Source organism: Roseovarius sp. MBR-6, assembly GCF_040547525.1.
GTDB lineage: Bacteria > Pseudomonadota > Alphaproteobacteria > Rhodobacterales > Rhodobacteraceae > Roseovarius.
The window spans coordinates 1-54,041 of sequence record NZ_JBEPPW010000006.1 but is presented as its reverse complement, the minus strand read 5'-3'; the positions used below and the strand labels follow the sequence as shown (position 1 = coordinate 54,041).

The window sequence follows — 54,041 nt, the reverse complement described above, 5'->3', positions numbered from 1 at the left end:
GGCCCCGCCGCCCGAGGCCAGGACCAAGGCACCTCCTGTTGCGCCCGAACAGGTTGCCCGCCCCGCCCCCACGTCCCGGCCCGCAGAGATCGGGTTTGAGGCGATGGTGCTCGACGCGCTCGCGCAGGGGCAGTCCGAGCAATATATCGACGCGCTGGTGAACGACGCCGCAGTCAAGGGCCGGGTCGAGGTGCCCACCTCGTTTCTGACCGCCGATGGCCGCGTCGATACGGCAACCATCCTCAGTGTGTTGTCGGCCCCCGCACGCCCGCGCATCCCGGAGACCTACACGGTCGCCATGGGCGACAGCATCGCGGCGCTTTCCTACCGGTTTTACGGCACGCTGGACCGGCAGGCCGATATTCTCGCGATCAACCCCGGGCTGGAGCGTCCTGGCGCACTGGCACTGGGCACCGTCATTACCCTGCCGCGCCCCTGAGGCGTGGCAGCATACAGGCACGAGGGCAGACGGAAACGAGGGGCCGAACCAACGGCCCCCGTTTTCGTTTCAGGGAGGGCAGGCCGTGAAGGTAATGGCATCTGAAAACAGCGCGGATGGCCGATTCTGCGTGGACATCTTCCAGCGTGCCGACGGCACCTGGGGGTTCGAGCAGTATCGCCGCGATGTCGAGGATGGCCGCTGGTTCCCCGTATCCTGTTACGGCGCCTGGGTTTTCCCCGATGCGATCACGGCCCGCGCGCGTGCCGTGGCCGAGATTGACTGGTTTTCCTGACGCCTGCCCGATCAGGACCGCGCATCCTTGGGCGAGCCCATCACCACGTAAGACGTGATCGCGTTGACCTGCGGCAGCGTGCCCAGAACATCGGTGTGAAACCGCTTGTAGGCGGGCAGGTCGGCCACCTCGACACGCAACAGATACTCCACCGCGCCGGTGATGTTGTGACATTCCACCACCTCGGGCGCGCGGGTCATGGCGCGCTCGAACGCCTCCTGCGCGGCCTTGGTGTGGGCGTTCAGGCCGACCGTGACATAGGCCACAAACCCCACGCCAAGCGCGCCCCGGTCCAGAATCGCGCGATAGCCCGCGATCACGCCGCGCCGCTCAAGCTCCTGCACCCGGCGCAGACAGGCCGAGGGCGAAAGGCCCACCCGCTCGGCCAGATCAAGGTTGCTGATCCGGCCATTTCGGCTCAGTTCCTGCAATATACGGTCGCTTATGGCATCCATGATCATTATTTATTGCAAAATACCTTCATTTAAACAATAAAAAGCAATCCAAATGCGCCCGGTTCCGCATAGTGTTGCGCCATGACACTCGATATCCTCTCCGCGCTTGTCGCCTTCGCCTTTGTCACGGTCATCACGCCGGGGCCGAACAACCTGATGCTGATGGCCTCGGGCACCAATTTCGGCTTTGTGCGCACCATTCCGCATATGCTCGGGGTGGGCCTCGGCTTTCCCATGATGCTCGTCTGCGTGGGGCTTGGCGTGATGCAGCTTTTCGACCTCTGGCCGCCTGCCTATCTTCTGCTCAAGCTCCTGTCGGTCGCCTATCTGCTCTGGCTTGCATGGAAAATCGCCAATGCCGCCCCGCCCGCGGATGCCAGGACCGAGGGCCGCCCGCTGACCTTCCTTCAGGCCACCGCCTTTCAATGGGTCAATCCCAAGGCATGGAGCATGGCGCTCTCGGCGGTGACGCTCTATGCGGCGGGGCGGGATCTTGCGGCGGTGCTGCTGGTGGCCGGGGTCTATGTGGCCTGCGGCACGATCAGCACCACCACCTGGACCATGCTGGGCCAGCAGATCCGCCGCGTGCTGCGCAGCCCCGGACGCCTGCGTGCCTTCAACCGGGTGATGGCGCTGCTTCTGGTGGCGACGCTGGTGCCCGTGCTCTGGCCGGTTTGAGCGATTGCAAATCCCGTCGCCTGCGGCCATATAGCGGGGCGTCCAGACCGGAGGGCCGCGCCATGACCCATTACCTCGATTTCGAGAAACCGCTTGCCGAGATCGAAGGCAAGGCCGAGGAATTGCGCGCGATTGCCCGCACCAACAGCGAGACCGATGTCGAGGACGAGGCGCGCGCGCTCGATGCCAAGGCGGCCACGCTCCTGCGCGATCTCTACAAATCCCTGACGCCCTGGCGCAAATGCCAGGTGGCGCGCCACCCGGACCGCCCCCATTGCCGCGATTACATCAAGGCGCTCTTTACCGACTACACGCCGCTGGCCGGCGACCGCGCCTTTGGCGAGGATGAGGCGGTGATGGGCGGGCTTGCGCGGTTGCGCGACCGGCCCGTGATGGTGATCGGCCATGAAAAGGGCCACGATACCAAATCGCGCCTGACACATAATTTCGGCATGGCCCGTCCCGAAGGCTATCGCAAGGCGGTGCGCCTGATGCAGATGGCCGACCGCTTCGGCCTGCCGGTGGTGACGCTGGTCGACACGCCCGGTGCCTATCCCGGCAAGGGCGCCGAGGAGCGCGGGCAATCAGAGGCCATCGCGCGCGCCACCGAGACCTGCCTTTCCATCGGTGTGCCGCTGGTATCGGTGATCATCGGCGAGGGTGGATCGGGGGGGGCTGTGGCCTTTGCCAGCGCCAATCGCGTGGCGATGCTCGAACATTCGGTCTATTCGGTGATCTCGCCCGAGGGCTGCGCCTCGATCCTCTGGAAAGACGCCGAGAAGATGCGCGAGGCCGCCGAGGCGCTGCGCCTCACGGCGCAGGATCTCATCAAGCTGGGCGTCGCCGACCGCGTCATCGACGAGCCTCTGGGCGGCGCGCACCGCGACCGCGCCGCCACCATTGCCGCCGTGGGCAAGGCCATATCGGCCATGCTGAGCGAGTTGTCGGCCAAGGATCGCGCCGCCCTCATCCGGGACCGGCGCGAGAAATTCCTCGGGCTCGGGGCCAAGGGGCTGGCGGCCTGACAGAGACCGCCGCGCCCGCGTTACGCCACCACAGCGCGCAGCGCTGCCATCCGCTCGGTCAGGAGCTTTTGAGACATCTCGTCCTTGAGCCGCCCGTCATCGCCAAACGCGTTCATCGCGCCCGCGATCAAGACCGCCGTGCCCGGCACCAGCCGCGCCTGCAATTGCGTGAGACAAGACAGCGTCATGAATTGCGCCGTCTCGCCGCCCGTGCGCCCCGCCGAGGCCGAGACAACCACCGTCGGCTTGTCCTTGAACGCGGCACCCGGCACGCGGCTCACCCAGTCGAGCGCATTCTTGAGAACCCCGGTGATGCCCTTGTTGTATTCGGGCGCGCCGATCACCACCGCGTCCGCGGCCTTGATCTGCGCGGCAAGGGTCTGCACCGCCTCGGGCACGCCCTCGGCCTCTTCGAGATCGCCATCGTAGAGCGGCAACGCCAGATCGGCCTCGATGACCTCCGCGTCGCCAAAGCCGCGTGCGGCCTCTGCCAGAAGCATCCGGTTGTAAGAGCCCTTGCGCAGCGAGCCCGATATCAGCAACAGCACCGGTTTGGTCATAATATCTTCCCCTTGGTTTCGACGCGCTCTCGCGCCTGATCAGTCGGATAACTGGCGCAGCACCGCGGGTTTGACAAGCGCGCGCCCTGCACATGCCCTGTGCGTCCCATGAAAAAAGACCCGCCGGAATGGCAGGCCTTGGAGGTGCGCCGAAATCCGGCGAGGAGGACACTGGTTGGGGCCTACCAGTCGGTCGGCCCCTTGTCGGCGAATTGATGGACAAGAAAGTCGATGAAGGCACGCACCTTGGGCTGGGTAAAGCGCCCAGGCGGATAGACCGCGTAGATGCCGAGCGTCTCAAGCGGCAGATCGGGCATGGCGTCCTCGACCAGACCGGCGGCCATCGGCTTGGCATAGAGGAAAGAGGGCAGATAGGCGATGCCAAGGCCGGAAATCGCGGCATTGAGCAGCGACTGGCCATCATTGACGCTGAGGCCTCCCGCCGTGCGCACCTGCCGCTTTTCCCCCGAGGGCGCGGTCAGTTTCCAAACCGCACTGCCGCCCTGATTGGAGTAGTGCAAGAGCTTGTGCTCGTTGAGATCGTCGATCCTCTCGGGCCGTCCGTGTTTTGCGAAATAGGCGGGGCTGGCGATCATGCGCTTGGTCGTCTCCGACAGCCTGCGCGCGCGCAGGGTGCTGTCCTCCAGATCGCCGATCCGCACAGCCATGTCGAACCCCTCGGAAATCAGTTCGACATAGCGGTTGTTGAGCACCATGTTGACGGTGATATCGGGAAATTCCTCAAGGAAATTGCCAAGGATCGGGCTGAGATGGTTCACGCCGAAATCGGTCGCCACGGAAATGCGCAAGAGGCCCGAAGGGTCCGACTGCATCGAACTCACCAGCGCGTCGGCCTCGCCCGCGTCGTTGAGCACCCGCAGCGCCCGGTCGTAATAGGCAAGGCCGATCTCGGTGGGGCTGACGCGCCGCGTGGTGCGGTTCAGAAGCCGCGCACCGAGACGTGCCTCGAGCGAGGAGACATGCTTGGAAACGGCGGATTTGGAAATCCCCATCTTGCGGGCCGCATCGGTAAAGCCGCCCTGATCCACCACCGTGGCGAAGGCCTCCATTTCCGTCAGGCGATCCATGCTGAAACCTCTTCTTGCTACTGAGGATCGTTTCTGACGGAAAAATCGGGCGCAACTGCGGCAGGTGCCTGACAATATCGCGGTCATCTCGGGATCGTTGATGGCCTGGAAACGCGGCGCACACGCGAAGGTGACTGTGGATCGCCGCGTCGGTCGGTCTATCTTACCGATACCGGATCAATCCTGGAGGGTAAGCTGATGACTCGTTTTCTCGCATTTGGCCTTGTCGCTGCGTTGGCCATGGCCGCACCCGCGCTGGCGCAGGAAACCCCCGCGCCTGAGGGCGCCGAGGTCTATTTCGTCAATCTCGAAGACGGGGCCACGGTCACAAGCCCTGTCACCGTCATCTTCGGCCTGAACGGCATGGGCGTGGCCCCCGCAGGGACCGAGAAAGAGGCGACCGGGCACCATCACCTGCTGATCAACCGCCCGCCCTTTGGTGAGGGTGAGGGCGGCGCGGAGGAGTTGAGCTATGGTCTGCCCGCCGATGATAACCACAAGCATTTCGGCGGCGGTCAGACACAGGCGACCGTAGACCTGCCAGCCGGCCAGCACACGCTGCAACTGGTGCTCGGCGATGCCAACCATGTCCCGCACGTGCCCCCGATCATGTCCGGGGTGATCACCATCACCGTGGAATAACGCTCAGAGCGCGGCCGCGAGCCGCGTGCCCTGATCAATGGCGCGTTTCGCGTCCAGCTCAGTAGCGACATCCGCGCCGCCGATGACATGGGCGCGGATGCCTTTGGCCTCCAGCGCATCGGCCAGACTGCGCTCGCTCACCTGACCGGCGCAAAGAACGATCGTGTCGGCCTCGATGAGTTTCGGGTTTTCGCGCCCCTCGCCAAAGCTGACATGCAGTCCGCCCGCGTCGATCCGCTCGTAATTGACGCCGCCCACCATCTCGACCCCCTTCATCCGAAGGGAAGCGCGGTGGATCCAGCCCGTTGTCTTGCCAAGCCGCTTGCCAAGCGCCTCGGCCTTGCGTTGCAGAAGCGTGACGTGGCGCGCGGGCGGCGTGGGCTTCGGCCCTGCGAGTGCCACTCCGCCGCGCGCCGCCTCGGGATCGTCAACGCCCCATTCGGTGCGCCAGAGCGCGATATCCTCGGTGGGGCTCTCACCCTCGTGGACAAGGTATTCGGCCACATCAAACCCGATGCCACCCGCGCCCACCACCGCGACGCGCTTGCCCACTTTTGCCGTTCCGCGCAGCACATCGATATAGGTCACGACGTTGGGGCCGTCCTGTCCGGGAATCCCCGGATCGCGCGGGCTGACGCCGGTGGCGACGATGACCTCTTCAAAGTCTGCAAGATCATCGGCCCCCACGACGCGCCCCAGCCGGAGTGTTACACCGCTTTCGGCCAGCATCACGCCGAACCAGTCCACCAGCCCGTGAAACTCTTCCTTGCCCGGCACCTCTTTGGCCATGTTGAGCTGACCGCCGATCTGCTGTGCCTTGTCGAACAGCGTCACGTCATGCCCCCGCCCCGCCGCCGCGATCGCCGCCGAGAGACCGGCAGGACCGGCCCCGACAACGGCGATGCGCTTCGGCGTATCCGTGGGGGTGATGACAAGCTCTGTCTCATGGCACGCGCGCGGATTGACGAGGCACGAGGTCAATTTACCCGAGAAGGTGTGGTCAAGACAGGCCTGATTGCAGGCAATACAGGGCGCGATGGTTCTGGCGCGCCCCTCGGCCGCCTTCTTCACGAATTCCGCATCGGCAAGGAAGGGCCGCGCCATCGACACCATGTCGGCCGCGCCCCCGGCCAGCACCTCTTCGGCCACCTCGGGCGTGTTGATCCGGTTCGAGGTGATGACGGGGATGCCCACCTTGCCCATCAGCTTTTTCGTGACCCAGGCAAAACCCGCGCGCGGCACGCTTGTGGCAATCGTGGGAATGCGCGCCTCGTGCCAGCCGATGCCGGTGTTGAGGATCGAGGCCCCCGCCCCCTCGACCGCGTGGGCAAGCTGCACCACCTCGGCATGGGTGCTGCCCTCGGGGATGAGGTCGATCATCGAGAGGCGGTAGATCAGGATGAAGTCGGGGCCGACGGCCTCGCGGGTGCGGCGCACCACCTCCACCGGCAGACGCATCCGGTTCTCGTAAGAGCCGCCCCAGCGGTCGGTGCGCTTGTTGGTATGGGTCACGAGGAACTGGTTGAGGAAATAGCCCTCCGACCCCATGATCTCGACCCCGTCATAGCCTGCCTCGCGGGCGCGGGTCGCGGCGGTGACGATGTCCGTTATCTGCTTCTCGATGCCGTCCTCGTCCAACTCGCGCGGCGTGAACGGCGAGATCGGCGATTTGATGGGCGACGGGGCAACACATTCCTTGCCATAGGCATAGCGGCCCGCATGAAGGATCTGCATGGCAATGAGGCCGCCCGCGTCATGCACCCGGTCGGTGACCACGCGGTGATTGGCGATATCCTCGGGGCTGAACAGCCCCGCCGCCCCGGGAAACACGCCCCCCTCGCGGTTGGGGGCCATGCCGCCGGTGACCATCAGCCCCACGCCGCCGCGCGCGCGGGCGGCGTAGAATTCGGCCACCCGGTTCCAGTCGCGCGTCTCTTCCAGTCCGGTATGCATCGAACCCATCAGAACGCGGTTCTTCAGCGTGACATGGCCCAGATCGAGGGGGGCAAGAAGATGCGGATAGTCGGTCATGGCTCTCTCCCTTGGCTTATCCCCTGATGCCGCAGGTGGGCGTGCTTGTCACCCATGAACGCTGCGTTACGGGAGATGGCCCGGAGACGGGGCTTTGTTGCGATGCAGTGAGTGGGCTCTGTTGATGGCATGGATGCCCCTTCGATTTCTTCAAAAGAAATCGGATCGAAATCTTTTCAAGATTTCGAAATCCCGGCAGCGTCCGGACGTCAGGCGGCGGGCATGTCTTGTCACTGTCGGCCGTGTCAATGACGCGCCTCGGCATTCCGGCCCGAGGTGTCATGCCAGGATCGGCCATGGTCGGCCGACGTGTGCAGCCCGTTTGATGACCTCGGCCATGGCCCCCGTTGCCGATCCTTGAGAGCATCAAGCGCCGCGCCGCCGCGCCGCACAGTCACCCTCGCGAAGCGAACCGGCGATTTTGCGACACGGGCGCGCATGCGCCCTGGTGCCAAGACTTGCCAAGCGCCTGCGGCGCGTTCCAAATGGGCGCGCATCGAACAGGGGGGCGGCCCGTGCATTTCGGACTGAACGCAGAGCAGGACATGATCGTGACCACGGTGCGGGCTTTCGTGGAGAAGGAGATATACCCGCACGAGGCGGAGGTGGAGCGCACAGGCAAGGTGCCGCCCGATCTGGCACAGCAGATCAAGCGCAAGGTCATCGACCTTGGCTTTTACGCCTGCAACTTCCCCGAAGAGGTGGGCGGCGCGGGCCTGTCGCATCTCGATTTCACGCTGGTGGAGCGCGAACTTGGGCGCGGGTCCATGGCGCTCACGCATTTCTTCGGCCGCCCGCAGAATATCCTGATGGCCTGCGAGGGCGCGCAGCGCGAGCGCTATCTCCTGCCCGCCGTGCGCGGCGAGCGGATGGACGCGCTTGCCATGACCGAACCCGATGCGGGATCGGATGTGCGCGGCATGACATGCCATGCGCGGCGCGACGGCGGCGACTGGGTGCTGAACGGCTCCAAGCACTTCATCTCCGGGGCGGATCACGCGGATTTCTTCATCGTCTTCGTGGCCACCGGCGTCGATGACACGCCCAAGGGCCCCAAGAAGCGGATCACCTGCTTTCTGGTCGATCGCGGCACGCCCGGCTTCGAGGTGCGCGCGGGCTATCACTCGGTCTCGCACCGCGGCTATCACAACTGCATCCTCAGCTTCGACGATTGCCGCCTGCCCGACACGCAGGTTCTGGGCGCGGTGGATGGCGGGTTCGAGGTGATGAACACCTGGCTTTATGCCACGCGGCTGACGGTGGCGGCGTTCTGTGTCGGGCGCGCGCGGCGCTGCTTCGATCACGCGCTTGGCTATGCGGCGGAGCGGCGGCAATTCGGCCAGCCCATCGGCCGGTTTCAGGGGGTGGGCTTCCAGATCGCCGACATGATCACCGAAATCGACGCGGCGGACTGGCTGACGCTCGCCGCCGCGTGGCGGCTGGATCAGGAGCAGCCCGCCAACCGGGAAATCGCCAGCGCCAAGCTCTATGCCTCCGAGATGCTGGCACGCGTGACCGATGCCACCTTGCAGATCCATGGCGGCATGGGGCTGATGGACGATTTTCCCATCGAGCGGTTCTGGCGCGATGCGCGGGTGGAACGGATCTGGGACGGCACCAGCGAAATCCAGCGCCATATCATCAGCCGCGACCTCTTGCGCCCGCTGGGGGCCTGAGATGGCCGCGCTCGACCGGCTGTTGCGGCCCCGCAGCATTGCGGTGATCGGCGGCGGCGCATGGTGCGAGAGCGTCATCCGCGAATGCCGCCGGATCGGCTTTGCCGGGGCGATATGGCCGGTGCATCCGACGCGCGAAACGGTGGGCGGCCTGTCCGCGCACCGCTCGGTTGACGCCTTGCCAGAGGGGCCGGACGCGGCCTTTGTCGGCGTGAACCGCGCGGCCAGCATCGAGGTGGTCGCAGCACTCTCGGCGCGCGGCGCGGGCGGCGCGGTCTGTTTCGCCTCGGGCTTTCGCGAGGCCAGAGCAGAGATGCCGGACGGTCCCGCGCTTGAGGAACGGCTGGTGGCGGCCGCGGGCACCATGCCCATTCTGGGACCGAATTGCTACGGCTTCGTCAATGCGCTCGACCGCGCAGCCCTCTGGCCGGATATGCACGGCATGACGCCTTGCGAGACCGGCGTCGCCATCGTCGGGCAAAGCTCGAACGTGGCGATCAACCTGACGATGCAGCGGCGCGGGCTGCCGCTGGCCTATGTCGCCACCGTCGGCAATCAGGCGCAGACCGGCATGGCCGATATCGGCGCGGCGCTGCTCTCGGACCCGCGCGTGACAGCGCTTGGCCTGCATATCGAGGGTGTGAGCAGCCTGCGCGCCTTTGAGGCGCTGGCGCGGACGGCGGCGCGTCTCGGCAAGCCGGTTGTCGTGCTCAAGACCGGCGCATCGCCCGAGGCGCAGTTGGGGACGGTGTCGCACACCGCCTCGCTCGCGGGCAGCGATGCGGGCGCGCGCGCGCTCATGGCACGGCTGGGCTTTGCGACGGTCGAGAGCCCCGCCGCCCTCATCGAGACACTCAAGATCCTGCACGTCACCGGCGGGCTTGCCTCGGCCACGGTCGCCTCCCTGTCCTGTTCGGGGGGCGAGGCGTCGCTGATGGCCGATCTCGGGCAGGCCGCAGGCGTGCGCTATCCGCCGCTTGACGCGCCTCAGACAGGCGCGCTGCGCGCGGCGCTCGGGCCTCGGGTCGCGCTGGCCAATCCGCTCGATTACCACACCTATATCTGGGGCAACGAGGCCGCGCTGACGCGGTGTTTTTGTGCGATGATGACAGGGACGGCGGCGCTTGGTGTCGTGGTGCTCGATTTCCCGCGCCCGGACCGCTTCGACGCCCCCGACTGGCATCTTGTGGTCACCGCGACAGCTGAGGCGCGGCGCGTTTCGGGGCGGCCCATGGCGATTTTGTCAAGCCTGCCCGAGGGGATGCCCGAATCCGTGGCCTGCGAAATTCTCGGGCGCGGCCTGATCCCGCTTTGCGGCATGAGCGAGGGGCTGGCCGCCATCGCGGCAGCAGCCCATGTCACACGCACAGAGGCCGCGCCGCTTCTCCTGCCCAATCGCGCAACAACGCCTGGCACAGTCTGGACCGAGGCCGAGGCCAAGGCGCGGCTGGCCGTCCATGGCCTGCGGGTGCCGCGCGCGCACGGCGTGTCCGACGCGGGCGCGGCGGTTGTGGCGGCGCAGGAGATCGGCTTTCCCGTGGTGCTCAAGGGCGCGGGGCTTGCCCACAAGACCGAGGCGGGCGCGGTGGCGCTCGATCTTGGCGATGCGGAGGCGCTCGAACGTGCCGCCCGCGCCATGCCCGCCGACGCGTTTCTCGTGGAAGAGATGATCCGGGGCGCGGTGGCCGAACTGCTCATCGGCGTGCTCAACGATCCGGCGCATGGCTTCGTGCTCACGCTTGGCGCGGGCGGCGTGCTGACCGAGATTGTCGCGGACACCACAACGCTCCTCCTGCCGGTGACGCGCGAAGATATCCTCGCGGCCCTTGCCCGGTTACGCATCGCGCCACTGCTCGCGGGCTATCGCGGGCGCGCGGGCGCGGATATCGAGGCGGTTGTGGCGGCAGTGCTGGCCGTGCAAGACTTCGTGACGGCGCACCGCGACCGCGTGAGGGAGGTGGAGATCAACCCGCTCCTCTGCGGCGCGGATTTCGCCATCGCCGCCGATGCCCTCATCCGCATGGGAGACCCGGAATGACCCAACCCCCTCTGACCATCACCCGGCGCGGTGCCGTGCTCGAGGTCATCCTCGACCGGCCCAAGGCCAATGCGATCGACCTTGCCACAAGCCGAATGATGGGTGAGGTCTTTACCGAGTTCCGCGACGATGACGCGCTCCGCGTCGCCATTCTCACCGGCGCGGGCGAGAAATTCTTCTGCCCCGGCTGGGATCTCAAGGCCGCCGCCGAGGGCGACGCGGTGGACGGCGACTATGGCAAGGGCGGGTTCGGCGGATTGCAGGAGTTGCGCGGGCTCAACAAGCCGGTGATCGCGGCCATCAACGGCATCGCCTGCGGCGGCGGGCTGGAGCTGGCGCTCAGCGCCGACATCATCCTTGCCGCCGATCACGCCACCTTCGCGCTGCCGGAAATCCGCTCGGGCACCGTGGCCGATGCCGCCTCGATCAAGCTGCCAAAGCGCATCCCCTATCATATCGCGATGGAAATGCTGCTCACCGGGCGCTGGTTCGACGCCGAAGAGGCCGCCCGCTGGGGTCTGGTCAACCGCATCCTGCCGGCCGCCAACCTGATGGCAGAAGCGCGCGCGCTGGCCGATGAGCTGGCGGCAGGCCCGCCGCTGGTCTTCGCCGCGATCAGGGAAATCGTGCGCGAGGCCGAGGACATGAAGTTTCAGGACGCGCTCAACCGCATCACCAAGAGCCAGTTCGCAACCGTCGAACGCCTCTACCGCTCCGAGGATCAGCTTGAGGGCGCGCGCGCCTTCGCCGAAAAACGCGACCCGGTGTGGAAAGGACGATAGTCTGACGGGCGTCAGGGCCGCTTGGCGTCAAAGCCGCGTGACCGTCACCACATCGCGCAGCCCGTATCCGTTGAACGCGGTCGAGAGGGACCGGGTATAGGCCCCCATCCCGGCGATCAGCACATGATCACCCTCCGCCATGTCGCCGGGCAGCGGCAGCGGATCGGGCAGCCGGTCGATGCTGTCGCAGGTCGGGCCGAACACCACACGCGCAACCGGTGCGCCGCGCCGTTCGGTGCCGTCGGGGGCGATGACGCGCACCCGGTCCGGGGCACCGATATCGCGGATCTCGGTCAGACTGCCATAAACACCATCGTTGAGGAACACCGCGCCGCACGCGCGGATTGCCTTGACCCGCAGGCCAAGGGTAAAGGCCTCGGCCACCATCGCGCGCCCCGGCTCACAGACAAGCGCGGGCGCCTCGGCCCCGAAATGCCGCGTCACCTGCGTGCCGATATGGGTGAAGATCGGCGTGAGGTCCGGTGCCTGCCCCGTGCGATGCGAGGCAAACCCGCCGCCGACGTTGAGCCGGTGAAGCCGCACGCCCGCGGCGCGCGCCACCTGAGCCGCGACACCGATATAGGCCCCCCACGCCGCCGGATCGGCGCATTGCGTGCCGGGATGAAAGGTGAGCGAGGGCACATGGCCTCGCGCCGCAACCTCGCGTAACAGCGCCGCCGCCTCGTCTGGCCCCAGCCCGAATTTCGCCCCGAAATCATAGGCCGCGCCGCGCACCGGCAGCGCCAGCCGCACACTCATTTCCGCATCCTGCGCCACCCGGCCACTCAACTTGTCCAGTTCGCGCAGGCAATCGACCGAATAGGCCCGCACGCCCATGGTGGCCGCAAACGCCACCTCGGCGGGCGAGCGGACCGGGTTGTGGTAATGCAGCACGGCATGGGGGCAAAGCGCACGGACCGCGCGCATCTCCTCGGGGCTGGCCACGTCAAAGGCCGCGATCCCCGCCGCCACCAGATTGGCCAGCACCTCCTCGCCCGGATTGGCCTTGACCGCATAGGTCACAAGGCCGGGAAACCCTGCCTGAAAGGCGCGCGCCGTGGCCTGAAGCCGGTCGGGCGCGAAATAGAGCACCGGCGCATCCGGCGCGGTGCGGGCAAGATGGGCAATCGGGTCGGACCAGGTCTCGGCGCGCTGCATCGGGGGCCTCTTTGCTGCGTTTTCATCAGTTTGCGGCAAATCATTGTCGAATCAACGCGTCACATCGTATAATTCGGCGAATAAATCAGCCATATCGGCAGCATCATGATGCAGATTGACGAATCCGACCGCGCCCTGATCGCGCTGTTGCAGGAAAACGCCCGCCTGCCCGTGGCCACGCTCGCCCGCCGCCTCGGCCTTGCCCGCACCACCGTTCAGGCGCGGCTCGACCGGTTGGAGGCCTCGGGCGTGATCGCGGGCTACGCGCTCAGGCTCGGGGCGCAGGCGCGCGCAGCCCTGCGCGCCACGGTGCTGCTGAGCATCGAGCCGCGCGCCGGCCCCACCGTGCTTGCCCGCCTCAAGTCGCTGGCGCAGGTGCGCCGTGTCCACACAACCTCTGGGCGGTTCGATCTCATCGTGACGCTCGAGGCCGAGACCACCGAGGCGCTCGACGAAACGCTCGACCGGATCGGCGAGGCCAAGGGCGTGCGCGGCTCCGAAAGCCTCATCCACCTTGCAACCAAGCTCGATCGAGGCCCCTGACCCCATTTTCGGCCGCCCGCGCCTTTTCCTTCCCGTCCACATTCGCTAGAGCAGGCCGGAACCCCGTGATCTGACAGGAACAAGACGTCATGGCGATGGACAAGACCTTCAACGCAGCCGAGGCCGAGGCGCGGCTTTATGCGGCATGGGAAAAATCCGGGGCCTTTGCCGCCGGGGCCAATGCGCGCCCCGGTGCCGAAAGCTTCTCGATCATGATCCCGCCGCCCAACGTGACGGGCAGCCTGCACATGGGCCACGCCTTCAACAACACGTTGCAGGATATCCTGATCCGCTGGCACCGGATGCGCGGGCATGACACGCTCTGGCAACCCGGCACCGATCACGCGGGCATCGCCACGCAGATGGTCACCGAAAAGGACATGGCCGCAAATGGCGAGCCCACCCGCCGCGAGATGGGGCGCGACGCCTTCACCGCCCGCGTCTGGCAACAGAAAATCAAGTCGCGCGGCACGATCATCGGCCAGTTGAAGCGCCTCGGCGCCTCCTGCGACTGGTCGCGCGAAGCCTTTACCATGTCGGGTGCCCCGGGTGCCCCCGCAGGCGAAGAGGGCAATTTCCACGACGCGGTGATCAAGGTCTTTGTCGATATGTACAACAAGGGGCTGATCTATCGCGGCAAACGCCTTGTGAACTGGGACCCGCATTTCGAGACCGCGATTTCCGATCTGGAGGTCGAGAATATCGAAGTGCCGGGCCATATGTGGCATTTCAAGTATCCGCTGGCGGGCGGGCAGACCTATGAATATGTCGAGAAGGACGCGGACGGCAACGTGACCCTGCGCGAGACGCGCGATTACATCTCCATCGCCACCACCCGGCCCGAGACGATGCTGGGCGACGGCGCGGTGGCGGTGCATCCCTCGGATGCGCGCTATGCGCCCATCGTGGGGATGCTCTGCGAAATCCCGGTCGGCCCCAAGGAACACCGCCGCCTCATCCCGATCATCACCGACGACTACCCCGATCCCACCTTCGGCTCTGGCGCGGTCAAGATCACCGGCGCGCATGATTTCAACGATTACGTCGTGGCGCAGCGTGGGGGCATCCCGCTCTACCGCCTGATGGACACCCGCGCCCATATGCGCAGCGACGGGGCACCCTACGCCGAGGCCGCCGCCCGCGCGCAAGCCATCGCCGAAGGCGCGGACTGGACGCCTGCGGAAATCGACACGCTCAACCTCGTCCCCGACCACCTGCGCGGCCTCGACCGGCTGGAGGCGCGCGCGCGCGTCATCGAGGAAGTGACCAATGAGGGTCTGGCGATGATGGTGCCGTCATCCCCCCCCACCCCGTCATCCCCCCACACCCCGTCATCCTCGGGCTTGACCCGAGGATCTCGGGCCACACTCACCCCGTCATCCTCCGGCTCGATCGGAGGATCTCAGGCGGCAGAAGATCCTCGGGTCAAGCCCGAGGATGACGGCTCCATTGGGGATGACGGCACGAATGGGGCTGACGTGGTCTTAATCCCCCTCGTCGAGCAGAAACCCATCATGCAGCCCTTCGGCGACCGCTCCAAGGTCGTCATCGAGCCGATGCTGACCGATCAATGGTTCGTGGACACGGCAAAAATCGTGCAACCCGCCATCGACGCCGTGCGCTCGGGCGAGGTCACGATCCTGCCCGAGCAGGATGCCAAGGTCTACTTTCACTGGCTGGAGAATATCGAGCCATGGTGCATTTCCCGCCAGCTCTGGTGGGGGCATCAGATTCCTGTCTGGTACGGCTTTGACCTTTCCGCCCCCGGTTTCGAGGATGACGAGGGCGACGGCACACTCGATCTGGCGGAAATGCTGCGCCTGCTGAACGAGGGGCACCTCTCGCCGCTGATGGACTGCGCCGCCGGGTTCGATGCGGTGGCGGATGCCTTCCGCGACCGGCTGGCAAGCCTTCCCGTGCCGCTCGCGGCGATGCAGGTGGTCGAGGTCGAGAGCCGCGACGCCGCCCTGCACCGGCTGGCGCAATCGCTCGCCGATTACACCGCCACGCAAGACCCCACCCACCTCGTCTATCCTGTCTGGCGCGACCCTGACGTGCTCGACACCTGGTTCTCCTCCGGCCTCTGGCCCATCGGCACGCTGGGCTGGCCCGAGGACACCGAGGAGCTGAAAAAATACTTCCCCACCTCCGTCCTCGTCACCGGGTTCGACATCATCTTCTTCTGGGTCGCGCGGATGATGATGATGCAATATGCCGTGGTCGGGCAAAAGCCGTTCTCCCACGTCTATGTCCACGCCCTTGTCCGCGACGAGAAGGGCAAGAAAATGTCCAAAAGCTTGGGCAACGTGCTCGACCCGCTTGACCTCATCGACGAATTCGGCACCGACGCGGTGCGCTTCACCCTGACAGCGATGGCCGCCATGGGCCGCGATCTGAAACTCTCGAAAGAGCGCATCGCGGGCTATCGCAACTTCACCACCAAGCTCTGGAACGCCGCGCGCTTTGCCGAGATGAACGGGGCCGTGGCCAGCGCGGCGGCGGTGCCCACGCCGACCGCCACCGTCAACAAATGGATCATCGGCGAGACCGCCAAGACCCGCACCGCCGTCGATGAGGCATTGGAGAACTTCCGCTTCAACGACGCGGCGAACACGCTTTATGCCTTTGTCTGGGGCACGGTCTGCGACTGGTATGTGGAATTTTCCAAGCCGCTGCTGCTGGATGGCGACGCGGCCACGCGGGCGGAGACGCAGGCCACCATGGCCTGGGTCATCGACCAGTGCCTGATCCTCCTGCACCCGATCATGCCCTTTGTCACCGAAGAGCTCTGGGGCGTCCTCGGCCAGCGCGCGAAACCGCTGATCCACGCCGACTGGCCCGACTATGACCTTGATCTCATTGACAAAGACGCCGACCGCGAGATGGGCTGGGTCATCGCGCTGATCGACCAGGTGCGTTCCGTGCGCGCCCAGATGCACGTCCCCGCCGGCCTCTACGTGCCGCTCCTCGTCACCGAACTGAGCGACGCCGGACGCGCGGCCTGGGACAACAACGCCGCCATGATAGAGCGCCTCGCCCGCATCGAAAGCCTGAGCGATGCCGCCACCCTGCCCAAGGGCTGCGCCACCATCGCGGTCGAGGGTGCAACCTTCGGCCTGCCACTGGCAGACATCATCGACGTGACCGAGGAAAAGGCGCGGCTGGAAAAGACCCTGGGCAAACTCGCCAAGGAAATCGGCGGCTTGCGCGGGCGGCTCAAGAACCCGAAATTCGTCGAAAGCGCGCCCGGGGACGTGGTGGCGGAGACCCGCGAGAACCTTGCCTTGCGCGAAGAGGAAGAGGCCAGGCTGCGCGCCGCCCTTGACCGGCTCGCCGAGATCGGCTGACGGAACACCTCCGGCGGGAGTATTTCAGGAACGATGAACCTGCCCCCCGGTTTCATCGTTCTTCAAATACTCACCTTTCCTGCTCCCGCCGCCGGGCGATGCTCAGGCCGTTTTGAGAACGATCTTGCCGATATGCGCGCTTGTTTCCATCCGCGCATGGGCCGCCGCCGCCTCAGCCAGCGGATATTCGGAATCCATCACCGGGGCCACGCGCCCCGCCTCGATCAGCGGCCAGACCTGTGCGCGCAAGCCGTCGGCGATGCGCGCCTTGGCCAGATCGCTTTGCGGGCGCAGCGTGCTGCCGGTGATCGTGAGGCGCCGCATCATCACCTGCGCGAAATTCAGCTCCACCTTGGGGCCTTGCAAAAACGCAATCTGCACCAGCCGCCCGTCATCTGCCAGCGCGCGCACATTGCGCGGCAGGTAGTCGCCGCCCACCATGTCGAGGATGAGATCGGCCCCGCCCTCGGCGCGCAGCACCTCGACGAAATCCGCCTCGCGGTAGTTGATCGCCCTCTCCGCCCCCAGATCCTCGCAGACCCGGCATTTTTCGACCGATCCGGCAGTCGTGAACACCCGCGCGCCAAAGGCCTGCGCCAGTTGGATCGCGGTCGTCCCGATGCCCGATGATCCGCCATGCACCAGGAACCGCTCACCGCCCCGCAGCCCCCCGCGCTGAAACACGTTGGACCACACGGTAAAAAACGTCTCGGGCAGACAGGCCGCCTCGCGCAGGCCCATCCCCGCAGGCACGGGCAGGCAATGCGCGGCGGGCGTGGCCACATATTCGGCATAGCCGCCACCGGGCAAGAGCGCGCAGACCCGGTCGCCCACCTGCCAGCCGCTCACGCCCGCGCCGAGCGCCACGATCTCGCCCGCGCCCTCGAGCCCAGGCAGGTCCGAGGCCCCCGGCGGCGGCGCGTAAAGCCCTGCCCTTTGCAGCGCGTCGGGCCGGTTCACCCCGGCATAGGCCAGCCGGATCACCACCTCGCCCGCCCGCGCCACGGGGCGGGGCCGGGTGGTGGGGGTCAATACCTCCGGCCCGCCGGGTTGCGTGATCTCGACCGCCTGCATCGTCTCGCTCATGTCGTGCCTTTCCTCAGTTCTGGCGGCCCCAACGGCCCGGCATTCCGGCCTGCTGCGCGCCCTGCGGCGCGCGCACCCGCCCCAGGATCGAGAGCGGCCCGGCCATCAGCCCCGCCACGAGCCGGTTCTCTCTCGCGCGCGCTTTCAGCGTCTCGATCCGCATCACATCCTCGATCCGCCGATCGAGAAACGCCCAGGTCGCGGTCTTCCCCTCGCTCTCGTCGCCGAGCCAGTAGAGCACCGTCGCGCCGTAAACCCCCGAGAGCGTGGCGCGCTTCGTATACCAGTTGATATCCTCGGACCTATCGCCAAGCGCCGTCCAGATCCGGTCAGCGGTGGACCAGAGCGCGCGGGCACCGTCGCGCCCATGCTGCGGCAGCGCGAATAGCGTCATGCCGCGCCGCACCAGTTCGCGATCCTCGACCGCCTCGAGCCGCGCGCGCACCGCGAAAACCACCCGGTCGCGGAACCGCATCGCCGAGAGATCGGCAGCGTCGAGTGCGGCCGCCATCGCCGCGTCGCCTTCCTCGTGATAGGCCAGCGCCAGATCGACCGCGCCGCGCGGACACACCGCCGCGACCAGCGCGGGCGTTATCCCCAATTCTTCCGCGGCCAGCCGCAGCGTCGCCTCGCTCCACCCGTCAAAGGGCACATGCGGCTTGGCGGCCTCGAGCAGGCGTGATTTCAGATCGGTCTCGGACATGGGAATTTCCTCCGCTCTCGCACCCTAGACAAGTTCGGGGCGCTTTGCTATACGGCCACTTCCTGCAGATCTTGCAACTTTAACTTAGGAAGGTGGTGACACCATATGCAGGTTAGTGTTCGCGACAACAATGTCGATCAGGCGCTCCGCGCCCTGAAGAAGAAATTGCAGCGCGAAGGCGTTTTCCGTGAAATGAAGCTCAAGCAACATTTCGAGAAACCGTCCGAGAAAAAAGCGCGCGAGAAGGCCGAAGCGATTCGCCGTGCCCGGAAACTGGCGCGCAAGAAAGCGCAGCGCGAAGGTCAGATCTGAGGCTTCGCCGCAAGATTTTCCGACACGCAAGTGACGACCCCCGGGCACCCGCTTCGGGGGTTTGTCGTTTTCGGGGCTGTGGCCAGGGGGCGCAGGCCGCCTCGGCTCGGCCTCAGTTCAACCGGCACAAGGCTCCGCCGCGCAGGATCGAGGTGACGAAAAGCCCCTCGGCATCGTTGCGGATCGCATAGCCATAGCCCCGCACCCGGTGGCGCCACTCCCGATCAGAGATGGCCTTTTTGCGCTCGCTCATCACGAGGGCGCGGATGTCGTCGGTTGTGTCCAGAATCATCGTTTCCATCCTTGTTACAGTCAGTCGATGGATCACGGATAGTTGACACCTGTGGCGGCAATCGCGCCGGATTGTGGCAGGCGCGCGGAAATGTCAGGGCGCGGCGGCATCGACGCCGGGCAGTTGCGCAGCCTGTGCCCGGCAGGCGCGGGCGGCGGCCACCAACGCGCGGAAAATCCCCATCTGGCGGCGCGCGTAAAAGAGATGCTCGGGGTGCCACTGCACGCCAAGGGCAAAGGGCTCTGCCACCCGCTCGATCGCCTGGATCATCCCGCCCTGATCGCGCGCGGCCACGCGCAGCCCCGCGCCCAGCCGGTCCACCGCCTGGCTGTGCAGCGCGTTGACCTTCATCGGTGCAGACCCGGCGAGCCGCGCCAACCGCGTGTCGGGTTCCACATGCACAAGCTTGCGCGGCAGGATCGTGCGCCGGTGATCGCTGGCGGCATAGGTGGCATAGGCGTCCTGATGCAGCGTGCCGCCCAGCGCCACGTTGAGCATCTGGCTCCCTCGGCAAATTCCCAGAACCGGCCGGTTTCGCGCGAAGGCATCGAGCACCACACCCCGCTCCAACGCGTCGCGGTCGGGGTCGAGCCGCGCCGAGGTGACGATCCGCCCGCCATAAAGGTCGGGTGAGATGTCGTCGCCGCCGCCGATGATGACTCCGTCCACCGCGCCCATGTCGGTCTCACGCCCCGCCTGCCAGCGCCGTGCGCGCCCGCCTGCCAGCCAGACATTCAGTGCAATGAGCGGATAGATGCGCCAGCCCGACCGCGCCGAGACGGTGACACCGATCACCGGGCGGATGTTCATTCCCGGTCGATCCCCGCAGTTTGCAGGATGCGCCCCGCGCGCGCGGCCCAGCTTTGGCGCGAGAGCGTCAGAAGGCCGTGATCGTCCTCCCAGGCATCCGAGAGGCGGCGCAAGAGGGCGCTGTCGCCCGCCACCCGCTCGACCATCACCCACCTGCGCCATTCTTCCGCCAGCGACCACTCGGCCTCATCAATCCGGCAATCGGGCAGGCGGAAATGAAAGGTCGGGCGCGCCGAGGTCTTGTCCTCGATCGCCGCCGCGATGCGCCCCGGGTCGAAATGTGCGAACAAGGGCAGCATGTCGAGACCGCGATTGCGGCTTGGCGTATGGGTCAGATACAGCCCGGTGATCGCGTCGCGCGTGGCCCCCGGCCCCGCCGTGATCAGCGCGCGCACGAAGTCGGTCGGGTATGGGTCGGTAAAGGGCAGCAGGCGGCGCGCCTCGTCGATGGGATAGGCGGCGCGCAGCCAGTCCTCGATCAGCGCATAGGCCAGTAGCGGGCGCACCGTGTCGGCATCCCGCCCGCTGGCCACCTCGATGTTGAAATGCACGCCAAAACCAAAGAGCAGCCCCGCGCCGCTCCCCAATGCGCCCGCGTTGCGCAACGCCTCGCGCAGGGCATCGAGCCGCGCCAGACCCTCCATGTCGAGGGGTTCGGTCACGATCTCCACCGGCACGACCTCGCGCCCCAGATCGAGCGCCAGATCGCGCAGTCTCGTTTTCGTCGCGTTGCGCAGGAAAATATCGAGATAAACCTCGATCGCGCCAATATCCGAGCCGTCCACGGCCCAGATATGGCTGTCCTTCTGCTCTGCCCTCCCGCCCAGAACCTCGGCGCAAAGCCGTGCCACCTCGGCCTCGGGCAAGCCGCCAAGCTCGATCTCCACGCCCACGCGGCGCGGCTTGCCGTCAGAGTTCATGGGGTGCGGCAGGACGTTGAGACCAGCCACGCTCAAAGCCCCGCCTCGGCCTCGATCTGCGCGCGGCTCTTGCGCACGCGCTCGGTGGCGGATTTGAGCTGGCCACAGGCGGCCATGATATCCTCGCCGCGCGGCGTGCGGATCGGGCTGGCATAACCGGCCTTGTAGATTATGTCGGCAAACCGCTCGATCCGCGCCCGGTCCGAACGCGTGTAGGGACTGCCGGGCCATTCGTTGAAGGGGATGAGGTTGATCTTGGCCGGGATCCCCGCAATGAGCCGCACAAGGCGGCGGGCATCCTCGTCACTGTCGTTCACACCCTTGAGCATGACATATTCGAACGTGATCCGCTCGGAATTGCTGAGGCGCGGATAGTCGCGCAGCGTGGCCAGAAGCGTCTCGATGTTCCAGCGCTTGTTGATCGGCACCAGCTTGTCGCGCACCTCGTCGGTGGTGGCGTGAAAGCTGACCGCCAGCAGACAGCCGATCTCTTCTGCCGCCCGCGCGATCTCGGGCACCACGCCGCTTGTCGAAAGCGTGATGCGGCGGCGCGACAGCGAAATCCCCTCGCCATCCATGGCAATCTTCATCGCGTCGCGCACGTTCTCGAAATTGTAGAGCGGCTCGCCCATGCCCATCAGCACGATGTTGGAGATGAGGCGCGGCCGCTCTCCGGCCCCCTCGCCGGGGCGCGGCCATTCGTCCAGGTCGTCGCGCGCCAGCATCACCTGACCGATGATTTCCCCGGCCGTGAGGTTGCGCACCAGCTTTTGCGTGCCGGTATGGCAGAAACTGCATGTGAGCGTGCACCCCACCTGAGAGGAAATGCACAGCGTGCCGCGATCCGTCTCGGGGATATAGACCACCTCGACCTCGTGCCCGCCCGCGATCCGCACCAGGTATTTGCGCGTGCCGTCCGCGCTCACCTGCTTGTTCACCACCTCGGGGATCTCGATGACGAAGCGCTCGGCCAGATCGGCGCGATAGCCCTTGGCGAGATTGCTCATGGCCGCAAAATCGCGCACGCCCCATTGATAGATCCATTGCCAGATCTGGTTCACGCGCATCTTCGCCTGACGTTCGGGCGTGCCATGCGCGATCAGCGCCGCCCGCAGCCCGTCGCGCGTGAGGCCCACAAGGTTGATCTTCCCCTCCGGCAGCTTGCGGGGGATGGTGAGCACGTCCTGGGTGATCGGGGCGGTGGGGGTCATGGCATGGTCCTGCGGGTCATATCCCGCTCCATATAGTCCATGCGGCGCGAATGCGAAACAGGGGATGGGAATGGGGATCGACGCCGGTCCCGTGCCATGACGCGTGCGAAAGAGGGGGGTGGTGGGTCCGCGGCGCAACGCGGCACCGCGGACGCACCGTGGCAAGAGGCCAAGGGAAAGGTCAGTCTTGGAGCCTGTCGGTCAGCCTCGCCTGCAGATCGGGATCGGCCTGCGCGACCTGGAGGATCTCGACATAGCGATCGACCTCGATATCGGGGGCCTCCTCGACGGCTTGGGTCATCTCGGCCTGCGCCTCGCTGATGATCGCCTGCCGTTCGGCCTCGGCCGTGACATCCTGCAGCCTCGAGCCGTATTCCTGTTCTATCTCCACGACCGCCCTGTAGGCGACGACGAAGGCGTCAAGCTCAGACTCCGACACCTGCACCTGCGCGGTACCCTGCTGCGCCATGGCGGGAAGCGTGCCAACCGGCGCGATCACGAGCGCCAGCGCGGTTGCGAGCATCTTGGCTTTGAACATTCCGAACATCTCCTGTCTGATTGCGTTCGAGGCCCAACCTGGGGCCCCTTGGGCCGAGACGCAAACCGGACCGGCTAAACCTTGCCGACACGGGGCCTTCGGGCCCTGACGCGGGGACACGGATCGCGTCCGGGGTCGGCGGGCCAAAGGCGGCACCCGAAAGCGTGTTGAACATCCCGGAACGCGCGATATCTTCCGCTCATGATGATCGCTCTCAGCCAGACCGCCGCCTTCGGCGTCGGGGCCCCGCAGCTTCCGGTGACGGTCGGCCTGATCCGTCACCGCCTCGCCGGACAGTTCAGAAGCATCCTGTTCAGTCTTGCACTGTCACTCCTGCTGACCGCGATGGCCCATGCCGAAGAGCCGCCGCAGGACTGGGTCCCGGACGTTCTGGCCCTCCCGGCGGATGCGCGGGTGCAGATGGACCGCTCTATCGGCTCCAGCATCCGGATGTTCTCTTTCACGACCGCGGCCGATGTCGAGGAATTGTTCCGGGCCTGGTCCGAGGAACTTGCGAGGGACGGATACAACATCCGTCCGAAACAGGCCGGGCTGGAAGAAACCGCGATCGAGTTTTCCGGGCGGGACATCCTCAACGCGAAGATCGCGACCGAACCTGCCGCGGACGGCGACCGCACGGTGATTACCTTCGACGCGACGCTCCAATAGTTGCGCGGGCCCTTGGCACGCCACCGCGTCGTTGCCTATGCGGCAGAACCTTGCCGACGCCTCTTCCGATTCCGGCATGTTCACGCCCGGATCGTCGCGGACCGGCCCGGGGGCATTTCGCGGTACGGCATGGGCCCCTACCTTTCCGAATGTGAAAGGAGGACGACATGTATCCACCGGACCAAGACCCGCATCGCCAACCCGGAAGCAGCATGGACCCCTACAATGCGCCGATCGCGGGCGGCACGGCCCGTGGGGGGCTGATCGCGCTGCTTGTCATCATGGTGCTTCTGGGCGGGCTCCTCGCATATGGCACCCTCGTCTCCCCACCGGCGGAGACCCCGCCGGTCGGCGAGACCAACCCCCCCGCAAAGCATCATCGGCGGCGACGCGCCGGAAGAGGCGCGCTGAAGCTGAACATGCCGACGAAAAGCCGCGTCTCAAGGTGTCCCCGGCCCCGCCGGGGCCACCGCTGCGACCGGGCGGGGATGGTCTTTCCGTCGGCACCACGTGCTCTTTCAGGTCGAGGCCGCACACCCCTCCACGCCACCGCCGCAATACCGACGCGCCTCAGCCCAGCCGCGCCACCCGCTCGTGGCACGGGCAGGTCACGAGGTGGTCGTTGACCATGCCGACCGCCTGCATGAAGGCGTAAACGATGGTGGGGCCGCAGAATTTGAATCCCCTTTTCTTCAAATCCTTCGAAAGTTTGCGGGAAATTTCCGTCTCGGCCGGCACCTCGGCCAGCGTCCCGAAACGGCTCTGGATCGGTCTTCCATCGACGAAATCCCACAGATAGGCGGCAAAGCCCTGCTCTGCCTCGATGGCGGCCCAGGTGCGGGCGTTGGTGATCGTCGCCTCGATCTTGCCGCGATGGCGCACGATGCCGGGATCCCCCAGCAGCCGGACCACCTCCGCCTCGCCCCATCCCGCGATCACATGCGGATCAAACCCCTGAAAAGAAGCGCGAAAATTTTCCCGCTTCTTGAGGATCGTCAGCCAGCTCAGCCCCGCCTGAAACCCGTCCAGCACGAGCTTTTCAAAGAGCGCCCGGCCGTCGCGCTCGGGTACGCCCCATTCCTCGTCGTGATAGGCCAGATAGAGCGGGTCGGGCCCCGCCCAGCCGCAGCGTTCCATCACCTGCTCCCGTCAATCGTTCAAATGCGCGCTTTAAGCGATCCTTAAGGGAAAGCGCGCATCGTGCAAGCGCATCAAACGGGATCGGAGGGCGCCATGACGCGCAACGGCAAATGGGTGGATGTTCCGGCGGGCCATGACAATCCGCTCAACTACGCCGTTTCGGCACGCGACCGCTCGGTGATCGAGATGGTTGACATTGCGGTGCGGCACAAACAGGTGATGCTCGCCTTCCAGCCTGTTGTGACCGCGACGCAAACGGACAAGCCCGCCTTTTACGAGGGGCTGATTCGCGTCACCGATGCGACCGGCCGGGTGATCCCGGCACGCGAATTCATCGGCCAGATCGAAACCCGCGAACTCGGCCGCATCATCGACTGCCTCGCGCTGGAAAAGGGATTGGCCACGCTGGCGGAATTCCCCGATCTGCGGCTCTCGATCAACATGTCTGCGCGCTCCATCGGCTATGGCCGCTGGCTGCGCACCCTGAAAAAGGGGCTCGGCGCGGATCCAACGATTGCCGAGCGGCTGATCCTCGAGATCACCGAAAGCTCGGCGATGCTGGTGCCAGAGCTTGTGGTGGGCTTCATGAAAGACCTGCAAATGCAGGGGATCGGCTTTGCCCTCGACGATTTCGGCGCGGGCTACACCTCGTTTCGTTTTCTCAAGGATTTCTTCTTCGACATCCTCAAGATCGACGGGCAGTTCATCCAGGGCATCGCAAACAATGCCGACAATCAGGTGCTGACCGCCGCATTGCTGAGCGTCGGGCGGCAATTCGACATGGTCACAGTCGCCGAAAGCGTCGAGCGCGCCGCCGATGCGGCCTATCTCACCGCGCTCGGAATCGACTGTCTGCAAGGATATTATTTCGGCGCACCGACCGTGCGCCCACCCTGGCTCGATACCGGGCTGGCGCGCGCGACCGCCTGACGCGCGCCTCTGGCGTTGCCGCGGCGCAGCGCTTAAGATATGACCATCGCACAGGATGCTTGCGCCCCGGCGACGGGAGGCGGGGGGCGGCCATCCAACCCATGGTGGAGGACCTCAATGACCAACGTAGTAATCGCATCCGCGGCCCGCACGGCTGTCGGGTCTTTTGGCGGCGCGTTCGCCAACACCCCTGCGCATGATCTGGGCGCTGCCGTGCTCGCGGCCGTGGTCGAACGCGCGGGCATCGACAAGGCCGAGGTTTCCGAAACCATCCTTGGCCAGGTTCTCACCGCGGGGCAGGGCCAGAACCCGGCCCGTCAGGCCCATATCAACGCCGGTCTGCCGATCGAATCCGCCGCTTGGGGCATCAATCAGGTTTGCGGGTCGGGCCTGCGCGCCGTGGCGCTCGGCGCACAGCACATCCAGCTTGGCGATGCCGCCATCGTCTGCGCGGGCGGGCAGGAGAACATGACCCTCAGCCCCCATGCCGCACATCTGCGCGCGGGTCACAAGATGGGTGACATGAAATATATCGACACCATGATCCGCGACGGGCTCTGGGACGCGTTCAACGGCTATCACATGGGCCAGACCGCCGAGAATGTCGCCAATCAGTGGCAGATCACCCGCGACCAGCAGGACGAATTCGCCGTGGCCAGCCAGAACAAGGCGGAGGCGGCGCAAAAGGCCGGTCGCTTTGACGAGGAGGTGATCGGCTTTACCGTCAAGACCCGCAAGGGCGACATCATCGTGGACAAGGACGAGTATATCCGCTTCGGGGCAACCATGGAGGCGATGCAGAAGCTGCGCCCCGCCTTCACCGCCGACGGCTCGGTGACCGCAGCGAACGCGAGCGGCCTCAACGATGGCGCGGCGGCGACCCTTCTGATGTCCGCCGACGAGGCAGAGCGGCGCGGCATCGAACCGCTGGCGCGAATCGCCTCGTATGCCACCGCCGGTCTCGATCCCTCGATCATGGGCGTGGGGCCGATCCACGCCAGCCGCAAGGCACTGCAAAAAGCGGGCTGGAGCGTCGAGGACCTCGATCTGGTCGAGGCGAACGAGGCCTTCGCCGCGCAGGCCTGCGCCGTCAACAAGGAGATGGGCTGGGATCCGGCCATCGTCAACGTGAACGGCGGTGCCATCGCCATCGGCCACCCGATCGGCGCCTCGGGCTGCCGCGTTCTCAACACGCTTCTGTTCGAGATGAAGCGCCGCGACGCGAAAAAGGGCATCGCCACGCTCTGCATCGGCGGCGGCATGGGCGTCGCGCTCTGCGTCGAGCGCCCGTAACGGGCAGACAGCGCGTCGGACCGGCAAAGGGCGCTCCTCATCGGGCGCCCTTTTTTTTCGAACACCGGTCAACTCCCGGAAAGTTTATAGAGCAACAATATTGCGCATGACGCACCAAGCCGATAACCAAGTTACATGCCACAGCCAAATCGGAGGAGACCATGGCCAGAACTGCACTCGTCACCGGAGGATCGCGCGGGATCGGAGCCGCCATTTCCAAGGCCCTCAAGGCCGCAGGCCACAACGTCGCCGCCACCTATGCCGGCAATGACGAGGCCGCCGCCAAATTCACCGAGGAAACCGGCATCAAGACCTATAAGTGGAACGTCGCCGATTACGACGAATCGAAAGCCGGTATCGCGCAGGTCGAGGCCGATCTCGGCCCGATCGACATCGTGGTGGCCAATGCCGGCATCACCCGTGATGCGCCCTTCCACAAGATGAGCCCGCAGCAGTGGAAAGAGGTCATCGACACCAACCTCACCGGCGTGTTCAACACCGTTCACCCGGCCTGGCCGGGGATGCGCGACCGTGGCTTCGGCCGGATCGTCGTTATCTCGTCCGTCAACGGGCAAAAGGGCCAGTTCGGCCAGGTCAACTACGCCGCCACCAAGGCCGGTGATCTTGGCATCGTGCGCAGCCTGGCGCAGGAGGGTGCGGCCAAGGGCATCACCGCGAATGCGGTCTGTCCGGGCTATATCGCCACCGAAATGGTCATGGCCGTGCCCGAGGCCGTGCGCGAAAAGATCATCTCGATGATCCCCGCCGGCCGCCTTGGCGAGCCCGAGGAAATCGCCCGCTGCGTCGCCTTCCTTGTTTCCGACGATGCGAGCTTCATCAACGGATCGACCATCTCCGCCAACGGCGCGCAGTTCTTTTCCTGATCGCACAATCGCGGCAAAGGGCCGGGGAACATTCCCCGGCCCGATATGTATGACCCGTCAGGCGTTGACTGACAGGCGCTCGATCTCTTCCTTGATCTTCAATTTCTGTTTCTTGAGTTCTGCGACTTCAAGCGAGCTTGCCCCCGGTGCGCGTTGCGCCGCTTCCACCTGTTCCGAGAGCACGTGATGTTTCCTCTTCAGTTCCTCGATATGCGAACTCAAGCTCATGGGCATCCTCCTTTGGTGGAATGTGTCTTGTCCAATCGACATGGGAATTGCAGCACAGTTTTACAATTCTGTCACGCCGCAGTCGCATAAATTTCGAAAATTTCTCGCGCGGATTTTCGCCAAATCAACGGCAGAAGGGCAGCGGTGCCGCATCCCGCAGCACCGAAGCGGTTTCTGCGGTGTAGGTTTCCGCGTCCCTTTCGTGCCGAGCGCCACCGTGCATGAGCCAGCCATCGCAAAGCCGGAGCGCCGCGCGCCCGCCCTTGCGGCCACGCACCAGCACCAGCCGCGCCGCCCGCGCGCGCCGGGGAATCAGCGGCAGCACCTCGATTGAGCCGAGCCGCGCGGCCATCGCACCCAGCAGATCGGCCAGACGCTCGGCCCGGTGGATCGCGCAGACATGGCCGCCGGGGGCCGCGCGGCGGGCCGCAGCCGCGACCCAGCGATCGAGCGGCAGCGCCTCGCCCATGGCCCCCTCGCGGCCCGCGTCGTGCGCGGGCGTGCTGCGGGCACGGTCGAAAAACGGCGGGTTGAGGATCACATGGTCGAATTGCCGCGCGCGCAAGCCCTCGGGCATCTGTGCCAGATCGCCTGTCACCACCTCCATCGCCAGCCCGTTGCGCGCGGCATTCTCGCGCGCAAGCCGGGAATAACCCGGCTGCACCTCCAGCCCCACGAGCCGCACGGCCGCCACCCGTGCGCCGACACAGAGCGCCGCCACACCCGAGCCGCAGCCCAGATCGAGCACGGTCTCACCCGCCCTTGCGGGCACGCTCGCGGCCAGAAGCACCGGATCGACCCCGGCGCGATAGCCCGACACGGGTTGCGCGATGGTCACGCGCCCGCCAAGAAACGCGTCAAGGCTCAGATCCTCGGGCGCGAACGGCTCAGTCCTCAAGCGAGAAACCGTTATCTTCCAGCACCACGCGCGCGTCCTCGTAATCGGCATCCACCACCATCAGACGACGCGGGAAAATACCGATCGAGCCTTCGAGCGCGCTCATGTTTACGTCCATTTCAAAGCAGTCTATATCCTCGCCTTGAAGCAGCGCCTTGGCAAAGGCCATGCTGGCCATGTCGGTGGTTCGGTAAAGCTGTTTCATGCCACAGAGATAAAAGCAGAGCGCCCGATTTGTCGAGCGGTCAAATGGGGGAAGCATGGGCTTGGACGAGGCCGCCACGAAACCACATGAGGCGCTTGCCGCGCATCTGGCTGACAAGCTCGACGCCGTCAATACGCTCATCCGGGCGCGCATGGCCTCGCGCCACGCGCCGCGCATTCCCGAGGTGACGGCGCATCTCGTGGAGGCGGGCGGCAAGCGGCTGCGCCCGATGCTGACCCTCGCCACCGCCGATCTCTGCGGCTATCGCGGCGAACATGACGTGCGGCTGGCGGCGACCGTGGAATTCATCCACACGGCCACGCTTTTGCATGACGATGTGGTGGACGAGAGCGCAAGCAGGCGCGGGCGGCCCACGGCGAACCTGCTCTGGGACAACAAATCCAGCGTGTTGGTCGGTGATTACCTCTTTGCCCGCGCCTTTCAGTTGATGGTCGAGACCGAATCGCTGCGCGTGCTCGACATCCTTGCCGATGCTGCCGCGACCATCGCCGAGGGCGAGGTGCTGCAACTGAGCGCGGCGCGTGACCTCTCGACGACCGAGGCGACCTATCTCCAGATCGTGCGAGGCAAGACCGCGGCGCTGTTTTCCGCAGCCACCCAGGTGGGCGGGGTGATTTCGGGCGCGCCCGAGGATCAGGTGACGGCGCTCTTCACCTATGGCGACGCGCTCGGGATTGCCTTTCAGATCGTGGATGATCTGCTGGATTATCAGGGCGACCCCAAGGCCACCGGCAAGAATGTCGGCGACGATTTCCGCGAGCGCAAGCTGACGCTGCCGGTGATCCGTGCATTGGCGGACGCGGATGCGGACGAGCGCGCCTTCTGGCGGCGCACCATAGAGAAGGGCGATCAGCGCGACGGCGATCTTGACCGCGCGCTGACGATCCTGACCGCGCGCGGGGCGCTCGACGCGACCCGCACCGAGGCGCTGGACTGGATTGCCAAGGCGCGCGGGGCGCTCGCCGTGCTGCCCGCGCATCCGGTGCGCGACATGCTCGACCAACTCGCCGGTTACGTGGTGGCCCGGATCAATTGAGCCGAGCGGCCTGCACCCACCAGCCGGGATGCTCTGCCGCGATCCGTGCCGCCGCTGCCGTGGCCGCCGTCCTGTCGGGATAAAGCCCGAAGCAGGTCGCGCCCGAGCCGGACATGCGCGCAAGCTGACAACCGCCGCTCTTCTGCAAGCGTCCGAGAACCGTGCCTGTTTCGGGACAGAGCGCCGCGGCCGGTGCCTCCAGATCGTTGCGCTGCGTGGCCAACCAGCGGATGCAGGCCGCCGCGTCGGGCCAGGACGGCAGGGGGTCCGGCATGGCCGGGTTGTCCCGGCATGTGAGGCGCGCGAAGACCGCAGGCGTCGCCACCGGCACACCGGGATTGACAAGCACCGCGTCGAGCGCAGGCAAATCGGCGACCGGCGTCACCTCCCCGCCAATGCCGCGCATACGGGCGGCCCGCGCCCAGAGGCAGACCGGGACATCCGCCCCGAGCGCCAGCGCCTCGGGCACAGCCCGACCGCTCAGGCGGGAGAGCGCGCGCAGCGTGGCCGCCGCGTCGCTCGATCCGCCACCGATGCCGGCGGCGGCGGGGAGATGTTTTTCCAGCGTGATCGCGGCCGAAACGCCGATCAGCGCCGCGGCGCGCAGCACGAGGTTTTCCGGGCCCTCCGGCACCCCCGCCGCGCGCGGCCCGGTCACGCGAAGCGACGGGGCCGGATCAGGCGTCACCGTCACCAGATCGCCCATATCGGCGAACGCCACCAGCGAATCGAGCAGATGATAGCCATCCTCCCGCCGCCCCGTGACATGGAGTGTCAGGTTGACCTTGGCGGGGGCAAGCTCAGTTACCGGACGCTGCGGCATTCACGGGCTTCAGCGGATCGGCACCTTCCTCTTCCAGCACCCGGTCAAGACCGACCTCGATCTTGCGGCGCACGCGCTCCGGCTCCAGATCCGGCGAGGGGCTGGTCTGATGCAGCGAGAGGGCCCGTTTCCACTGGAACCGCGCCTCGGTCCGGCGCGCCACCGCCCAGAGGACATCACCGAGATGATCGTTGACGACCGGATCGGTCGGCATCAACTCGGCGGCGCGTTCCATATGCGCAATCGCCTCATCATAGCGGCCAAGTTTGTAAAGCACCCAACCGAGGCTGTCCACGATATAGCCGCTGTCGGGTTGTGCCGCGACGGCGCGCTCGATCATGTCAAGCGCCTCGTCGAGGTTCACGTGTTTTTCCACCATGGAATAGCCGAGATAATTGAGCACCTGCGGATGATCCGGGTTCAACTCCAGCGCGCGGCGGAAATCGGCCTCGGCCTCGGGCCACTGGTCCTGCCGTTCATGGGCGATGGCGCGGACGTAATAGACGAACCATTGCGGGTTGTCGCGCGCCTCCAGCAGCGCAAGCGCCCGGTCATAGGCGGCCACGGCGCGTGCCCAGTCCTCCTGTTCGCGCGCAAGATCGCCCGCCGCGACATGGACATTGGCCATGTCGGGATGGGTTTGCGACAACTGGTTGAGAACCTCGGCGGCGGCCTCCTGCTTGCCGGAGCGGCGCAGCGCATCGGCGCGGCCCAGTTCGGCGGTGAGGAATGCGGGGTGTTCGCGCGGCACCCGGCCATAGGCATCAATGGCAAGGCTATGCTGGTCGAGGCTGTCGAGCACCTGCGCCACGGTGACCGTGGCCTCGACATTGCCGGGGTTGATCGCCTCGGCGGCGCGGGCGTGGATCAGCACGAACTCATCACCCGCCTCCTGCATCAGCGCGCGGGCAAGCGAAAAGAACACCTCGGACACGCCTTCGCGCGCATCGGTGACCAGATCGAAGGGCACCGCGTCGCCCGCTGCGAGCGCCGCGCGCAGGGTTGCGATCTCCGGGTCAGGATCGGTGCCGAAAGTGTCGTCGATGATCTCGATCGCGCGCGGCTGTTGGCCAAGCTGGCTGAGCACCTGTGCCCAGGCGATGACGCCCGATCGGGTGCGTTGCAGCGGCCCGTCGGTATCGCCTTCAAACACCCGGTCAGCGGCCTCGAAATCCCCCACGGTCGCCAGTGCCAGCCCCTTGTGATAAAGCGCGAAATTGCGCAGTCCCTGTTCGGCGGCCATGCGGTCCATGCGCGACAGGGCAGACGTCATGTCGCCGCGCCCCAGATCGGCCCAGGCGGCGATCATCCCGTCGGCAAGCGGACCGGCACCGCGCTCTTGCTCGATCCGGCTCAGCACCGCGTCCCAATCCTCGCGCCGCGCCTCATCGGCGATGAGCGCGATCTGCGCCACCTGGCTGCGCAGCCCGTCGCCCTCGAGCTTGCGCGCGACGGCCACGGCCTGATCGAGACGACCGAGCGCGATATAGGCTATGGTCGCATTCTCGAGCATCGCGGGATTGTTCGGGTCGCGCGTGAGGGCCTGCGCATAATATTGCGCGGCGGCGGCGAAATCGCCCTGCGCGCGGGCGTTCTGCGCGGCGAGATAGGCCCCCGACGGCTCTTGCGCCAGTATCGGCAGGGACTGCATGAGAAGGACGGCAAGCGCCGCCTGCAAGCTGCGGAATGTCACGGATTGGGTCGCCTTTTCTGCCTTGCTTTGTGACAAAGGTAGTATGCGCGCCGCCACATGGCAATGCGGCGCAGCCACAGGGCCGCGCCGCAGGCGATCAAGCGCCCGTTACATGTTGGGATAATTCGGCCCGTCACCGCCCTGCGGCGTGACCCAGGTGATATTCTGGCTGGGGTCCTTGATGTCGCAGGTCTTGCAATGCACGCAGTTCTGGAAGTTGATGACAAAGCGCGGCTCCTTGCCCTCCTCATGCACCACCTCGTAGACGCCCGCCGGGCAATAGCGCTGCGCCGGTTCGGCATATTTGCGCAGGTTGACGAGGATCGGCACGTTGGGATCGGTGAGGCGCAGATGCGCAGGCTGGCTTTCCTCGTGATTGGTCATCGAAAAGCTGACATTGGTCAGCCGGTCAAAGCTCAACTTGCCATCGGGCTTGGGGTAATCAATCGGCTTGTGGTTCTCGGCAAGGCCCGTCGCCTCGGCATCGGTCTTGCCATGCCCCAGCGTGCCCAGAAGGCTGAAACCCGCGGTGTTGGTCCACATGTCGAACCCGCCGACTGCAAGCGAGGTCAGCAGGCCGAATTTGGACCAGAGCGGCTTGACGTTGCGGACCTTCTTGAGGTCGCGGCCGATCGCGCCCTCGCGCACCTCTTTTTCGTAGGCAGTCAATTCGTCACTGGCGCGTCCGGCCGTGATCGCCTCATGCGCGGCCTCTGCCGCCGCCTTGCCCGACAGCATCGCGTTGTGGTTGCCCTTGATGCGCGGCACGTTGACCATGCCCACCGAACAGCCCAGAAGCGCCACGCCGGGGGCCACCATCCTGGGCATCGACTGATACCCGCCCTCGGAGATGGCGCGCGCGCCGTAGGCCACGCGCTTGCCACCTTTCAGCAACTCCGCGACCATCGGGTGATGCTTGAAGCGCTGGAACTCCATGTAAGGGTAAAGATGCGGGTTCTCGTAGTTGAGATGCACCACGAAACCCACGTAGACCTGATTGTTTTCAAGGTGGTAGATGAAGGACCCGCCGCCCGCATTGCTGCCCAGGGGCCAGCCCATGGTATGCGTGACACTGCCCTCGCGGTGTTTGGCGGGGTCTATCTCCCAGATTTCCTTCATGCCAAGGCCGTATTTCTGCGGCTCGTGGCCCTTGGAGAGGTCATAGCGAGCAATCACCTCCTTGGAGAGGCTGCCGCGCACGCCCTCGGACAGGAACACGTATTTGCCGTGCAGCTCCATCCCCGGCTCATAGCTCGGGCCGGGTGTGCCGTCCTCGTTGCGGCCAAACTCGCCCGCGACGACGCCTTTGACTTCGCCCTTCTCGCCATACACGATTTCGGAACACGCCATTCCGGGGAAGATCTCGACACCCATCGCCTCGGCCTGTTCGGCCATCCAGCGGCAGACATTGCCCATGGACACGATGTAATTCCCGTGGTTGTTCATGAGCGGCGGCATCGGGAAATTGGGGATGCGCAAGGCACCCGCCTCGCCCAGCATGTAAAACCGGTCCTCGGTCACAGGCGTGTTGAGCGGCGCGCCGCGTTCCTTCCAGTCGGGCATGAGCGCATCGAGGCCCACCGGGTCAAGCACGGCACCCGACAGGATATGCGCGCCCACCTCCGAGCCCTTTTCGAGCACGACGACGCTCAGACCCTCGTCAAGCTGCTTGAGCCGGATCGCCGCCGACAGGCCCGCAGGCCCCGCCCCCACGATCACCACGTCATATTCCATCGCTTCGCGCGTCACATCCTGCATCGGTCATCCTCCTCTGGCGCGGCGCGTCAGGCGCGCAACAATCGTGCTGAATGGACTATATTGCCCGCGCAGAGAGTCAATCGGAACACGACGTTATGCCGCGCCAAATCCGGCAATTTGTCACGCGAATGCGCGGAATCGGGCCGCGCGCGCATCGGCTCTTGCAATCGGGCGCGTGCTTCGTGCAATCTCGTTCAAACGTGGAAACGACACTGACGGGGCCCGGCATTGCGCGGCCCCGCTTTTGACAATGGACAAGTGGCATGGAAAAGATCCCGATGACCGCAGGCGGCCACGCCGCACTGGAAAAAGAGCTCAAGCAGCTCAAGTCGGTCGAGCGTCCGGCCATCATCCGCGCCATCGCCGAAGCCCGCGAGCACGGCGATCTGTCGGAGAATGCCGAATATCACTCGGCCAAGGAAAAGCAGTCCTTCATCGAGGGCCGGATCAAGGAAATCGAGGGGGTTCTCAGCCTCGCCGAAGTGATCGACCCGAAAAAGCTGTCGGGCGCGATCAAGTTCGGCGCGACGGTGACGCTTGTGGACGAGGACACGGGCGAGGAACACACCTGGCAAATCGTGGGCGAGCATGAAGCCAGCATCGAGGCCGGGCTTCTGAACATGAAATCGCCCATTGCCCGCGCGCTCATCGGCAAGGAAGCGGGCGACAGCGTCGAAGTGCGCACGCCGGGTGGCGACCGCGCCTACGAGGTGATAAAGGTCGCCTATATCTGACAGGCGACCCAGCCCATGGCCCGACAACCAGACCCCAAGCCCGCGACGCGTGCGCCCTTGACCTCTGTCGAAGTGGCCGCTGCGGTGCTGTCGATCATGTGGCTGGCCGGATCCGCGCTGTGGTTTCTCGCGCTGGCCCCGAGGGGGCCGGACGGTGGCGCGGCGCTGCATTTCGTGACGGTGCTCATCGCCATATTCATGCCGGTGGCCTTGCTCTGGGTGGGGGCCACCGCCGCCCGCGCCAGCCGCACCATGCGCGAGGAGAGCGCGCGCCTGCGCGCCGCCATAGACGGTATCCGCGACGCCTATATCGCGCAAAATCAATCTCTTGGTGCCACCGTGGACAAGATCGTGGCGCAAAAACTTGATGAGATCGTCGCCGCGCAGCGCAAGACAGAAACCGCGCTGGCGACGTTTTCCTCGGTGCGGGTGCATCAAACCGAGGCACGCCCCGTGCGCCCTGCGCCGCCTCCGCCTGTCGCCCTCGGCGATCAGGTGGCGCTGCCGCTCGGCACCCCGATGGAGGAGGTCACGCCCCCGCTGGAGCGCCCCGATTTCATCCGCGCGCTGAATTTTCCCGAAAGCCCCGAGGACAAGGCCGGGTTCACCGCGCTGCGCCGCGCGCTCAAGGACCGCCCCACCGCGCAACTCATCCGCGCCGCGCAGGACGTGCTCACGCTGCTGTCGCAGGACGGCATCTACATGGACGATCTTCGTCCCGACATGGCCCGCCCCGAAATCTGGCGACGCTTCGCCGCCGGAGAGCGCGGGCGCACCATCGCCGCGCTCGGCGGGATCCGGGATCGCTCGTCGCTGGCGCTGACGGCGGCGCGCATGAAGCAGGACACGATTTTCCGCGACGCGGCGCATCATTTCCTGCGGCTTTTCGACCGGATGATCTCTCAATTCGCCAAGACGGCTTCGGATGCCGAACTCTCGGAGCTCTCCGACACCCGCACCGCGCGCGCCTTCATGCTGCTCGGGCGGGTGGCGGGCACGTTCGACTGAACGCGGTTCAGCCTTGGCGCTTTTCCAGCACGAGGAATGTCATCATGCCCATCGGCGGCAGATCGCGCCGGTCGACCACTTTGAGCAAGGCTTCGCGCAGCACCGTTTCGATCTCGAAGTCCGAATGCCAGCCCAGCACCCGCTCGAGCGGGGCCGCCGCGCGGGCCAGACCGGCCCAGACCCCGCGCTCGTGCTTGAAATGGTTGGTGATGACGACCTGCCCGCCGGGGCGCAGCACGCGGGCGATCTCGGCCATCACGCGCTCGGGTTCGGGCACGACCGACAGCACATGCATTGCCGCGACGGTATCGAAACTTGCATCGGGGAAATCGAGCTTGCGCGCGTCCATCCGCCGCAGCGCCGCGACATTGGCCAGCCCCAGCCGCGCCACCCGCCCGCGCGCCTTGCGCAGCATCGCGGGGCTGTAATCCACGCCGGTCACGCGCAGATGCGGGCCGTAGGTTTCCAGCGAAAGGCCCGTGCCGACCCCCACCTCGAGCACATCGCCGCCGCGCGCGTTGATATGCGCCACCGCCGCGCGCCGCCCTTGATTGGTGATCTTGCCGAAGGTCGCATCATAGACCGGGGCCCATCTTGCATATGAATTGCGGACGGCATCAAGCTCCATCGTTTCTGACCTCACTTGTTTCTCGGATACCACACCAGCGCCGCCCAGATCACCATGGCGATATAGGCAAGACAAAGAACGATCAGCGCGCCCCATGTGAAAATCACCAACGCGGCAGCGACACAGGCAAAGCCCAAGAGGAAGAACTTGACGTTCTCGCGCGAGATCCGCGTCTTCTTGAACGACCAGACCGGCACCGGCGAGATCATCAGAAGGCCGACCCCCGCCATGTAAATCCCGACCAGCGCGGCGGGCGGATGCGACATGCCCGGCAGGGCGAAGGTGACGAACATCGGCAGCATCGCCAGAAGCGCCCCCGCAGGCGACGGCAGGCCGGAGAAATAGGCGCCCGATCCGCCCTTGGCCCCCTCTTCGCGCGCGCTTACGTTGAACCGCGCCAGCCGCATCACGCAGCAGACCGCGAAGAACAACACCGCGATCCAGCCCGCGTGCCGCGCGTCCTGCAAACCCCAGTAATAGATGACCAGCGGGGCGGCGACGCCGAAATTGAGGAAATCCGCCAGCGAATCAAGCTCGGCCCCCATGGCCGACGTGCTGCGCAACAGCCGCGCCAGCCGCCCATCGAGCCCGTCAAGCACCGCCGCGATCAGCAGAAGCTGCACCGCGCGCACATAATCGCCCTGCACCCCCAACCTGATCGCCGTGATCCCGGCGCAGATCGCCGCCACGGTGAGCATGTTGGGCAAAAGCTGCGCGAGCGTGACCTCCTTGCGGGGCGGGCGCGGCGTCTCGGTCATGCGGTCAACTCCGCGATCACCGACTCGCCTGCCACCATCGTCTGTCCCACCCGCACCAGCGGCGTGACGCCTTCGGGCAGGTAGACATCGAGCCGAGAGCCGAAGCGGATCAGCCCAAACCGTCCCCCGCGCGCCACGCTTTCGCCCTCGCGCACGAAACAGACGATCCGTCGCGCCACCAGCCCCGCGATCTGCACCACCGGCAACAGGCGGCCATCGGACATCTCGATGACGATGCCGTTGCGCTCGTTATCCTCGCTGGCCTTGTCCAGCGAGGCATTGAGGAATTTGCCCGGGCGATAGGCGATCTTCGTGACCGTGCCCTCAACCGGCGCGCGGTTCACATGGCAGTTGAACACCGACATGAACACGCTCACCCGCGTGAGCGGCACATCGGGCAGGCCCAGTTCCGCAGGCGGCGCCACCTGTTCGATCAGCGACACGATCCCGTCGGCGGGGCTGATGATCAGGCCCGGACGCGCGGGCGTCACGCGCTCGGGGTCGCGGAAGAAATAGTAGCACCACACTGTCAGGCCCGCACCCAGCCAGCCCAGCGGCTCCCAGATCAGGAACAGGACCAGCGTGATCGCCGTGAAAACGCCGACAAACTTGCGCCCTTCCGGGTGCATCGGCTTGATGAATGTCTCGTGCATCTTCATGGGCGTCGGTCCTCTGCGGTCGATGGTTCATCGCCTAAGCCCCCTGCCCGTTCAATGCAAGGTGACACCTTTTCAACGCAGCGCGCGCATGGCACCCTCTGGCGCATGAAAGAGCACATCACCTCCCCCGACGGCACCAAGGCAAGCCGCTTTGCCTTTGGCACGATGCAATTCGGCGGCAAGGCCGACGAGGCCGCCTCAAAGGCCATGTTCGAGGCCTGCCTTGCGGCAGGCATCACCCATTTCGACACCGCGCATATCTATACCGACGGCGCGTCCGAGACGATCCTGGGTCGCCTCGCCGCCCCTGTGCGGGACCGTCTGGTGATCGCCACCAAGGTCGGGCACGCATCCGGGGCCAGCCGCGCCACCATGCTGGCGCAGTTCGACGCCTCGCGCCGCCGCCTCGGCATGGACCGGGTAGAGGTGCTCTATCTCCACCGGTTCGACCCCGACACCCCGCTCGAAGAGACGATGGAGACCTTCGCGGAGTTGCGCCAGCGCGGCCAGATCGACCATGTCGGCCTGTCGAATTTCGCCGCCTGGCAGGTGATGAAGGCCGCCTGCATCGCCGAACGGATGGGCCTTGCCATTTCGATCCTGCAACCGATGTTCAACCTCGTGAAACGTCAGGCCGAGGTCGAGATCCTGCCCATGGCGCAGGCCGAGGGGATGGTCGCGGCCTGCTATTCGCCGCTTGCGGGCGGGCTTCTGACCGGGAAATACGCGCGTGGCGAGGGCGGGCGGATCACCGAAAACCGGATGTATGCGGCGCGCTACGCAGGCGATCACCTGCACCGGGCCGCCGCCGATCTGGCGACGATTGCCAGGGAGGTGGGGACCGATCCCGCCACGCTCGCCGTGGCATGGGTGGCGCGGCATCCGCTCGGCGCGGTGCCGATCATCTCGGGCTCCGCGCCCGCGCAGCTTGGCCCGTCGCTGGCCGCGCTCGATTTCGATATGGACCCGGCGCTCTTTAACCGGCTCTCGGCGCTCATTCCCGCGCCGCCCCCCGCCACCGACCGAACGGAGGAGGTCTGATGCCGCGCCGTCTCAACCTGCCCGACAGCGCCTCGATCGCCGAGGGGGAGACGGGCGGCAAGCTTTTCGCGCCCTCCGCCGCGCGCAATGCCGAGGCGATCACAGAGGCGCTTGCCGCCATCGCCCCCGCGACCGGCCCCGCGCTGGAGATTGCAAGCGGCACCGGCCAGCATGTGGTGGGTTTCGCGCGCGCCCTGCCCCGCCTTGTCTGGCAACCAACCGAGATCGACCCCGTGCGCCGCGCCAGCATCGACCTTCATGTGGCAGAGGCCGCGCTGCCCAATCTGCGCGCGGCCATCGCCCTTGACGCCACCGCGCCGGGCTGGGGGGCGGTGCATCCCGGTCAGGCGCTCATCGTGCTGGTCAACCTGCTGCATCTCATCAGCACCGGGGAGGCACGGACCCTGATCGCGGAAGCCGCTCAGGCGCTTGGCCCCGGTGGGCGGTTCGTGCTCTACGGCCCGTTCCTGAGGGACGGCACGGCCACATCCGAAGGCGACGCGCGCTTTCACGCCAGCCTTGTCGCTCAGGACCCCGAAATCGGCTACAAGGACGTGGCCGATGTCACGGACTGGTTGCGCGCGGCCGGTCTGATGCCGCAAGCACCGCGCGACATGCCCGCCAACAACCTTCTTCTCGCCGCGCGCCACTGCGCCTGATCTGGATCAAGGCCCCGTGCCGCCGCCGGTGGTTTCTGCAACGGCAGGATCACGCAGGCAAAAGGACGCGGAGATGAACTGGCAAGACACGATTGACGGCCAAAGAACCGAATTGCGCGCGCTCAACGCGCTTATCCCCGAAACGGCCCGTGCCTTCGGGGGCCTCGGCAAGGCGGTCAAGGAAGGCGGCACGCTCGACGTCAAGACCAAGGAGTTCCTCGCGCTCGGCATGTCCATCGTGATCCGCTGCGAGCCCTGCATCGGGCTGCATGTCGAGGCGCTGCTGCGCGCCGGGGCCACCCGCGAGGAAGTGGGCGACGTTCTGGCAATGTCGATCCAGATGGGGGGCGGCCCGGCAATGATGTATGCCGCCCACGCGCTGGCCTGTTTCGACGAATTGTCGGCCAGGGGCTGAGCGCGGCGCGCGAAATCTGCTGACCGGTCCGCAAGAGGTGTTTAGGATGGGTCTCAGGCCCCAAGCCCGGAGACCCCCACCGATGCTGCGTATCCTGTCCGTCTGCCTGTTGCTTGCCGCTCTGCCCGCGCTGGCGGCGAGCCGCTTCGGCGATTACGACCCGGTGGATTTCGGCCCGCGCGGCCCTGCCAGCTATCCGGTCCATGGCATCGACGTGGCGCGCTTTCAGAACGAGATCGACTGGCGGCGGATGGCGGTCTCGGGAGTGGCCTTTGCCTTCATCAAGGCGACCGAGGGCGGGGACCTCAAGGATCCGCAGTTCGACCGCAACTGGCAATTGGCCGCGCGTCATGGCGTGCCGCGCGGGGCCTACCACTTCTATTATTTCTGCACGGCACCGGAGGTGCAGGCGCAATGGTTCATCCGCAACGTGCCGCGCAGGGGCAAGATGCTGCCACCCGTGCTCGATCTGGAATGGAACCCGTTCTCACCCACCTGCACGGTGCGCCCGCCGGGGGCGGAGGTGCGCAGGCAGGCGGAAATTTTCCTTGATATCGTCGAGCGGCATTACGGCCAGCGCCCGATCATCTACACCACGCCGGAATTCTACGCACAGACCGGCATCGGGCAGGTGCGGGCGGAATTCTGGTTGCGCGCAGTCGCAAAAACCCCCGATCAGATCTATCCGGGTCAGCCTTGGGTGTTCTGGCAATATACCGGCACCGGGATCGTGCCGGGGGTGGAAGGCGGCGTCGATATCAACGTCTTTCGCGGGTCGGAGGGCGCGTGGCGCAGGTGGTTGCGCCAGCATGAAAAATAAGGGGGCACCCGACGGCACCCCCTACCTGGCTCATCCATCCTTGCGGATGGTCTCGTTCCTCGGATCATAGGGGCTGTCGCAGGTGACGGTCGCATCCCAGAGCCGGTCGAGCATCTTGACCTTGAGCCTTGTGCCCTCGACCGCCAGTTCAGGCCGGACATAGCCCATGCCGATGGATTTGCCGAACGCCACCGAATAGCCGCCAGAGGTGAGGCGGCCCACCCGCTCGCCCTCGGGGGTGTAAAGCACCTCGCGGCCCCAGGGATCGGCATCTTCGGGCCCGTCGATCAGCAGCGTGCAGCATTTGGAGCGCACACCCGTTGCCACCAGCCCGGCCTTGCCGCGGAACTCTTTCTCAAGGTCCACGAAGCGGGGCAGATCGGCCTCCAGCGGCGTGGCGTCGCGGCCCAATTCATTGCCAAAGGCGCGATAGCTTTTCTCCTGCCGCAGCCAGTTCTGCGCGCGCGCGCCCACCAGCTTCATGCCATGCGCCTCGCCCGCCTTTTCCAGCAGGTCGAAAAGATAGGTCTGCATCTCGATGGGGTGGTGCAATTCCCAGCCCAATTCGCCGGTATAGGCCACGCGGATGGCATTCACGGGGCACATGCCCAACTCGATCCGCTGTGCGGAAAGCCAGGGGAAGCGCTTGTTGGACAGCGCGGTTGCCGGGTCGGCATCCTTGATCACCTCGCGCAGAACATCGCGCGATTTCGGCCCGGCGATGGCGAAAACGCCCCATTGGGTCGTGACATCCTGAATCTCGATATAGCCGAACTCGGATGCCATGTCCTCGGCCGATTTGCGCAGGTAATCGGCATCGTATTCCGTCCAGGCCCCGGCGGAGACGAGGTAATATTCGTGCTCTTTCAGGCGCACGATGGTGTATTCCGTCCGCGTCGTGCCGTGATCGGTGAGCGCATAGGTCAGGTTGATGCGGCCCACGCGTGGCAGCTTGTTGCAGGTGAACCAGTCGAGGAACGCGGTCGCCCCCGGCCCTTTGACCATATGCTTGGAAAAGGCGGTGGCGTCGATCAGGCCCACGCCCTCGCGGATCGCGCGTGCCTCTTCCACCGCATATTGCCACCAGCCGCCGCGCCGAAAGCTGCGGGCGTCGTGGTCGAAGTTTTCCGGTGCATCGAGCGGCCCGTAATAGTTGGGGCGTTCCCAGCCATTCACAAAACCGAACTGCGCGCCGCGCGCCTTTTGGCGCCCGTAGGCGGGCGAGGTGCGCAAGGGGCGGCAGGCGGGGCGTTCTTCATCCGGGTGATGCAGGATATAGACGTGATCGTAGCACTCTTCGTTCTTGCGCGCCGCAAACTCGGTCGTCATCCAGTTTGACGAATAGCGCTTGGGATCAAGGCTCGCCATGTCGATCTCGGCCTCGCCATTGACCATCAGTTGCGCGAGGTAATAGCCCGTGCCGCCCGCCGCCGTGATGCCAAAGCTGAAGCCCTCGGCCAGCCACATGTTGCGCAAGCCCGGCGCGGGGCCGACCAGCGGGTTGCCATCGGGCGTGTAGCAGATCGGGCCGTTGAAATCATCCTTGAGGCCCGACTCCTCGCAGGACGGAATACGGTGGATCATCGCCATGTATTGCTCTTCGATCCGCTCCAGCGCCAGCGGGAAGAGGTCGGCGCGAAAGCTGTCGGGCACGCCATATTCAAAGCAGGCGGGGGCGTTCTTCTCGTAAACGCCCAAGATCCAGCCGCCACGCTCTTCGCGCACATAGCTCTGCGCGTCGGCGTCGCGGATGACGGGATGTTCCCGACCGCCACCCGCGCGATACGCGACCAATGCCGGGTCCTGATCCATCACGATGAACTGGTGTTCCACCGGGATAGCGGGGATCTTGATGCCCAGCTTTTTCGCGGTGGTCTGGGCATGGTTGCCGCTGGCGGTCACGACATGTTCGGCGGTGATGGTGATCTGCTCGTCAGAGGCGACGAGGTTGCCCCCCCGTTCCACCATCTTCGTGCAGGTGACGTCCCAATGGGTGCCATTCCAGTGAAACGCATCGGCCTGCCACTTGCGCTCGATCATCACGCCGCGCTGGCGCGCGCCCTTGGCCATCGCCTGCGTCACGTCGGCGGGATTAATGTAGCCGTCGGTGTTGTGGTAAAGCGCGCCTTTCAGGTCCTCGGTGTTGATCAGCGGCCAGCGCGCCTTGATCTCGTCGGGCGTCAGCCACTCGTAGGGCACGCCGCATGTCTCGGCGGTCGAGGCGTAGAGCATGTATTCGTCCATGCGCTCTTGCGTCTGGGCCATCCGCAGGTTGCCCACAACGGCGAACCCGGCATTGAGCCCTGTCTCGGCCTCCAGCGTCTTGTAGAACTCGACCGAATACTTGTGGATATGGGTCGTGGCAAAGGACATGTTGAAGAGCGGCAGAAGCCCCGCCGCGTGCCATGTGGAGCCGGAGGTCAACTCGTCGCGCTCCAAGAGCATGACATCGTCCCAGCCCGCGCGGGCCAGATGATAGGCGATGGAGGTTCCGACGGCCCCGCCGCCGACGACGAGGGCTTTGACCGATGTTTTCATGTGCGCCGACTCCGTTCAGGCATTTCCCCGGATGTTTACCAGTCCTGCCAGACGGCGCGAAGCCCATCCGACCCAACGCAGTCCGAAAGCGACGCAGCGGCGGGATTTGCGCGGCAAAACATGGGGTGTGGATATTCCCCGCGCGGCTTGATAGCGTGCGCCGCATCGCAGAATACCCCAGAGGCTCCGCCATGAGCGCCACCGCCCGCAAATCCGCCCCCCTCCCCGATGATATCCGGGCGATGAAGGGCGGTGCGCCCATCGTCAGTCTGACCGCCTATACCACGCCGATGGCGCGGATGATGGATGCCGCGTGCGACTTTGTCCTCGTCGGTGACAGCGTCGGCATGGTGCTCCACGGCCTGCCCTCGACGCTGGGCGTGACGATGGAGATGATGATCCTGCACGGCAAGGCGGTGGCGCGCGGCCTTTCGCGCGCGATGCTGGTGATCGACATGCCCTTCGGCAGCTACGAGGAAAGCCCGGCGCAGGCGTTCCGCAATGCCGCAACGCTGATGCGCGAAACCGGCGCGGCGGCGGTCAAGCTCGAAGGCGGGCGGCACATGGCCGAGACGATTGCCTTTCTCGTGACCCGCGGCGTGCCGGTGATGGCGCATATCGGCCTCACGCCGCAATCGGTCAACACGCTGGGGGGCTACAAGGTGCAGGGGCGCGGGGCCGCCGCCGAGGCGCTTCTCTCGGACGCGCGCGCCGTGGCCGGGGCGGGGGCCTTCTCGGTGGTGCTCGAAAAACTGCCCTCAGGCCTTGCCCAACGGATCACCGCCGAGATACCCATTCCCACCATCGGCATCGGCGCGGGCGCGGGTTGTGACGGGCAGATCCTTGTCGTCGATGACATGCTGGGCCTTTTCACCGCGTTCAAGCCCAAATTCGTCAAACGCTATGCCAGCCTGGGACAGGATGGCGAGGCGGCCATTGCCGCCTATGCCGAGGAGGTGCGCGCGCGCAGCTTTCCCGCGCCCGAGCACGGCTTTGCCGACGAGGCACCACGGTGAGCGCGCCGATCCTGCGCCGCCTTGATGATCTGCGCGCCGCCACCCGCCCCTGGATCCGGGCCGGAGAGCGGATCGGCGTGGTGCCCACCATGGGCGCGCTGCATGACGGGCATCTCTCGCTGGTGGCAGCGGCGAAGGCGGTGTGTGACCGGGTGATCGTGACGATTTTCGTCAACCCCAAGCAGTTCAACAACCCTGCCGATCTTGAAAACTACCCCCGCACCGAGGTTGAGGACGCGCGCAAGCTCGAACGCTTTGGCGTGGATGCGCTCTGGGTGCCGGAGGGCGACCAGATGTATCCCCCCGCCTTTGCCACCACCGTGTCGGTCAGCGGTCTGACGGACGTGATGGAAGGGGCGTGGCGGCCCGGCCATTTCGACGGGGTGGCCACCGTCGTGACCAAGCTTTTTACCCAGACCGCCGCCACGGATGCGTTTTTCGGCGAGAAGGATTATCAACAGCTTCTGGTGGTGCGCCGCATGGCCGCCGATCTTGATCTGCCCGTCACCGTGCATGGCTGTCCGACGATCCGCGACATCGACGGGCTGGCGCTCAGCTCGCGCAACCTGCTCTTGTCGGATCGCGCGCGCACCATGGCCCCGCGCCTGCATGAGGAGATGGAGGCGATCGCCCTTGGGCTGCGCGCGGGCCAACCCTTTTCGCCGCTGCGCGACGCGGCGCTCAGACGGCTGGACAGGGCCGGATTCACCGGGGCCGATTACCTCGATCTGCGCGCGCAGGACGATCTTTCGGCCCTCGACATGCCTGACCGTCCCGCCCGTCTCTTTGCCGCTGCGTGGCTGGCGGGTGTGCGGCTCATCGACAATATCGCCGTCGCCTGAGGCGCCCCTCTCGCCTTCGCCGCAGGGCTGCGCTACACCGGTTTCATGCCAGAGATCGACTCGCTCTTCGTGACCCGCCTCTATCGTGCACGCCTTGGCGCGCACGACCCCGCCATCGACGCGCAAGAGCTTGAGGCGTCATGCTATTCCATCGCCGAGGATGACGAGGCGGGCCAAACCTGGTGCGAGACCGAAGGCTATCCCGGCTATACCTCCTATGCCTCGCTCACCGACCTGCCCTGGCGCTTTCCGATCTTCGCCGATCTGGTCAAGGCACTGGATGCCCATGTCGCGGAATTCGCGCAGGACCTGCAATTCGATCTGGGGGATCAGACGCTCCGGCTTGAAGATATCTGGATCAACATCCTGCCGGAGGGGGGCATGCATTCCAGCCATATCCACCCTCATTCGGTGATTTCCGGCACCACCTATGTGACCATGCCCGAGGGGGCCTCGGCGCTCAAGCTCGAGGATCCGCGCTCGGCCCGGATGATGGCTGCCCCGCCCCGGCGCAAGGATGCGCGGCAGGAGATGCGCGGCTTTGTCTATGTGAAGCCGCAGGTGGGCGACGTGCTCTTGTGGGAATCGTGGCTGCGCCACGAGGTGCCCATGAACATGTCCGAAGAGGACCGCATCAGCGTAAGCTTCAACTACGCCTGGGGCGATTGAGAGGCGGGGTAAAGCGGCTCTCAATGACGAGTTGCCGAGATGCCGCTTGCCAAACCAGAGGACCCTTTCCATATTTGCGGTGGTGGCAGGAGATGTGCATGGCTACGAATCTGAAAAAAACCACGGTGAAGGGCGGTTATCTCGTGCGACACGAGATAACCGGGCGACTGGCCGAGGTCGGCACATCCTCCGTTACGTCGAAATCGGGGGCTAAAACGGCCCAAGTGATAAAGGAAGCTTCGGAGCGGCGAAAGTCCGCGCTGAAGCGGTTGGCTGATCGGTAGCCGACATTACAGGGTGACGCTTGCGGATGCGATCATGGCGCATGACGAGGCGTTGCGATATGGCGGCCTGGGCGGCGTCAGCAACCTCACGCTGATCGAATCCGCCCTGGGCCGTCCCTATTCCGGGTATCACCGACCAATCCACCGAAAATCCGCAGCCTTGCTTGAGAGCATAGTCGGAAACCACGGGTTCGTGGATGGCAACAAACGAACCGCTTGGCTTCTGGTGGAAATCCTGATCGAGCGGAGTGGCTACATGTTGACGATAGATGAAAATGAACCGATAGACGACCTCGTTGTAGGCGTAGCAGATGGGAGCGTCGATTTTGCTGCGCTTTGCGCATGGTTCGAAGAGCGCTTGGTTAAGCTCTGAAGTGGGGGGCGGTTTGCTGGCGAGTGGTTGGGTCTCACTCCATCCGCGTGTCGGTTCAAGACTTTTGGACGCGCCATGAAGCGCCTGCCAACATTACGGAACACCACAAAACCGGCGTGAGCTTCAACTACACCTGGGGCGATTGAGGGGCAGGAGACGGTCATGGATCTGCGCGCGCTCGGCATGGGGCTGGCCTTTGCCCTCATGTGGTCGTCGGCCTTCACCTCGGCGCGGATCATCGTCGCCGCCGCCCCGCCGCTGACGGCGCTTGGTCTGCGCTTCCTCATCTCGGGGCTGCTGGGCATCGCGATTGCGGGATTGCTGGGGCAAAGCTGGCGTCTCACGCGGTCGCAATGGCGCGCCACGATCATCTTCGGGGTGTGCCAGAACGCGCTCTATCTCGGGCTCAATTTCGTGGCGATGCAGACCATCGAGGCCTCGCTCGCCGCCATCATCGCCTCGACCATGCCGCTTCTGGTGGGGTTCTTCGCCTGGGCCTTCATGGGCGAGCGGCTGAGCAAGATCGGGATTATCGGCCTCTTCGCGGGCTTGGGCGGTGTGGCGATCATCATGGGCGCGCGGTTTCAGGGCGGGATGGACCTTTACGGCGTGGGTCTCTGCGTGATCGCGGTCTTTGCGCTGGCCTTTGCCACGCTGTCGGTGCGCGGCGCAGCCTCGGGCGGGAATTTCCTGATGGTGGTGGGCCTTCAGATGATTGTGGGCGCGGCCATCGTCGGGCCGCTGGGCCTCCTGATCGAGCCGCTTGACGTGACATGGAGTTGGACGCTTGTCGCCGCCTTCGCCTACACCACGCTCATTCCCGGCCTTGCCGCCACGCTCGTGTGGTTCCTGCTGGTCGAACGGATCGGGGCCACGCGCGGGGCCACCTTCCATTTCCTCAACCCGTTCTTCGGCGTGGCCATCGCGGCGGCGCTTCTGGGCGAGGCGCTGCGGCTTTGGGACCTGATCGGCGTGCTGGTGATCATGGGTGGCATTCTGGCCGTGCAGCTTTCGCGGCAACGCCGGATTTGAGGCGACCGGGATTTTGAAAAAATCCCGAATCGTTTTCTTTTCAAGAAAACGGACCTAGCCGATGCGCCCGCGCGGCCCCTCGCCCACCTGACCGCGATGCAGGAGCAGGTGATCGAGGATCACGCAGGCCATCATCGCCTCGGCCACCGGCACGGCGCGGATGCCGACGCAGGGGTCGTGGCGGCCCTTCGTGACAACCTCGATGGGCTGACCGTCCACCGTCACCGACCGGCGCGGCGTCAGGATCGAAGAGGTCGGCTTGACCGCGAAGCGCACGACGATCTCCTGTCCGGTCGAAATGCCGCCGAGGATACCGCCCGCATGGTTCGAGCCAAACTCAAGCCCGTCCTCGCCCATGAATATCTCATCGGCATTCTCCGAGCCGCGCAGCCGCGCGGCGGCCATGCCTTCGCCGATCTCGACGCCCTTGACAGCGTTGATGGACATCATCGCGGCCGCGAGATCGGTGTCGAGCTTGCCATAGACCGGCGCGCCGAGGCCCGCAGGCGCGCCGCGCGCCACGACCTCGATCACCGCGCCGACCGAATCGTGATCCTTGCGCAGTTTTTGCAGATAATCCTCCCAAAGGGTTGCCGCCCCGGCATCGGGCAGCCAGAAATCATTGCCCTCGATGGCGTCCCAGTCAAAGCGCGCGCGGTCCAGTTCAAGCTCGCCCATGGCGACCATATAGCCCTTGATCTCCAATCCCGGCACAAGGGACCCAAGCGCCGCGCGCGCCACGCCGCCCGCCGCCACCCGCGCCGCCGTCTCTCGCGCCGAGGAGCGCCCGCCGCCGCGCGGATCGCGCAGGCCGTATTTGAGGTGATAGGTCAGGTCGGCATGGCCGGGCCGGAACGTGCGGGCGATCTCGCCGTAATCGCGTGACCGCTGGTCGGTGTTCTCGATCATCAGTTGGATCGGCGTGCCGGTGGTCTGGCCCTCGTAGACCCCCGACAGGATGCGCACCGCGTCGGGTTCCTGTCGCTGGGTCATGTTCTTGTTCTGGCCCGGACGCCGCTTGTCGAGCCAGTGCTGAAGCATCGCCTCATCAATCGTCACACCCGGCGGGCAGCCATCCACCGTGGCCCCGAGGGCCGGCCCGTGGCTCTCGCCCCATGTGGTGACGCGGAAAAGATGGCCGAAGGTGTTGAGGCTCATGGGCGGGCTCCTTTGGGGATCGTCTAGCCCCGCCCCGCGCCCGCCTCAAGCCAAATTGGCGGGGTTTTGTCGCAAACAGGCGATCCGGCGGTTCGAATCAGGCTAGGCTTTGCGACGCGGACGGGACGGAAAACGACCACTGCAAGCGCCCGACAAAAAATTGGCACATTGGTCTTTCTCTGGTAACAATCGCGACATGTCCGCATGAAAACGACAATGGCGGAACGCCACATCAAGACAGGGAGATTGACATGACCACCACGCAAGAGACCGTTCGTCCGGTCGTCGCGAAACTCGCCGAGGACGCGCGCGCGGGCAAGCTGGACCGGCGCGAGTTCATCGCGCTGGCCTCGACCTTCGGCGCCTCGTCGGCGGCGGCCTACGGCCTTCTGGGGATGGCCGCACCGACGCCCGTGAACGCACAGGAAGGCAAGCGCGGCGGCGTGTTGCGCGTGGCCTCGCGCATCCTGGAGATCACAGACCCGCGCAAGTTCGCCTGGACCGAGCCGGGCAATATCAGCCGCCAGTTCTGCGAACCATTGGTCCGCTGGGCCACCGATTTCAGCTTTCAGCCGATGCTTCTGGAAGGCTGGGAGGTGAGCGATGACGCGAAAACCTACACGCTCAAGGTGCGCCGCAATGCGGTCTGGACCAATGGCGACCAGTTCACCGCCGATGACGTGATCCACAACCTCACCCGCTGGTGCGACAAGACCGTCGAGGGCAATTCCATGGCCTCGCGCATGGGTACCATCATCGACCCCGACACCAACAAGGCGCTTGAGGGCGCGATCGAACGGGTGGATGATTTCACCGTCCGCCTCAACCTGCCCAAGCCCGACATCACGCTCATCGCGGGCATGTCGGATTATCCGGCACTCGTCGTGCATCGCAGCTTTGGCGATGACAGCGATCTGGCCAAATCCCCCATCGGCACCGGCCCGTTCGAGCTTGTCTCCATCGAAATCGGCAACTCCGCCGAGGTCAAGCGCCGCGCGGATGGCAAATGGTGGGGCGGCGATGTCTATCTCGACGGGATTCGCTTCCTCGATTTCGGCACGGATAACGCCTCCATCGTGGCGGCGTTTGATGGTGACGAAATCGACATCAACGATGAATCCACCGCCGATTTCATCGAGGCCTATGACGCGCTCGGCCTGATCAAGCAATCGAAGCCCACGGCCAACACCATCGTCGCGCGGATGCGCATGGACACGCCCCCCTATGACAGCAAGGACTTGCGCAACGCCATCCAACTGGCCTGTGACAACGAGGTGCTGCTGGCCATCTCGATCAACAACGAGGGGATCCCGGCGGAAAACCACCATGTCGCCCCGTTCCACCCGGAATATGCCGAACTACCCAAGGTCGCGCCCGACCCGGCCAAGGCCATCGAAATGGCCCGCGCGGCAGGCCATGCCGAAACCGAGATCGACATCATCTCGATCGACGGCGACTGGCGCACCACGACGACGGATGCCATCGGCGCGCAGTTGCGGCAGGCGGGGTTCAACGTCAAGCGCACGGTGATGCCGGGCAACACCTTCTGGAACGACTGGACGAAATATCCCTTTTCCACAACGAATTGGGGCCCGCGTCCGCTTGGTGTGCAGGTGCTGGCCCTGGCCTATCGCTCGGGCGAGGCGTGGAACGAGAGCGGGCATGAAAACCCGGAATTCGACGCGCTTCTGGCCGAGGCTCTGGGGGTGTTCGACGCCGACAAACGGCGTGAATATTCGGCGAAATTGCAGGCAATGTTGCAAGACAGCGGCGTGATCATCCAGCCGTTCTGGCGTAACCAGGCGCTGCACCATACCGACCGGGTGAAGAACGTGAACGCACATCAGTTCCGCGAGATGCATTACGAGCAAGTCTGGCTCGACGCTTGAGCCGACACGACGGGGCCGCCCTTGCCGGGGCGGCCCCCTACCCCACCAGCATCCGCAATCCCTGCGTCACATCCGAGCGCACGGCAAGGCGCAACCCGGGCTCGTCACCCGCCTTGAGCGCGGCGATCATCAGGCGATGGAAATGCGGCGGGTCCTTCTTGCGCAGCCGCCCGTAGAGCGCGCGCATGGTCGGTCCCAGTTGCAGCCAGACGGTTTCCGCCATGGCCAGCATCGCGGGTGCCTGCGCCCGCAAGTAAAGCGTGCGGTGAAACTCCAGATTTCGACGGATATAGGCCACCGCGTCCTGATGGACGATATCCTCGGCGATCCGGGCGTTGATCGACTGGAGCCGGTCGATCAGCGCCAGATGCGCGCGCGGCAGCGCGCGGCTTGCCAGTTCCACCTCCAGCAGCGAGCGCAGCGCCGCCAGTTCCTCGATCCGCTCGTTGCTCAACTCCGGCGTCGCCACGCGGCCCGAGCTTGACAGCGTGAGCGCCCCTTCGGCGACAAGCCGGCGCAGCGCCTCGCGCGCGGGTGTCATGGACACCTCGTATTCGGCGGCGATGCCGCGCAGCGTCAGCGCCTGACCGGGACCGATCTCGCCATGCATGATGCGGCTCCGCAGCCCGCGATACACGCGGTCATGGGCCATGGGAGAGGGATCGGAGCGCGGCGTGATCAACATCCCTTCATGTGATCACAAATCACGGCCGGGTCAATCGAAACGATACCGGTGCAGGCCTGCGCCTTCGCGCCGAAGCCAGCCGCGCGGTGCCTGATACCCGGGGCAGAGACGCGCCACCAGCGCCCAGAACGCAGGCGAATGGTTCATCTCCGCCAGATGCGCCACCTCATGCGCGGCCACGTAATCGAGAACATCGGGCGGCGCGAGAATGAGCCGCCAGGAATAGCTGAGCGCGCCCCGCGACGAACACGAGCCCCAGCGCGAGCGCGTGTCGCGCAGGCTGAGCCGCGAGAAGCGCCGCCCCAAAAGCCCCGCATAATGATCCGATGCCACTGCCAGCCTGTCCCGTGCCCGCGCGCGCAGCCACGCCTCCAGCCGCCGCGCCAGCACGTCCTCGGGGCCGGGCACCCTCAGGACGCCGTCGCCCGGCACCACCTGCCGCCCGACTGAGGGCTCGATCCGCCGCTCCACGCCTTCGACCGGCAGCACCACGCCCGGCCCCACCATCACCGCCTCGGGCCGCGACGCGAGATGCCCGCGCAGCCAGTCCGCCTTGGTGCGCGCGAATCCGAGCGCCTCCGCCTCGCTGACGCCGCGCGGCACGGTCAGGGTCACCTGACCGTCCAGCCCCGAAACCCGCAGCGATATACGCCTCGCGCGCGCCGACCGCCGCAGGGTGACCGTCACAGGGGGGTTGCCGGGAAGGAAATGTTGGCCCATATGCGCTCCGGGATACAGCCCCGCGACCCGCGCCGCAAAGGCTTTGACACTCGTTCAAGGTTATGGCAGGGGAGCCGGATTGCGTGCAAGCGAGTTGAAAGAGGATCACCCATGCCCAAAGAAGAATGGGGCGTCAAGCGTGTCTGCCCGACGACCGGCAAGCGCTTCTACGACCTGAACAAAACCCCGATCGTCAGCCCCTATACCGGCGAGGTCGTGGAGTTGAGCACCGGAAAAACCCGCTCCATGGCCCCCGATGCCGAGGATGCCGCCACGAAAAAGCTCAAGGCCGCCGCCGTCGGTGATGACGCGGATCTCATCGATGATGACGACGAGGTCGAGGTCGATCTCGACGACGATCTGCTCGACGATGACGAGGATGACGACGTCTCGCTCGACGATATCGCCGATGTGGCCTCGGACGAAGACCTGTAATGCGAAACCGGGCGGGATTTTCCTCTTGATCCCGCCCGCCGCTTTGTCTAATCAGCGGCGCACGGTCCGGACCGGACCGGTATAACGGGGCCTTAGCTCAGCTGGGAGAGCGCTTGCATGGCATGCAAGAGGTCAGGGGTTCGATCCCCCTAGGCTCCACCATCGCCTTACAGATCCGTATGTTGGCTAAACGTCTTAGTGGTGTGACGCGCGAGCTTGTCGCATGATGATGCGAAACGCCGAGAACATCACGGAACGCGTTATCTCGATTCCGCCAACCACTGCAAAAACCCCGTGGTGACAGGCGGAGTCCCGGCTGGCCATACCCACGCGCCAAGGCGCGGGGCAATTGGGAAATGATGCTAATACGGCATAAGAATGCACACCGAATCACAGATCGCTACAATCATAGTATTTTTTCTTATGTATTTCAGTGACTTAAAAGTATAAACTTTGGGCAGACCCCATGAGCATGCACATCTACGGCATAAGCATGCACACCCATGGCAAAGTTTTGCCTAAAGCTCGGGCCAAAAAAAGGCCCGCGAAACGCGGGCCTCGGTCTTCTCTCGACAAATACGATATCAGAGGTCGCGGTCCAGCATATCCATAAGCCTGTCCGGGTCGAAGCTTTCCCGGTAGTCCGGCATGAGAAACGGTGAAAAGCCCGGCGCCAGTCCGTAGATCCGGGAAAATGCCTCAACGAAATGGTTGATGGAAACATTTGCGTCCTCTGTCAGGACGCAGATCGTGAAAGCCTCGATCATCATTTCAATCACAAGACCCCAGCGATAGGCGCAGCCGTGAATAAGTCGCTGGAAGAAGTCCATGTTGGAGAGATCGTCAAAGAAAATGCCGGCCTTTTCTGCATAGCTGTATGCCAGCGCGTTCAGCTCGGGGATGTCCTCGGACGGATTGATCATCTCGAAATGGATCGGCGTGAGAAGGAACCTCAACTGTCGCCGATCCTCCGTCGGGCGATCCTTTTCGATATGCTTCGCAAGCTCGGGCACTCCCGAAAGAATTAGCACCATTGGCCAAGTCCGCTCCTTCAAAAGAGCCTTGAAGCTGTCAAGAACAACGCGGTTTGCAGCCTCCCCGGTATCCGTGAACATGTGCTGGCACTCATCATAATGGATACCCACGACACCTTCCCGCTTGGCCTGTCGAAGAACTTCCCGCCAGATATAGGTCTGATCGCGGCGACCCTCAGCAGGATAGCCAAGAGCCTCCAGCGTGGTGTTTCCGAGCTCCCTCCAAGTCGTCCGGCCCCACAGACTGCAGCTGATGATGCGCCCAGGGCGACCGTCGGGCATGAGAGTGTCTGATGCGTTGAACCTTGAAATAAGCCGGTTGAGCTCGCGCGACTTCCCGACTGCGTATTCCGGGATGATGCGCCCACCGATTCCGATTTGATGCGCCCACCCGTTCCGATTTGATGCGCCCACCGATTCCGGGGGATCCGCCCACC

Annotated in this window: 57 protein-coding genes and 1 tRNA gene (1 of these 58 running past the window's edge); 31 read left to right on the top strand and 27 right to left on the bottom strand. The window is 65.5% G+C overall.

What is annotated here, in order from left to right; translation table 11 throughout:
• Together ABIE57_RS09680 and ABIE57_RS09675 are read left to right on the top strand one after the other, a co-directional pair.
• Positions 1–439: the 3' portion of a tail protein X gene (locus ABIE57_RS09680; RefSeq protein ID WP_354538809.1), read on the top strand. It extends 221 nt beyond the left edge of the window; 439 of the gene's 660 nt are visible here — the last part of the coding sequence; its start codon lies beyond the left edge, outside the window; its stop codon occupies positions 437–439.
• 94 nt (positions 440–533) lie between these two features.
• Positions 534–734, top strand: coding sequence for a hypothetical protein (locus tag ABIE57_RS09675; RefSeq protein WP_354538808.1), 201 nt, complete (start codon positions 534–536; stop codon positions 732–734).
• A gap of 11 nt (positions 735–745) precedes the next feature.
• On the opposite strand, the gene ABIE57_RS09670 is transcribed toward ABIE57_RS09675, so the two are convergent.
• Positions 746–1,189 (bottom strand): Lrp/AsnC family transcriptional regulator, encoded by a 444-nt coding sequence (locus ABIE57_RS09670; RefSeq protein ID WP_354538807.1) that lies wholly within the window; start codon positions 1,187–1,189, stop codon positions 746–748.
• Between the two features lie 81 nt (positions 1,190–1,270).
• Here ABIE57_RS09670 and ABIE57_RS09665 point away from each other — a divergent pair, with 81 nt between their 5' ends.
• Together ABIE57_RS09665 and ABIE57_RS09660 are read left to right on the top strand one after the other, a co-directional pair.
• The gene (locus tag ABIE57_RS09665; protein ID WP_354538806.1) at positions 1,271–1,867 is read left to right on the top strand and encodes a LysE family translocator; all 597 of its coding nucleotides are present in this window, start codon (positions 1,271–1,273) and stop codon (positions 1,865–1,867) included.
• Between the two features lie 62 nt (positions 1,868–1,929).
• Complete coding sequence (locus ABIE57_RS09660) at positions 1,930–2,892, top strand: acetyl-CoA carboxylase carboxyltransferase subunit alpha (RefSeq protein ID WP_354538805.1); 963 nt, start codon at positions 1,930–1,932, stop codon at positions 2,890–2,892.
• Between the two features lie 20 nt (positions 2,893–2,912).
• Here the strand turns inward: ABIE57_RS09660 and ABIE57_RS09655 are convergent, their stop codons facing one another.
• Positions 2,913–3,452 carry an NADPH-dependent FMN reductase gene (locus tag ABIE57_RS09655; protein ID WP_354538804.1) on the bottom strand — a complete coding sequence of 180 codons (540 nt, stop codon included), beginning with the start codon at positions 3,450–3,452 and terminating at the stop codon, positions 2,913–2,915.
• Positions 3,453–3,634: 182 nt separating this feature from the next.
• On the bottom strand, positions 3,635–4,540 hold the full coding sequence (locus ABIE57_RS09650) for a LysR family transcriptional regulator (RefSeq protein ID WP_354538803.1): 906 nt from the start codon (positions 4,538–4,540) through the stop codon (positions 3,635–3,637).
• Between the two features lie 198 nt (positions 4,541–4,738).
• Between ABIE57_RS09650 and ABIE57_RS09645 the strand changes: the two genes are divergently transcribed.
• Entirely contained in the window at positions 4,739–5,182 is a 444-nt protein-coding gene (locus tag ABIE57_RS09645; protein WP_354538802.1) for a DUF4399 domain-containing protein, read from the top strand.
• A 3-nt stretch (positions 5,183–5,185) separates the two neighbouring features.
• On the opposite strand, the gene ABIE57_RS09640 is transcribed toward ABIE57_RS09645, so the two are convergent.
• The gene (locus ABIE57_RS09640) at positions 5,186–7,213 is read right to left on the bottom strand and encodes an FAD-dependent oxidoreductase (RefSeq protein ID WP_354538801.1); all 2,028 of its coding nucleotides are present in this window, start codon (positions 7,211–7,213) and stop codon (positions 5,186–5,188) included.
• A 515-nt stretch (positions 7,214–7,728) separates the two neighbouring features.
• Between ABIE57_RS09640 and ABIE57_RS09635 the strand changes: the two genes are divergently transcribed.
• The 3 genes from ABIE57_RS09635 to ABIE57_RS09625 are packed head-to-tail and all read left to right on the top strand — an operon-like array spanning position 7,729 to position 11,709.
• Positions 7,729–8,889 (top strand): acyl-CoA dehydrogenase family protein, encoded by a 1,161-nt coding sequence (locus ABIE57_RS09635; protein ID WP_354538800.1) that lies wholly within the window; start codon positions 7,729–7,731, stop codon positions 8,887–8,889.
• 1 nt (position 8,890) lies between these two features.
• On the top strand, positions 8,891–10,927 hold the full coding sequence (locus ABIE57_RS09630) for an acetate--CoA ligase family protein (RefSeq protein ID WP_354538799.1): 2,037 nt from the start codon (positions 8,891–8,893) through the stop codon (positions 10,925–10,927).
• A complete protein-coding gene (locus ABIE57_RS09625) occupies positions 10,924–11,709 on the top strand; it encodes a carnitinyl-CoA dehydratase (RefSeq protein ID WP_354538798.1) in 786 nt (261 codons plus the stop codon). The genes ABIE57_RS09630 and ABIE57_RS09625 overlap by 4 nt, the downstream gene beginning before the upstream one ends.
• A 27-nt stretch (positions 11,710–11,736) precedes the next feature.
• On the opposite strand, the gene ABIE57_RS09620 is transcribed toward ABIE57_RS09625, so the two are convergent.
• Positions 11,737–12,867, bottom strand: a complete 1,131-nt coding sequence (locus ABIE57_RS09620) for a type III PLP-dependent enzyme (protein WP_354538797.1) — start codon at positions 12,865–12,867, stop codon at positions 11,737–11,739.
• A gap of 108 nt (positions 12,868–12,975) precedes the next feature.
• Between ABIE57_RS09620 and ABIE57_RS09615 the strand changes: the two genes are divergently transcribed.
• Together ABIE57_RS09615 and ABIE57_RS09610 are read left to right on the top strand one after the other, a co-directional pair.
• Complete coding sequence (locus tag ABIE57_RS09615) at positions 12,976–13,410, top strand: Lrp/AsnC family transcriptional regulator (RefSeq protein WP_354538974.1); 435 nt, start codon at positions 12,976–12,978, stop codon at positions 13,408–13,410.
• An 89-nt stretch (positions 13,411–13,499) separates the two neighbouring features.
• Positions 13,500–16,757 carry a valine--tRNA ligase gene (locus ABIE57_RS09610; RefSeq protein ID WP_354538796.1) on the top strand — a complete coding sequence of 1,086 codons (3,258 nt, stop codon included), beginning with the start codon at positions 13,500–13,502 and terminating at the stop codon, positions 16,755–16,757.
• Between the two features lie 102 nt (positions 16,758–16,859).
• On the opposite strand, the gene ABIE57_RS09605 is transcribed toward ABIE57_RS09610, so the two are convergent.
• Together ABIE57_RS09605 and ABIE57_RS09600 are read right to left on the bottom strand one after the other, a co-directional pair.
• A complete protein-coding gene (locus ABIE57_RS09605) occupies positions 16,860–17,843 on the bottom strand; it encodes an NAD(P)H-quinone oxidoreductase (RefSeq protein WP_354538795.1) in 984 nt (327 codons plus the stop codon).
• A gap of 13 nt (positions 17,844–17,856) precedes the next feature.
• Positions 17,857–18,546 carry a COQ9 family protein gene (locus ABIE57_RS09600; RefSeq protein WP_354538794.1) on the bottom strand — a complete coding sequence of 230 codons (690 nt, stop codon included), beginning with the start codon at positions 18,544–18,546 and terminating at the stop codon, positions 17,857–17,859.
• Positions 18,547–18,651: 105 nt separating this feature from the next.
• On the opposite strand from ABIE57_RS09600, the gene rpsU reads away from it, so the two are divergent.
• Positions 18,652–18,858 carry a 30S ribosomal protein S21 gene (gene rpsU / locus ABIE57_RS09595; RefSeq protein WP_354538793.1) on the top strand — a complete coding sequence of 69 codons (207 nt, stop codon included), beginning with the start codon at positions 18,652–18,654 and terminating at the stop codon, positions 18,856–18,858.
• A 112-nt stretch (positions 18,859–18,970) separates the two neighbouring features.
• On the opposite strand, the gene ABIE57_RS09590 is transcribed toward rpsU, so the two are convergent.
• The 5 genes from ABIE57_RS09590 to ABIE57_RS09570 form a co-directional block, all read right to left on the bottom strand.
• Positions 18,971–19,150: a hypothetical protein gene (locus ABIE57_RS09590; RefSeq protein WP_354538792.1), complete on the bottom strand. Its 180-nt coding sequence runs from the start codon at positions 19,148–19,150 to the stop codon at positions 18,971–18,973.
• A 93-nt stretch (positions 19,151–19,243) separates the two neighbouring features.
• Positions 19,244–19,960, bottom strand: coding sequence for a gamma-glutamyl-gamma-aminobutyrate hydrolase family protein (locus ABIE57_RS09585; protein WP_354538791.1), 717 nt, complete (start codon positions 19,958–19,960; stop codon positions 19,244–19,246).
• Positions 19,957–20,880 carry an amidoligase family protein gene (locus ABIE57_RS09580; protein WP_354538790.1) on the bottom strand — a complete coding sequence of 308 codons (924 nt, stop codon included), beginning with the start codon at positions 20,878–20,880 and terminating at the stop codon, positions 19,957–19,959. The genes ABIE57_RS09585 and ABIE57_RS09580 overlap by 4 nt, the downstream gene beginning before the upstream one ends.
• Before the next feature lie 32 nt (positions 20,881–20,912).
• Positions 20,913–22,091, bottom strand: coding sequence for a dual-specificity RNA methyltransferase RlmN (gene rlmN / locus ABIE57_RS09575; RefSeq protein ID WP_354538789.1), 1,179 nt, complete (start codon positions 22,089–22,091; stop codon positions 20,913–20,915).
• Between the two features lie 181 nt (positions 22,092–22,272).
• The gene (locus ABIE57_RS09570; RefSeq protein ID WP_354538788.1) at positions 22,273–22,629 is read right to left on the bottom strand and encodes a DUF4168 domain-containing protein; all 357 of its coding nucleotides are present in this window, start codon (positions 22,627–22,629) and stop codon (positions 22,273–22,275) included.
• A gap of 204 nt (positions 22,630–22,833) precedes the next feature.
• On the opposite strand from ABIE57_RS09570, the gene ABIE57_RS09565 reads away from it, so the two are divergent.
• On the top strand, positions 22,834–23,298 hold the full coding sequence (locus ABIE57_RS09565; RefSeq protein WP_354538787.1) for a hypothetical protein: 465 nt from the start codon (positions 22,834–22,836) through the stop codon (positions 23,296–23,298).
• A 570-nt stretch (positions 23,299–23,868) separates the two neighbouring features.
• Here the strand turns inward: ABIE57_RS09565 and ABIE57_RS09560 are convergent.
• The gene (locus tag ABIE57_RS09560; RefSeq protein ID WP_354538786.1) at positions 23,869–24,435 is read right to left on the bottom strand and encodes a DNA-3-methyladenine glycosylase I; all 567 of its coding nucleotides are present in this window, start codon (positions 24,433–24,435) and stop codon (positions 23,869–23,871) included.
• Positions 24,436–24,531: 96 nt separating this feature from the next.
• Here ABIE57_RS09560 and ABIE57_RS09555 point away from each other — a divergent pair, with 96 nt between their 5' ends.
• The 3 genes from ABIE57_RS09555 (at position 24,532) to phbB (ending at position 27,545) form a co-directional block, all read left to right on the top strand.
• Positions 24,532–25,368, top strand: coding sequence for an EAL domain-containing protein (locus ABIE57_RS09555; protein ID WP_354538785.1), 837 nt, complete (start codon positions 24,532–24,534; stop codon positions 25,366–25,368).
• Positions 25,369–25,485: 117 nt separating this feature from the next.
• Positions 25,486–26,661, top strand: coding sequence for an acetyl-CoA C-acetyltransferase (locus ABIE57_RS09550; RefSeq protein ID WP_354538784.1), 1,176 nt, complete (start codon positions 25,486–25,488; stop codon positions 26,659–26,661).
• A gap of 161 nt (positions 26,662–26,822) precedes the next feature.
• The gene (gene phbB, locus ABIE57_RS09545; protein WP_354538783.1) at positions 26,823–27,545 is read left to right on the top strand and encodes an acetoacetyl-CoA reductase; all 723 of its coding nucleotides are present in this window, start codon (positions 26,823–26,825) and stop codon (positions 27,543–27,545) included.
• Between the two features lie 57 nt (positions 27,546–27,602).
• On the opposite strand, the gene ABIE57_RS09540 is transcribed toward phbB, so the two are convergent.
• The 3 genes from ABIE57_RS09540 to ABIE57_RS09530 form a co-directional block, all read right to left on the bottom strand.
• Positions 27,603–27,773: a YdcH family protein gene (locus ABIE57_RS09540; RefSeq protein ID WP_354538782.1), complete on the bottom strand. Its 171-nt coding sequence runs from the start codon at positions 27,771–27,773 to the stop codon at positions 27,603–27,605.
• Between the two features lie 124 nt (positions 27,774–27,897).
• The gene (locus ABIE57_RS09535; RefSeq protein ID WP_354538781.1) at positions 27,898–28,671 is read right to left on the bottom strand and encodes a tRNA1(Val) (adenine(37)-N6)-methyltransferase; all 774 of its coding nucleotides are present in this window, start codon (positions 28,669–28,671) and stop codon (positions 27,898–27,900) included.
• Positions 28,661–28,876, bottom strand: coding sequence for a putative signal transducing protein (locus tag ABIE57_RS09530; RefSeq protein ID WP_354538780.1), 216 nt, complete (start codon positions 28,874–28,876; stop codon positions 28,661–28,663). Before ABIE57_RS09530 ends, ABIE57_RS09535 begins: the two co-directional genes overlap by 11 nt.
• A gap of 55 nt (positions 28,877–28,931) precedes the next feature.
• Between ABIE57_RS09530 and ABIE57_RS09525 the strand changes: the two genes are divergently transcribed.
• Positions 28,932–29,933: a polyprenyl synthetase family protein gene (locus ABIE57_RS09525; RefSeq protein ID WP_354538779.1), complete on the top strand. Its 1,002-nt coding sequence runs from the start codon at positions 28,932–28,934 to the stop codon at positions 29,931–29,933.
• On the opposite strand, the gene ABIE57_RS09520 is transcribed toward ABIE57_RS09525, so the two are convergent.
• The 3 genes from ABIE57_RS09520 to ABIE57_RS09510 form a co-directional block, all read right to left on the bottom strand.
• A complete protein-coding gene (locus ABIE57_RS09520; RefSeq protein WP_354538778.1) occupies positions 29,926–30,756 on the bottom strand; it encodes a 4-(cytidine 5'-diphospho)-2-C-methyl-D-erythritol kinase in 831 nt (276 codons plus the stop codon). The genes ABIE57_RS09525 and ABIE57_RS09520 overlap by 8 nt on opposite strands.
• Positions 30,734–32,449: a tetratricopeptide repeat protein gene (locus tag ABIE57_RS09515; RefSeq protein WP_354538777.1), complete on the bottom strand. Its 1,716-nt coding sequence runs from the start codon at positions 32,447–32,449 to the stop codon at positions 30,734–30,736. Before ABIE57_RS09515 ends, ABIE57_RS09520 begins: the two co-directional genes overlap by 23 nt.
• Before the next feature lie 108 nt (positions 32,450–32,557).
• Entirely contained in the window at positions 32,558–34,207 is a 1,650-nt protein-coding gene (locus tag ABIE57_RS09510; RefSeq protein WP_354538776.1) for an electron transfer flavoprotein-ubiquinone oxidoreductase, read from the bottom strand.
• A gap of 263 nt (positions 34,208–34,470) precedes the next feature.
• On the opposite strand from ABIE57_RS09510, the gene greA reads away from it, so the two are divergent.
• Together greA and ABIE57_RS09500 are read left to right on the top strand one after the other, a co-directional pair.
• The gene (greA, locus tag ABIE57_RS09505) at positions 34,471–34,941 is read left to right on the top strand and encodes a transcription elongation factor GreA (RefSeq protein WP_354538775.1); all 471 of its coding nucleotides are present in this window, start codon (positions 34,471–34,473) and stop codon (positions 34,939–34,941) included.
• A 15-nt stretch (positions 34,942–34,956) separates the two neighbouring features.
• Positions 34,957–35,949 (top strand): hypothetical protein, encoded by a 993-nt coding sequence (locus ABIE57_RS09500; protein ID WP_354538774.1) that lies wholly within the window; start codon positions 34,957–34,959, stop codon positions 35,947–35,949.
• Positions 35,950–35,956: 7 nt separating this feature from the next.
• On the opposite strand, the gene ABIE57_RS09495 is transcribed toward ABIE57_RS09500, so the two are convergent.
• Genes ABIE57_RS09495 through ABIE57_RS09485 form a run of 3 tightly spaced genes read right to left on the bottom strand, consistent with a single transcriptional unit; the run spans position 35,957 to position 37,994 of the window.
• Positions 35,957–36,577: a class I SAM-dependent methyltransferase gene (locus ABIE57_RS09495; RefSeq protein ID WP_354538773.1), complete on the bottom strand. Its 621-nt coding sequence runs from the start codon at positions 36,575–36,577 to the stop codon at positions 35,957–35,959.
• 11 nt (positions 36,578–36,588) lie between these two features.
• A complete protein-coding gene (locus tag ABIE57_RS09490) occupies positions 36,589–37,335 on the bottom strand; it encodes a CDP-alcohol phosphatidyltransferase family protein (RefSeq protein WP_354538772.1) in 747 nt (248 codons plus the stop codon).
• Entirely contained in the window at positions 37,332–37,994 is a 663-nt protein-coding gene (locus tag ABIE57_RS09485; protein ID WP_354538771.1) for a phosphatidylserine decarboxylase, read from the bottom strand. The genes ABIE57_RS09490 and ABIE57_RS09485 overlap by 4 nt, the downstream gene beginning before the upstream one ends.
• Positions 37,995–38,099: 105 nt before the next feature.
• Here ABIE57_RS09485 and ABIE57_RS09480 point away from each other — a divergent pair, with 105 nt between their 5' ends.
• The 4 genes from ABIE57_RS09480 (at position 38,100) to ABIE57_RS09465 (ending at position 40,929) form a co-directional block, all read left to right on the top strand.
• On the top strand, positions 38,100–39,035 hold the full coding sequence (locus tag ABIE57_RS09480) for an aldo/keto reductase (RefSeq protein WP_354538770.1): 936 nt from the start codon (positions 38,100–38,102) through the stop codon (positions 39,033–39,035).
• Positions 39,035–39,694, top strand: a complete 660-nt coding sequence (locus ABIE57_RS09475; RefSeq protein ID WP_354538769.1) for a DUF938 domain-containing protein — start codon at positions 39,035–39,037, stop codon at positions 39,692–39,694. Before ABIE57_RS09480 ends, ABIE57_RS09475 begins: the two co-directional genes overlap by 1 nt.
• 73 nt (positions 39,695–39,767) lie before the next feature.
• A complete protein-coding gene (locus tag ABIE57_RS09470; protein ID WP_354538768.1) occupies positions 39,768–40,109 on the top strand; it encodes a carboxymuconolactone decarboxylase family protein in 342 nt (113 codons plus the stop codon).
• Positions 40,110–40,191: 82 nt separating this feature from the next.
• Complete coding sequence (locus tag ABIE57_RS09465; protein ID WP_354538767.1) at positions 40,192–40,929, top strand: glycoside hydrolase family 25 protein; 738 nt, start codon at positions 40,192–40,194, stop codon at positions 40,927–40,929.
• 30 nt (positions 40,930–40,959) lie between these two features.
• On the opposite strand, the gene ABIE57_RS09460 is transcribed toward ABIE57_RS09465, so the two are convergent.
• Positions 40,960–43,467: a GcvT family protein gene (locus ABIE57_RS09460; RefSeq protein WP_354538766.1), complete on the bottom strand. Its 2,508-nt coding sequence runs from the start codon at positions 43,465–43,467 to the stop codon at positions 40,960–40,962.
• 191 nt (positions 43,468–43,658) lie between these two features.
• Between ABIE57_RS09460 and panB the strand changes: the two genes are divergently transcribed.
• The 6 genes from panB (at position 43,659) to ABIE57_RS09430 (ending at position 47,683) form a co-directional block, all read left to right on the top strand.
• Positions 43,659–44,483, top strand: a complete 825-nt coding sequence (panB, locus tag ABIE57_RS09455; protein WP_354538765.1) for a 3-methyl-2-oxobutanoate hydroxymethyltransferase — start codon at positions 43,659–43,661, stop codon at positions 44,481–44,483.
• A complete protein-coding gene (gene panC, locus ABIE57_RS09450) occupies positions 44,480–45,325 on the top strand; it encodes a pantoate--beta-alanine ligase (RefSeq protein WP_354538764.1) in 846 nt (281 codons plus the stop codon). Before panB ends, panC begins: the two co-directional genes overlap by 4 nt.
• 45 nt (positions 45,326–45,370) lie before the next feature.
• A complete protein-coding gene (locus ABIE57_RS09445; protein WP_354538763.1) occupies positions 45,371–45,994 on the top strand; it encodes a 2OG-Fe(II) oxygenase family protein in 624 nt (207 codons plus the stop codon).
• A gap of 98 nt (positions 45,995–46,092) precedes the next feature.
• A complete protein-coding gene (locus tag ABIE57_RS09440) occupies positions 46,093–46,278 on the top strand; it encodes a hypothetical protein (RefSeq protein ID WP_354538762.1) in 186 nt (61 codons plus the stop codon).
• A 34-nt stretch (positions 46,279–46,312) separates the two neighbouring features.
• Positions 46,313–46,651: a type II toxin-antitoxin system death-on-curing family toxin gene (locus ABIE57_RS09435; RefSeq protein WP_354538761.1), complete on the top strand. Its 339-nt coding sequence runs from the start codon at positions 46,313–46,315 to the stop codon at positions 46,649–46,651.
• 162 nt (positions 46,652–46,813) lie between these two features.
• Positions 46,814–47,683 carry a DMT family transporter gene (locus ABIE57_RS09430; RefSeq protein ID WP_354538760.1) on the top strand — a complete coding sequence of 290 codons (870 nt, stop codon included), beginning with the start codon at positions 46,814–46,816 and terminating at the stop codon, positions 47,681–47,683.
• Between the two features lie 54 nt (positions 47,684–47,737).
• Here the strand turns inward: ABIE57_RS09430 and aroC are convergent, their stop codons facing one another.
• On the bottom strand, positions 47,738–48,841 hold the full coding sequence (gene aroC, locus ABIE57_RS09425; protein ID WP_354538759.1) for a chorismate synthase: 1,104 nt from the start codon (positions 48,839–48,841) through the stop codon (positions 47,738–47,740).
• A gap of 251 nt (positions 48,842–49,092) precedes the next feature.
• Between aroC and ABIE57_RS09420 the strand changes: the two genes are divergently transcribed.
• On the top strand, positions 49,093–50,730 hold the full coding sequence (locus ABIE57_RS09420) for an ABC transporter substrate-binding protein (protein WP_354538758.1): 1,638 nt from the start codon (positions 49,093–49,095) through the stop codon (positions 50,728–50,730).
• 37 nt (positions 50,731–50,767) lie between these two features.
• On the opposite strand, the gene ABIE57_RS09415 is transcribed toward ABIE57_RS09420, so the two are convergent.
• Both ABIE57_RS09415 and ABIE57_RS09410 read right to left on the bottom strand, forming a co-directional pair.
• A complete protein-coding gene (locus ABIE57_RS09415) occupies positions 50,768–51,415 on the bottom strand; it encodes a GntR family transcriptional regulator (RefSeq protein WP_354538757.1) in 648 nt (215 codons plus the stop codon).
• 30 nt (positions 51,416–51,445) lie between these two features.
• Entirely contained in the window at positions 51,446–52,135 is a 690-nt protein-coding gene (locus ABIE57_RS09410) for a M48 family metallopeptidase (protein WP_354538756.1), read from the bottom strand.
• Between the two features lie 111 nt (positions 52,136–52,246).
• On the opposite strand from ABIE57_RS09410, the gene ABIE57_RS09405 reads away from it, so the two are divergent.
• Both ABIE57_RS09405 and ABIE57_RS09400 read left to right on the top strand, forming a co-directional pair.
• A complete protein-coding gene (locus ABIE57_RS09405; protein WP_354538755.1) occupies positions 52,247–52,570 on the top strand; it encodes a TIGR02300 family protein in 324 nt (107 codons plus the stop codon).
• Between the two features lie 86 nt (positions 52,571–52,656).
• Positions 52,657–52,732 (top strand) — tRNA-Ala (locus ABIE57_RS09400).
• Between the two features lie 422 nt (positions 52,733–53,154).
• Here the strand turns inward: ABIE57_RS09400 and ABIE57_RS09395 are convergent.
• Positions 53,155–54,041, bottom strand: an 887-nt coding sequence (locus tag ABIE57_RS09395) for an AAA family ATPase (protein ID WP_354538754.1), incomplete at its 5' end; no start/stop codon positions are given.

Excerpts from the sequence above, each read along its gene's own strand:
- ABIE57_RS09675 (WP_354538808.1), top strand. The coding sequence starts at position 534 with ATGGCATCTGAAAACAGCGCGGATGGCCGATTCTGCGTGGACATCTTC.
- ABIE57_RS09670 (WP_354538807.1), bottom strand. The coding sequence starts at position 1,189 with ATGGATGCCATAAGCGACCGTATATTGCAGGAACTGAGCCGAAATGGC.
- ABIE57_RS09665 (WP_354538806.1), top strand. The coding sequence starts at position 1,271 with ATGACACTCGATATCCTCTCCGCGCTTGTCGCCTTCGCCTTTGTCACG.
- ABIE57_RS09660 (WP_354538805.1), top strand. The coding sequence starts at position 1,930 with ATGACCCATTACCTCGATTTCGAGAAACCGCTTGCCGAGATCGAAGGC.
- ABIE57_RS09655 (WP_354538804.1), bottom strand. The coding sequence starts at position 3,452 with ATGACCAAACCGGTGCTGTTGCTGATATCGGGCTCGCTGCGCAAGGGC.
- ABIE57_RS09650 (WP_354538803.1), bottom strand. The coding sequence starts at position 4,540 with ATGGATCGCCTGACGGAAATGGAGGCCTTCGCCACGGTGGTGGATCAG.
- ABIE57_RS09645 (WP_354538802.1), top strand. The coding sequence starts at position 4,739 with ATGACTCGTTTTCTCGCATTTGGCCTTGTCGCTGCGTTGGCCATGGCC.
- ABIE57_RS09640 (WP_354538801.1), bottom strand. The coding sequence starts at position 7,213 with ATGACCGACTATCCGCATCTTCTTGCCCCCCTCGATCTGGGCCATGTC.
- ABIE57_RS09630 (WP_354538799.1), top strand. The coding sequence starts at position 8,891 with ATGGCCGCGCTCGACCGGCTGTTGCGGCCCCGCAGCATTGCGGTGATC.
- ABIE57_RS09625 (WP_354538798.1), top strand. The coding sequence starts at position 10,924 with ATGACCCAACCCCCTCTGACCATCACCCGGCGCGGTGCCGTGCTCGAG.
- ABIE57_RS09620 (WP_354538797.1), bottom strand. The coding sequence starts at position 12,867 with ATGCAGCGCGCCGAGACCTGGTCCGACCCGATTGCCCATCTTGCCCGC.
- ABIE57_RS09615 (WP_354538974.1), top strand. The coding sequence starts at position 12,976 with ATGCAGATTGACGAATCCGACCGCGCCCTGATCGCGCTGTTGCAGGAA.
- ABIE57_RS09610 (WP_354538796.1), top strand. The coding sequence starts at position 13,500 with ATGGCGATGGACAAGACCTTCAACGCAGCCGAGGCCGAGGCGCGGCTT.
- ABIE57_RS09605 (WP_354538795.1), bottom strand. The coding sequence starts at position 17,843 with ATGAGCGAGACGATGCAGGCGGTCGAGATCACGCAACCCGGCGGGCCG.
- ABIE57_RS09600 (WP_354538794.1), bottom strand. The coding sequence starts at position 18,546 with ATGTCCGAGACCGATCTGAAATCACGCCTGCTCGAGGCCGCCAAGCCG.
- rpsU (WP_354538793.1), top strand. The coding sequence starts at position 18,652 with ATGCAGGTTAGTGTTCGCGACAACAATGTCGATCAGGCGCTCCGCGCC.
- ABIE57_RS09590 (WP_354538792.1), bottom strand. The coding sequence starts at position 19,150 with ATGATTCTGGACACAACCGACGACATCCGCGCCCTCGTGATGAGCGAG.
- ABIE57_RS09585 (WP_354538791.1), bottom strand. The coding sequence starts at position 19,960 with ATGAACATCCGCCCGGTGATCGGTGTCACCGTCTCGGCGCGGTCGGGC.
- ABIE57_RS09580 (WP_354538790.1), bottom strand. The coding sequence starts at position 20,880 with ATGAACTCTGACGGCAAGCCGCGCCGCGTGGGCGTGGAGATCGAGCTT.
- rlmN (WP_354538789.1), bottom strand. The coding sequence starts at position 22,091 with ATGACCCCCACCGCCCCGATCACCCAGGACGTGCTCACCATCCCCCGC.
- ABIE57_RS09570 (WP_354538788.1), bottom strand. The coding sequence starts at position 22,629 with ATGTTCAAAGCCAAGATGCTCGCAACCGCGCTGGCGCTCGTGATCGCG.
- ABIE57_RS09565 (WP_354538787.1), top strand. The coding sequence starts at position 22,834 with ATGATCGCTCTCAGCCAGACCGCCGCCTTCGGCGTCGGGGCCCCGCAG.
- ABIE57_RS09560 (WP_354538786.1), bottom strand. The coding sequence starts at position 24,435 with ATGGAACGCTGCGGCTGGGCGGGGCCCGACCCGCTCTATCTGGCCTAT.
- ABIE57_RS09555 (WP_354538785.1), top strand. The coding sequence starts at position 24,532 with ATGACGCGCAACGGCAAATGGGTGGATGTTCCGGCGGGCCATGACAAT.
- ABIE57_RS09550 (WP_354538784.1), top strand. The coding sequence starts at position 25,486 with ATGACCAACGTAGTAATCGCATCCGCGGCCCGCACGGCTGTCGGGTCT.
- phbB (WP_354538783.1), top strand. The coding sequence starts at position 26,823 with ATGGCCAGAACTGCACTCGTCACCGGAGGATCGCGCGGGATCGGAGCC.
- ABIE57_RS09540 (WP_354538782.1), bottom strand. The coding sequence starts at position 27,773 with ATGAGCTTGAGTTCGCATATCGAGGAACTGAAGAGGAAACATCACGTG.
- ABIE57_RS09530 (WP_354538780.1), bottom strand. The coding sequence starts at position 28,876 with ATGAAACAGCTTTACCGAACCACCGACATGGCCAGCATGGCCTTTGCC.
- ABIE57_RS09525 (WP_354538779.1), top strand. The coding sequence starts at position 28,932 with ATGGGCTTGGACGAGGCCGCCACGAAACCACATGAGGCGCTTGCCGCG.
- ABIE57_RS09520 (WP_354538778.1), bottom strand. The coding sequence starts at position 30,756 with ATGCCGCAGCGTCCGGTAACTGAGCTTGCCCCCGCCAAGGTCAACCTG.
- ABIE57_RS09510 (WP_354538776.1), bottom strand. The coding sequence starts at position 34,207 with ATGCAGGATGTGACGCGCGAAGCGATGGAATATGACGTGGTGATCGTG.
- greA (WP_354538775.1), top strand. The coding sequence starts at position 34,471 with ATGGAAAAGATCCCGATGACCGCAGGCGGCCACGCCGCACTGGAAAAA.
- ABIE57_RS09500 (WP_354538774.1), top strand. The coding sequence starts at position 34,957 with ATGGCCCGACAACCAGACCCCAAGCCCGCGACGCGTGCGCCCTTGACC.
- ABIE57_RS09495 (WP_354538773.1), bottom strand. The coding sequence starts at position 36,577 with ATGGAGCTTGATGCCGTCCGCAATTCATATGCAAGATGGGCCCCGGTC.
- ABIE57_RS09490 (WP_354538772.1), bottom strand. The coding sequence starts at position 37,335 with ATGACCGAGACGCCGCGCCCGCCCCGCAAGGAGGTCACGCTCGCGCAG.
- ABIE57_RS09485 (WP_354538771.1), bottom strand. The coding sequence starts at position 37,994 with ATGAAGATGCACGAGACATTCATCAAGCCGATGCACCCGGAAGGGCGC.
- ABIE57_RS09480 (WP_354538770.1), top strand. The coding sequence starts at position 38,100 with ATGAAAGAGCACATCACCTCCCCCGACGGCACCAAGGCAAGCCGCTTT.
- ABIE57_RS09475 (WP_354538769.1), top strand. The coding sequence starts at position 39,035 with ATGCCGCGCCGTCTCAACCTGCCCGACAGCGCCTCGATCGCCGAGGGG.
- ABIE57_RS09470 (WP_354538768.1), top strand. The coding sequence starts at position 39,768 with ATGAACTGGCAAGACACGATTGACGGCCAAAGAACCGAATTGCGCGCG.
- ABIE57_RS09465 (WP_354538767.1), top strand. The coding sequence starts at position 40,192 with ATGCTGCGTATCCTGTCCGTCTGCCTGTTGCTTGCCGCTCTGCCCGCG.
- ABIE57_RS09460 (WP_354538766.1), bottom strand. The coding sequence starts at position 43,467 with ATGAAAACATCGGTCAAAGCCCTCGTCGTCGGCGGCGGGGCCGTCGGA.
- panB (WP_354538765.1), top strand. The coding sequence starts at position 43,659 with ATGAGCGCCACCGCCCGCAAATCCGCCCCCCTCCCCGATGATATCCGG.
- ABIE57_RS09445 (WP_354538763.1), top strand. The coding sequence starts at position 45,371 with ATGCCAGAGATCGACTCGCTCTTCGTGACCCGCCTCTATCGTGCACGC.
- ABIE57_RS09440 (WP_354538762.1), top strand. The coding sequence starts at position 46,093 with ATGGCTACGAATCTGAAAAAAACCACGGTGAAGGGCGGTTATCTCGTG.
- ABIE57_RS09435 (WP_354538761.1), top strand. The coding sequence starts at position 46,313 with ATGGCGCATGACGAGGCGTTGCGATATGGCGGCCTGGGCGGCGTCAGC.
- ABIE57_RS09430 (WP_354538760.1), top strand. The coding sequence starts at position 46,814 with ATGGATCTGCGCGCGCTCGGCATGGGGCTGGCCTTTGCCCTCATGTGG.
- aroC (WP_354538759.1), bottom strand. The coding sequence starts at position 48,841 with ATGAGCCTCAACACCTTCGGCCATCTTTTCCGCGTCACCACATGGGGC.
- ABIE57_RS09420 (WP_354538758.1), top strand. The coding sequence starts at position 49,093 with ATGACCACCACGCAAGAGACCGTTCGTCCGGTCGTCGCGAAACTCGCC.
- ABIE57_RS09415 (WP_354538757.1), bottom strand. The coding sequence starts at position 51,415 with ATGTTGATCACGCCGCGCTCCGATCCCTCTCCCATGGCCCATGACCGC.
- ABIE57_RS09410 (WP_354538756.1), bottom strand. The coding sequence starts at position 52,135 with ATGGGCCAACATTTCCTTCCCGGCAACCCCCCTGTGACGGTCACCCTG.
- ABIE57_RS09405 (WP_354538755.1), top strand. The coding sequence starts at position 52,247 with ATGCCCAAAGAAGAATGGGGCGTCAAGCGTGTCTGCCCGACGACCGGC.